At 63.5% G+C, this 56,140-nt stretch carries 52 protein-coding genes and 1 riboswitch (2 of these 53 only partly in view); of the genes, 26 read left to right on the top strand and 26 right to left on the bottom strand.

Annotated features, from left to right (window positions below; genetic code table 11):
* From ATC00_RS07725 to ATC00_RS07685, 9 genes are all read left to right on the top strand, one after another.
* Positions 1-86: the end of a carnitine 3-dehydrogenase gene (locus ATC00_RS07725; protein WP_064252444.1), read on the top strand. 1,405 nt of this gene lie to the left of the window's left edge; the window shows 86 of its 1,491 coding nt (coding positions 1,406-1,491); the start codon falls outside the window, past its left edge; it ends in the stop codon at positions 84-86.
* Positions 87-331: 245 nt separating this feature from the next.
* Entirely contained in the window at positions 332-1,492 is a 1,161-nt protein-coding gene (locus ATC00_RS07720) for an acyl-CoA dehydrogenase family protein (RefSeq protein ID WP_037387079.1), read from the top strand.
* Positions 1,493-1,706: 214 nt separating this feature from the next.
* Entirely contained in the window at positions 1,707-3,770 is a 2,064-nt protein-coding gene (locus ATC00_RS07715) for an acetate--CoA ligase family protein (protein ID WP_064252443.1), read from the top strand.
* Between the two features lie 5 nt (positions 3,771-3,775).
* Positions 3,776-4,558, top strand: a complete 783-nt coding sequence (locus ATC00_RS07710; RefSeq protein ID WP_037387085.1) for a carnitinyl-CoA dehydratase — start codon at positions 3,776-3,778, stop codon at positions 4,556-4,558.
* A gap of 212 nt (positions 4,559-4,770) precedes the next feature.
* Entirely contained in the window at positions 4,771-6,360 is a 1,590-nt protein-coding gene (locus ATC00_RS07705; protein ID WP_037387089.1) for an ABC transporter substrate-binding protein, read from the top strand.
* A gap of 2 nt (positions 6,361-6,362) precedes the next feature.
* Complete coding sequence (locus ATC00_RS07700) at positions 6,363-7,475, top strand: ABC transporter permease (protein ID WP_064252442.1); 1,113 nt, start codon at positions 6,363-6,365, stop codon at positions 7,473-7,475.
* Positions 7,472-8,299: an ABC transporter permease gene (locus ATC00_RS07695; RefSeq protein WP_064252441.1), complete on the top strand. Its 828-nt coding sequence runs from the start codon at positions 7,472-7,474 to the stop codon at positions 8,297-8,299. Before ATC00_RS07700 ends, ATC00_RS07695 begins: the two co-directional genes overlap by 4 nt.
* Positions 8,292-9,923, top strand: a complete 1,632-nt coding sequence (locus ATC00_RS07690) for an ABC transporter ATP-binding protein (protein WP_064252440.1) — start codon at positions 8,292-8,294, stop codon at positions 9,921-9,923. Before ATC00_RS07695 ends, ATC00_RS07690 begins: the two co-directional genes overlap by 8 nt.
* 86 nt (positions 9,924-10,009) lie before the next feature.
* Entirely contained in the window at positions 10,010-12,007 is a 1,998-nt protein-coding gene (locus ATC00_RS07685; RefSeq protein WP_064252439.1) for a CocE/NonD family hydrolase, read from the top strand.
* A 48-nt stretch (positions 12,008-12,055) separates the two neighbouring features.
* Here ATC00_RS07685 and ATC00_RS07680 read toward each other — a convergent pair whose 3' ends face one another.
* Together ATC00_RS07680 and ATC00_RS07675 are read right to left on the bottom strand one after the other, a co-directional pair.
* Positions 12,056-12,460: an ACT domain-containing protein gene (locus ATC00_RS07680; protein WP_064252438.1), complete on the bottom strand. Its 405-nt coding sequence runs from the start codon at positions 12,458-12,460 to the stop codon at positions 12,056-12,058.
* A gap of 3 nt (positions 12,461-12,463) precedes the next feature.
* Complete coding sequence (locus tag ATC00_RS07675; protein WP_064252437.1) at positions 12,464-13,387, bottom strand: alpha/beta hydrolase; 924 nt, start codon at positions 13,385-13,387, stop codon at positions 12,464-12,466.
* Positions 13,388-13,506: 119 nt separating this feature from the next.
* On the opposite strand from ATC00_RS07675, the gene ATC00_RS07670 reads away from it, so the two are divergent.
* The 6 genes from ATC00_RS07670 to ATC00_RS07645 all read left to right on the top strand — a co-directional run bounded on the left by ATC00_RS07670 (position 13,507) and on the right by ATC00_RS07645 (position 20,096).
* The gene (locus tag ATC00_RS07670; RefSeq protein WP_064252436.1) at positions 13,507-14,415 is read left to right on the top strand and encodes a LysR family transcriptional regulator; all 909 of its coding nucleotides are present in this window, start codon (positions 13,507-13,509) and stop codon (positions 14,413-14,415) included.
* A gap of 122 nt (positions 14,416-14,537) precedes the next feature.
* Complete coding sequence (locus ATC00_RS07665) at positions 14,538-15,698, top strand: ABC transporter substrate-binding protein (RefSeq protein WP_037387112.1); 1,161 nt, start codon at positions 14,538-14,540, stop codon at positions 15,696-15,698.
* Positions 15,699-15,892: 194 nt separating this feature from the next.
* Complete coding sequence (locus ATC00_RS07660) at positions 15,893-16,891, top strand: ABC transporter ATP-binding protein (protein WP_064252435.1); 999 nt, start codon at positions 15,893-15,895, stop codon at positions 16,889-16,891.
* Positions 16,888-17,838 (top strand): ABC transporter permease, encoded by a 951-nt coding sequence (locus ATC00_RS07655; RefSeq protein WP_064252434.1) that lies wholly within the window; start codon positions 16,888-16,890, stop codon positions 17,836-17,838. The genes ATC00_RS07660 and ATC00_RS07655 overlap by 4 nt, the downstream gene beginning before the upstream one ends.
* Complete coding sequence (locus ATC00_RS07650; RefSeq protein ID WP_064252433.1) at positions 17,828-18,643, top strand: ABC transporter permease; 816 nt, start codon at positions 17,828-17,830, stop codon at positions 18,641-18,643. Before ATC00_RS07655 ends, ATC00_RS07650 begins: the two co-directional genes overlap by 11 nt.
* A gap of 25 nt (positions 18,644-18,668) precedes the next feature.
* Positions 18,669-20,096 (top strand): gamma-aminobutyraldehyde dehydrogenase, encoded by a 1,428-nt coding sequence (locus tag ATC00_RS07645; RefSeq protein WP_064252432.1) that lies wholly within the window; start codon positions 18,669-18,671, stop codon positions 20,094-20,096.
* Positions 20,097-20,167: 71 nt separating this feature from the next.
* Here ATC00_RS07645 and ATC00_RS32490 read toward each other — a convergent pair whose 3' ends face one another.
* Positions 20,168-20,305, bottom strand: a complete 138-nt coding sequence (locus tag ATC00_RS32490; protein ID WP_156911497.1) for a hypothetical protein — start codon at positions 20,303-20,305, stop codon at positions 20,168-20,170.
* Between the two features lie 147 nt (positions 20,306-20,452).
* On the opposite strand from ATC00_RS32490, the gene fhuF reads away from it, so the two are divergent.
* The 3 genes from fhuF to ATC00_RS07630 all read left to right on the top strand — a co-directional run bounded on the left by fhuF (position 20,453) and on the right by ATC00_RS07630 (position 23,013).
* On the top strand, positions 20,453-21,184 hold the full coding sequence (gene fhuF, locus ATC00_RS07640; protein WP_037387308.1) for a siderophore-iron reductase FhuF: 732 nt from the start codon (positions 20,453-20,455) through the stop codon (positions 21,182-21,184).
* A gap of 19 nt (positions 21,185-21,203) precedes the next feature.
* The gene (locus tag ATC00_RS07635; protein WP_268801630.1) at positions 21,204-22,319 is read left to right on the top strand and encodes an ABC transporter substrate-binding protein; all 1,116 of its coding nucleotides are present in this window, start codon (positions 21,204-21,206) and stop codon (positions 22,317-22,319) included.
* Positions 22,320-22,494: 175 nt separating this feature from the next.
* Positions 22,495-23,013: a hypothetical protein gene (locus tag ATC00_RS07630; protein ID WP_037387127.1), complete on the top strand. Its 519-nt coding sequence runs from the start codon at positions 22,495-22,497 to the stop codon at positions 23,011-23,013.
* Between the two features lie 40 nt (positions 23,014-23,053).
* On the opposite strand, the gene ATC00_RS07625 is transcribed toward ATC00_RS07630, so the two are convergent.
* The 3 genes from ATC00_RS07625 to ATC00_RS07615 all read right to left on the bottom strand — a co-directional run bounded on the left by ATC00_RS07625 (position 23,054) and on the right by ATC00_RS07615 (position 29,634).
* A complete protein-coding gene (locus tag ATC00_RS07625; RefSeq protein WP_037387130.1) occupies positions 23,054-24,598 on the bottom strand; it encodes a trimethylamine methyltransferase family protein in 1,545 nt (514 codons plus the stop codon).
* 144 nt (positions 24,599-24,742) lie between these two features.
* Positions 24,743-27,190, bottom strand: coding sequence for a GcvT family protein (locus ATC00_RS07620; protein WP_064252430.1), 2,448 nt, complete (start codon positions 27,188-27,190; stop codon positions 24,743-24,745).
* Complete coding sequence (locus ATC00_RS07615) at positions 27,187-29,634, bottom strand: GcvT family protein (protein ID WP_064252429.1); 2,448 nt, start codon at positions 29,632-29,634, stop codon at positions 27,187-27,189. Before ATC00_RS07615 ends, ATC00_RS07620 begins: the two co-directional genes overlap by 4 nt.
* Before the next feature lie 126 nt (positions 29,635-29,760).
* Here ATC00_RS07615 and ATC00_RS07610 point away from each other — a divergent pair, with 126 nt between their 5' ends.
* Positions 29,761-30,621, top strand: coding sequence for a LysR family transcriptional regulator (locus tag ATC00_RS07610; RefSeq protein WP_064252428.1), 861 nt, complete (start codon positions 29,761-29,763; stop codon positions 30,619-30,621).
* A gap of 6 nt (positions 30,622-30,627) precedes the next feature.
* Here the strand turns inward: ATC00_RS07610 and ATC00_RS07605 are convergent, their stop codons facing one another.
* A complete protein-coding gene (locus tag ATC00_RS07605) occupies positions 30,628-32,319 on the bottom strand; it encodes an alpha/beta hydrolase (protein ID WP_064252427.1) in 1,692 nt (563 codons plus the stop codon).
* A gap of 126 nt (positions 32,320-32,445) precedes the next feature.
* Complete coding sequence (locus ATC00_RS07600; RefSeq protein ID WP_037387143.1) at positions 32,446-32,904, bottom strand: Lrp/AsnC family transcriptional regulator; 459 nt, start codon at positions 32,902-32,904, stop codon at positions 32,446-32,448.
* Between the two features lie 127 nt (positions 32,905-33,031).
* Here ATC00_RS07600 and ATC00_RS07595 point away from each other — a divergent pair, with 127 nt between their 5' ends.
* Complete coding sequence (locus ATC00_RS07595; RefSeq protein WP_037387146.1) at positions 33,032-34,315, top strand: cystathionine gamma-synthase family protein; 1,284 nt, start codon at positions 33,032-33,034, stop codon at positions 34,313-34,315.
* Between the two features lie 27 nt (positions 34,316-34,342).
* On the opposite strand, the gene ATC00_RS07590 is transcribed toward ATC00_RS07595, so the two are convergent.
* Complete coding sequence (locus ATC00_RS07590) at positions 34,343-34,693, bottom strand: glyoxalase superfamily protein (RefSeq protein WP_037387149.1); 351 nt, start codon at positions 34,691-34,693, stop codon at positions 34,343-34,345.
* Between the two features lie 123 nt (positions 34,694-34,816).
* The gene (locus ATC00_RS07585) at positions 34,817-35,296 is read right to left on the bottom strand and encodes an anthrone oxygenase family protein (RefSeq protein WP_064252426.1); all 480 of its coding nucleotides are present in this window, start codon (positions 35,294-35,296) and stop codon (positions 34,817-34,819) included.
* A 179-nt stretch (positions 35,297-35,475) separates the two neighbouring features.
* A riboswitch (cobalamin riboswitch) is annotated at positions 35,476-35,753 on the top strand.
* A 40-nt stretch (positions 35,754-35,793) separates the two neighbouring features.
* Between ATC00_RS07585 and ATC00_RS07580 the strand changes: the two genes are divergently transcribed.
* Both ATC00_RS07580 and ATC00_RS07575 read left to right on the top strand, forming a co-directional pair.
* Complete coding sequence (locus tag ATC00_RS07580) at positions 35,794-35,970, top strand: CbtB domain-containing protein (RefSeq protein WP_037387155.1); 177 nt, start codon at positions 35,794-35,796, stop codon at positions 35,968-35,970.
* Between the two features lie 178 nt (positions 35,971-36,148).
* Positions 36,149-36,937 carry a CbtA family protein gene (locus tag ATC00_RS07575; RefSeq protein WP_064252425.1) on the top strand — a complete coding sequence of 263 codons (789 nt, stop codon included), beginning with the start codon at positions 36,149-36,151 and terminating at the stop codon, positions 36,935-36,937.
* Between the two features lie 81 nt (positions 36,938-37,018).
* On the opposite strand, the gene ATC00_RS07570 is transcribed toward ATC00_RS07575, so the two are convergent.
* Positions 37,019-37,852: a ferric iron reductase gene (locus ATC00_RS07570; protein WP_234782259.1), complete on the bottom strand. Its 834-nt coding sequence runs from the start codon at positions 37,850-37,852 to the stop codon at positions 37,019-37,021.
* Positions 37,853-37,863: 11 nt separating this feature from the next.
* Entirely contained in the window at positions 37,864-39,192 is a 1,329-nt protein-coding gene (locus ATC00_RS07565) for a glucoamylase family protein (RefSeq protein WP_082912151.1), read from the bottom strand.
* Positions 39,193-39,435: 243 nt separating this feature from the next.
* On the opposite strand from ATC00_RS07565, the gene ATC00_RS07560 reads away from it, so the two are divergent.
* On the top strand, positions 39,436-40,230 hold the full coding sequence (locus ATC00_RS07560; protein WP_064252423.1) for a DUF1194 domain-containing protein: 795 nt from the start codon (positions 39,436-39,438) through the stop codon (positions 40,228-40,230).
* Positions 40,231-40,424: 194 nt separating this feature from the next.
* On the opposite strand, the gene ATC00_RS07555 is transcribed toward ATC00_RS07560, so the two are convergent.
* The 6 genes from ATC00_RS07555 to ATC00_RS07530 form a co-directional block, all read right to left on the bottom strand.
* Positions 40,425-40,658, bottom strand: a complete 234-nt coding sequence (locus tag ATC00_RS07555; protein WP_037387162.1) for a hypothetical protein — start codon at positions 40,656-40,658, stop codon at positions 40,425-40,427.
* Positions 40,659-40,843: 185 nt separating this feature from the next.
* On the bottom strand, positions 40,844-42,082 hold the full coding sequence (locus tag ATC00_RS07550; RefSeq protein ID WP_037387165.1) for a YcaO-like family protein: 1,239 nt from the start codon (positions 42,080-42,082) through the stop codon (positions 40,844-40,846).
* Positions 42,045-42,269 carry a hypothetical protein gene (locus ATC00_RS07545; RefSeq protein WP_037387169.1) on the bottom strand — a complete coding sequence of 75 codons (225 nt, stop codon included), beginning with the start codon at positions 42,267-42,269 and terminating at the stop codon, positions 42,045-42,047. Before ATC00_RS07545 ends, ATC00_RS07550 begins: the two co-directional genes overlap by 38 nt.
* Positions 42,270-42,288: 19 nt before the next feature.
* Positions 42,289-44,109 carry a hypothetical protein gene (locus tag ATC00_RS07540; protein WP_064252514.1) on the bottom strand — a complete coding sequence of 607 codons (1,821 nt, stop codon included), beginning with the start codon at positions 44,107-44,109 and terminating at the stop codon, positions 42,289-42,291.
* A gap of 7 nt (positions 44,110-44,116) precedes the next feature.
* Entirely contained in the window at positions 44,117-44,416 is a 300-nt protein-coding gene (locus ATC00_RS07535) for a helix-turn-helix domain-containing protein (RefSeq protein WP_082912130.1), read from the bottom strand.
* A gap of 267 nt (positions 44,417-44,683) precedes the next feature.
* The gene (locus ATC00_RS07530; protein ID WP_037387172.1) at positions 44,684-44,890 is read right to left on the bottom strand and encodes a CsbD family protein; all 207 of its coding nucleotides are present in this window, start codon (positions 44,888-44,890) and stop codon (positions 44,684-44,686) included.
* 350 nt (positions 44,891-45,240) lie between these two features.
* Here ATC00_RS07530 and nuoH point away from each other — a divergent pair, with 350 nt between their 5' ends.
* From nuoH to ATC00_RS07515, 3 genes are read left to right on the top strand one after another with little or no spacing between them, the layout of a single operon-like run.
* Positions 45,241-46,227: an NADH-quinone oxidoreductase subunit NuoH gene (nuoH, locus tag ATC00_RS07525; protein WP_037415175.1), complete on the top strand. Its 987-nt coding sequence runs from the start codon at positions 45,241-45,243 to the stop codon at positions 46,225-46,227.
* Between the two features lie 33 nt (positions 46,228-46,260).
* Entirely contained in the window at positions 46,261-46,827 is a 567-nt protein-coding gene (locus tag ATC00_RS07520; protein WP_037387176.1) for an NADH-quinone oxidoreductase subunit I, read from the top strand.
* Between the two features lie 45 nt (positions 46,828-46,872).
* Positions 46,873-47,313 carry a CBS domain-containing protein gene (locus ATC00_RS07515; RefSeq protein ID WP_064252422.1) on the top strand — a complete coding sequence of 147 codons (441 nt, stop codon included), beginning with the start codon at positions 46,873-46,875 and terminating at the stop codon, positions 47,311-47,313.
* A gap of 26 nt (positions 47,314-47,339) precedes the next feature.
* Here ATC00_RS07515 and nuoG read toward each other — a convergent pair whose 3' ends face one another.
* The 8 genes from nuoG to ATC00_RS07475 all read right to left on the bottom strand — a co-directional run.
* Positions 47,340-49,910, bottom strand: coding sequence for an NADH-quinone oxidoreductase subunit NuoG (gene nuoG, locus ATC00_RS07510; protein ID WP_037387180.1), 2,571 nt, complete (start codon positions 49,908-49,910; stop codon positions 47,340-47,342).
* A gap of 20 nt (positions 49,911-49,930) precedes the next feature.
* Complete coding sequence (gene nuoF / locus ATC00_RS07505) at positions 49,931-51,196, bottom strand: NADH-quinone oxidoreductase subunit NuoF (protein ID WP_037387314.1); 1,266 nt, start codon at positions 51,194-51,196, stop codon at positions 49,931-49,933.
* Between the two features lie 4 nt (positions 51,197-51,200).
* The gene (gene nuoE / locus ATC00_RS07500) at positions 51,201-51,713 is read right to left on the bottom strand and encodes an NADH-quinone oxidoreductase subunit NuoE (protein WP_037387183.1); all 513 of its coding nucleotides are present in this window, start codon (positions 51,711-51,713) and stop codon (positions 51,201-51,203) included.
* Between the two features lie 16 nt (positions 51,714-51,729).
* Complete coding sequence (nuoD, locus tag ATC00_RS07495) at positions 51,730-52,944, bottom strand: NADH dehydrogenase (quinone) subunit D (protein WP_037387185.1); 1,215 nt, start codon at positions 52,942-52,944, stop codon at positions 51,730-51,732.
* A 1-nt stretch (position 52,945) separates the two neighbouring features.
* Complete coding sequence (locus tag ATC00_RS07490) at positions 52,946-53,509, bottom strand: NADH-quinone oxidoreductase subunit C (RefSeq protein ID WP_037387187.1); 564 nt, start codon at positions 53,507-53,509, stop codon at positions 52,946-52,948.
* Entirely contained in the window at positions 53,506-54,009 is a 504-nt protein-coding gene (locus ATC00_RS07485) for a NuoB/complex I 20 kDa subunit family protein (protein ID WP_037387190.1), read from the bottom strand. Before ATC00_RS07485 ends, ATC00_RS07490 begins: the two co-directional genes overlap by 4 nt.
* The gene (locus ATC00_RS07480) at positions 53,997-54,362 is read right to left on the bottom strand and encodes an NADH-quinone oxidoreductase subunit A (protein WP_037387315.1); all 366 of its coding nucleotides are present in this window, start codon (positions 54,360-54,362) and stop codon (positions 53,997-53,999) included. Before ATC00_RS07480 ends, ATC00_RS07485 begins: the two co-directional genes overlap by 13 nt.
* Positions 54,363-54,629: 267 nt before the next feature.
* Positions 54,630-56,140: the 3' portion of a methyl-accepting chemotaxis protein gene (locus ATC00_RS07475; RefSeq protein ID WP_037387192.1), read on the bottom strand. It continues 283 nt past the right edge of the window; the window shows 1,511 of its 1,794 coding nt (coding positions 284-1,794); the start codon falls outside the window, past its right edge — the gene reads right to left on this strand; the stop codon is at positions 54,630-54,632.

The raw sequence follows: 56,140 nt of genomic DNA, 5'->3' as shown, positions 1-56,140 counted from the left end.
TGGCGAAGCTCAAGCCGATCGCGGAAGAGCATGCGAGGCTCGAGGTGCCGGGGGGCGCCGGGCGGCATGTGGGGCAGAAGCGGTAAAGGTGATGAGAGCGGACGATTGCCCCTCATCCGCCTGCGGGCACCTTCTTCGCGTTCTGATGGGGAGAAGGGACATGCCGCAACGGCCTGCTTTTTGCTGGCGGAGGAGGCTAGTAGCCAAAGAACCCTCTCCCCGCATGCGGGGAGACGGTTAGGGTGAGGGGCAAAGCCGCACCCGGGAAGCCTGCGGATCGATGGGGAGATCGGCCGGATGACAGGCGGACTAAAAACGACGAGGGAGAACGATGAATTTCGCACTGACCGAAGAACAGCAGATGATCGTCGATACGGTCCGCAGCTTCGTCGAGACCGAGATCTATCCGCATGAGGATGCGGTCGAGCGCACCGGCGTGGTGCCGCGCGAGCTCGGCCAGGAGATCGCCCGCAAATGCAAGGAGCTCGGCTTCTTCGCCTGCAATTTTCCCGAAGAGGTCGGCGGCGCCGGTCTCGATCACCTCACCTTCACGCTCGTCGAGCGCGAGCTCGGCCGCGGCTCGATGGGCCTTACCGTCTTCTTTGGCCGCCCTTCCGGCATCCTCATGGCCTGCAACGAGGAACAGCGCGAGCGCTATCTGTTGCCCGCCGTCCGCGGCGAAAAGTTCGATGCGCTTGCAATGACTGAGCCGGATGCGGGCTCCGATGTGCGCGGCATGAAATGCTTCGCCCGGCAGGACGGCGATGACTGGATCGTCAATGGCACCAAGCACTTCATCAGCCATGCCGACATCGCCGATTTCGTCATCGTCTTCATCGCCACCGGCGAGGAGCAGACGCCGCGCGGGCCGAAGAAGAAGATCACCTGCTTCCTCGTCGACCGCGGGACGCCCGGTTTCGAGATCCGCGACGGCTACAATTCCGTTTCACATCGCGGCTACAAGAACTGCATCCTCACTTTCGACGACTGCCGTCTGCCCTCCTCCCAGATTCTCGGCGAACTCCACAAGGGCTTCGATCTCGCCAATGACTGGCTCTATGCGACCCGGCTGACGGTGGCAGCCACCTCCGTGGGCCGGGCCCGTCGCGCCTTCGACTACGCGCTTTCTTACGCTGCCGAGCGCAAGCAGTTCGGCAAGCCGATCGGCGCCAACCAGGGCGTCTCCTTCAAGCTCGCCGACATGATCACCGAAATCGATGCCGCCGATCTTCTGACGCTCTCGGCCGCCTGGCGGCTCGATCAGGGCCTGCCGTCGAACCGCGAGATCGCCTCGGCCAAGGTCTATGCCACGGAAATGCTCGCCCGCGTCACCGACGAAGCAATCCAGATCTATGGCGGCATGGGGCTGATGGACGACCTGCCGCTCGCCCGCTTCTGGCGCGACGCCCGCGTCGAGCGCATCTGGGACGGCACCTCGGAGATCCAGCGGCACATCATCAGCCGCGATTTGCTGCGGCCGCTGGGGGCTTGAAGATGGCGGTTTTGCTCGGCATGCGTCGTGGAAATACCCCTCCCCAACCCCTCCCCACAAGGAGGAGGGGCTCCCTTGCCACACCCTCCTTCCCTGATCCGAACCCTCACCGCTTGTGGGGACGTCGAGTTGGACGACACGGTGCCGCGACCAAACCCCTCCCCCTTGTTGGGAGGGGTTTGGGAGGGGTTTTTATCTCCGAGGGAGGCTGGCAATGAGCACCCCTCGCCGCCCCCTCGACCGCCTCATCCGCCCGCGCTCCATCGCCGTCTTCGGCGGCAAAGAGGCGCGGCGCGTCATTGAGCAATGCGACAGGATGGGCTTTGCCGGCAAGATCTGGCCGGTCCATCCGCGCGAGGAAGAAATCCTCGGCCGCCGTTGCTACCGCTCGGTGGCCGACCTGCCGGAAGCACCGGATGCCTCCTTCGTCGGCGTCAACCGGGCGCTGACGATCGAGGTCATCCGCGACCTCGCGGCGCGGGGCGCAGGCGGCGCCGTCTGCTACGCCTCCGGCTTCCGCGAGGCGGCCAATGAACTTGCCGACGGCAACGATCTGCAGGAGGCGCTCGTCGCCGCGGCCGGCGACATGCCGATCGTCGGACCCAATTGCTATGGCTTCATCAACATGCTGGACGGCGCGCTGCTCTGGCCGGATCAGCACGGCATGCTCCGCGTCGAGCGCGGCGTCGCGATCCTCACCCAATCCTCTAACATCGCCTGCAATATCTCCATGCAGAAGCGCGGCCTGCCGCTCGCCTATGTGATGACCGCCGGCAACCAGGCGCAGACCGGCCTTTCCGACATCGCCTGCGCCGTGCTCGAGGACCCGCGCGTCACCGCCGTCGGGCTGCATATCGAAGGCTTCGACAGCATCGAGGCCTTGGAAAGGCTCGCACACCGCGCCCGAGAACTCCGCAAACCGGTCGTGACGCTGAAGGTCGGCAAGTCGGAGGCCGCGCAGCTGGCGACGGTTTCCCACACGGCTTCGCTGGCCGGCAACGACCGCGTCTCCTCGGCGCTGCTTGCCCGCCTCGGCATCGGCCGCGTCGATACCCTGCCGGAGCTGCTCGAAACATTGAAGCTCCTGCATCTCCACGGCACCCTCCCCAGCGCCGACATTTCGTCGATGAGCTGCTCCGGCGGCGAAGCGTCGCTGATGGCGGATGCCGGCGTCCGGCGCAAGGTGAACTTCCGAGCCCTCAAGGAGGAGCAGCGCCAACCGCTCAGGGAAAGCCTCGGCGAGATGGTGACGATCGCCAATCCGCTCGACTACCACACCTTCGTCTGGGGCAACCGCGAAAAGCAGACCGCCGCCTTCACCGCCATGATGCAGGGCGGCTACGCGCTGAACCTGGTCGTGCTCGATTTCCCCCGCCTCGACCGCTGCGATGCCGCCGACTGGGTGACGACCTGCGATGCGGTCATCGACTCCGCCAATGCGACAGGCGCCGTTGCCGGCATCGTCGCCAGCCTCGGCGAAAACATGCCGGAAGAAACGGCTCACTCCCTGATGGCGGCCGGCGTTGTTCCATTTTTCGGCATCGACGAGGCCCTCGCCGCGTCCGAAACCGCTGCCGCGATCGGCACCGCCTGGGCAAGTCCGGCGCCACCGCCCCTCATCAAGGCGGCAATAGCCGACGGAGATCCCGAGACATTGACGGAGGCCGAAGCGAAGGCGGAGCTCGCCGCGGCCGGCGTGCCGGTCCCGAACGGCAAGACCGCCCGGACGCCTGATGAAGCGGCTGAAGTCGCCGAAACCCTCGGCTTCCCGGTCGTGCTCAAGGGCATGGGCGTCGCCCACAAGACCGAAGCCGGTGCCGTCAGGCTCAATCTCACCAACCGGGAGGCGGTAGTCGCCGCTGCGGAAGCGATGGCCTCGGTCGCCTCCGGTTACTTGGTGGAGCAAATGATCGCCAAGCCGGTCGCCGAAGTGATCATCGGCGCCATGCGCGATCCGGTGGCCGGTCCGGTGCTGACCATTGGCGCCGGCGGCATTCTCGTGGAACTGCTCGATGATTCCGCCATCGTGACGCTACCCGCCACCGAAGAGATGATCGAAGCAGCGATCGAGGGCCTGAAGGTCAGGAAGCTGCTCGGCGGCTACCGCGGCGGCCCGAAGGGCGATGTCGCGGCGTTGACAAGGACTGTCGCAGCCGCGGCATCCTATGTCGTTGCAAACGCTTCCAAACTCGAAGAACTCGATATCAATCCTATGATGGTATTGCCGGATGGCCATGGAGTTGTCGCCGCCGATGCCTTGATCCGCCGGAGGAAATGACGCCTATGACCGGACCGATCCTCACCCGCCGCGAAGGTGGCATTCTCGAAGTCACGATCGACCGGCCGAAGGCGAACGCCATCGACCTGAAGACCAGCCGGCTGATGGGTGAGATCTTCCGCGATTTTCGCGACGATCCGACGCTCCGGGTCGCGATCGTCACCGGCGCCGGAGAAAAGTTCTTCTGTCCCGGCTGGGACCTGAAGGCGGCGGCGGACGGCGATCCCGTCGACGGCGACTATGGTGTCGGCGGGTTCGGCGGTATGCAGGAACTTCGCGACCTCAACAAGCCGATCATTGCCGCCGTCAACGGCATCTGCTGTGGCGGCGGCTTGGAAATCGCCCTTTCGACCGACCTCATCCTGGCCGCCGAACACGCGACCTTTGCACTGCCTGAGATCCGCTCGGGCACCGTTGCCGACGCAGCCTCGATTAAACTGCCGAAGCGTATCCCCTACCATATCGCCATGGATATGCTCCTGACCGGCCGTTGGCTCGAAGCCGCGGAGGCGCATCGCTGGGGCTTCGTCAACGAGATCCTGCCCGCAGGGCGGCTGATGGAGCGCGCCTGGGAACTTGCGCGCCTTCTCGAGAGCGGCCCGCCGCTCGTCTATGCGGCAATCAAGGAGGTCGTCCGCGAAGCCGAGGGCCGCGATTTCCAGACGACGATGAACAAGATCACCCGTCGCCAGTTCAAGACGGTCGACGTGCTCTATTCGAGCGAGGACCAACTGGAGGGCGCGCGCGCCTTCTCCGAAAAGCGCGATCCCGTCTGGAAAGGGCGATAGCATACCGGCGGAAGGAAATGATGATTTTGGACGTTACAAGCTTCCACCGAGAGGATAGCCTTATGGTTGAAGCCCATAGCGCCCCCAAGTGAGGGAGGACGGAGGAAAAGACATCAAGCGGTACAGTGCCTTGGGCCATCTCACGATGGCGATACGCAGTCTCTACCAACCACAATGAACGGCGAATGCCGGCAACGAAAGGGAACAGGGGAATGAGCGATTACAAGGATTATCTGACACGACAGGTCATGCTGGGCAAAATGAACCGCCGCGAGTTTCTCGGGCGCGCTGCCGCCTTCGGCATTGCCGCATCGACCGCAAGCACGCTGTTTGCTACCAGCGCCGCGGCGCAGGAGCCGAAGCGCGGCGGTCATCTTAAGCTTGGCCTCGAAGGCGCGGCCGCAACCGATTCGAAAGACCCGGCAAAGGCACTCTCGCAATTCCTGTTCGTCGTCGTTCGGACCTGGGGCGACCTGCTCGTGGAGAGCCACCCGACGACCGGCGCGGCAGTACCGGCCCTTGCCGAGTCCTGGGAGCCCTCCGCCGACGCGGCCACTTGGACCTTCACGATCCGCAAGGGCGTCAAATTCCATGATGGCAAGGAACTGACGGTAGAGGACGTCGTCAAGACCCTACAGCGTCACACGGACGACAAGTCGGAGTCGGGCGCCCTTGGCGTGATGAAATCCATCAAGGAAATCAAGGCCGATGGCGGCAAGCTTGTGCTGACCCTGACGGAAGGCAATGCCGACCTGCCGCTGCTGCTTTCGGATTATCACCTCGTCATCCAACCGAACGGCGGCATGGACAACCCCGACGCCATGATCGGCACCGGCCCCTACAAGGTCGCCAGCTTCGAACCGGGCGTGCGCGCCACTTTCGAAAGGAACCAGGACGACTGGCGTACGGACAGAGGTTATGTGGATTCGATCGAACTGATCGCCATGAACGATGCGACTGCACGCATCGCGGCGCTCTCCTCCGGTCAGGTGCATTTCATCAACCGCGTCGATCCGAAGACAGTCAACCTCCTGAAGCGCGCGCCGACCGTCGAAATCCTGAATACGTCCGGCCGCGGCCATTACGTCTTCATCATGCATTGCAACACCGCGCCGTTCGACAACAACGACCTTCGGATGGCGCTGAAGCTGGCGATGGACCGCGAGACGATGGTCCAGCGCATCCTCGGCGGGTACGGCAAGATCGGCAACGACTTCCCGATCAACGACACCTATGCCCTCTTCCCGGAAGGCATCGAGCAGCGTATCTATGATCCGGACAAGGCCGCCTTCCACTACAAGAAGTCCGGCCACAGCGGTGCGGTTCTGCTGCGCACCTCCGACGTCGCATTCCCGGGCGCGGTCGACGCGGCGGTCCTATATCAGGAAAGCGCCAAGAAGGCCGGCATCGAGATCGAGGTCAAGCGTGAGCCAGGCGACGGCTACTGGACCAATGTCTGGAACGCCCAACCGTTCTGCACGTCGTATTGGGGCGGTCGTCCGACTCAGGATCAGATGTATTCGACGGCATATCTGTCGAACGCCGACTGGAACGACACCCGCTTCCAGCGTGAGGACTTCGACAAGCTCTTGCTCGAAGCGCGTTCCGAACTGGACGAAGCCAAGCGCAAGGACATGTACCGCACCCTGGCGATGATGGTGCGGGACGAAGGTGGCGTGATCCTGCCGATGTTCAACGATTTCGTGAACGCATCGACCAAGCAGGTGAAGGGCTATGTCCACGACATCGGCAACGACATGTCGAACGGCTATGTCGCAACCCGGGTTTGGCTGGACGCCTGACGATGGAGAGCGGACCGATCACTGGTCCGGTCCTGACCGATGGGGTCGCGGGTGAAACAGTCCCGCGCTCCGCCGATCTTTCCGGAGTGCCAGCAAAGCCCAACCCCGCCGCCGCCACGGGCGAGATCGGCGGCACCTTCTGGCGGCGTTTCGTCTTACGCCGCCCTCTCGTGGCGCTGATCCTTCAGCGCCTCGGCTTGAGCGTCGGCCTGCTCTTCGCCGTGTCGCTGATGATCTTCGGCGGCATCGAGGCGCTGCCCGGCGATTTCGCCACCACCTATCTCGGCCAGTCGGCAACGCCGCAGGCCGTCGAGAACATCCGCAAGGATCTGGGCCTAGACCGGCCGTGGAGCGAGCGTTATCTGAGCTGGCTCGGCGGCGCCGTCAAGGGCGATTTCGGCACTTCCTGGGCGAGCAAGAACTCGGTGAGCGAGCAGATCGGCAACAGGCTCGGCAACTCGCTCTTCCTCGCCTTCTTCGCAGCTCTCATCTCCGTGCCGCTCGCCGTCGGGCTGGGCATGCTCGCAGTGCAGTTCCGCAATCGACTGCCGGACAAGATCATCAATGTGATATCGCTGGCCGCGATCTCGCTGCCCGAATTCTTCATCGGCTACCTGCTGATCATGTTCTTCGCCGTCCAATTGGGCGTCGCCACATTCCCGGCGACGGTCTATGACAGCATGACCTTAAGCGAGAGGCTCTCGGCAATCGCCCTGCCCGTCGCCACCCTCGTGCTCGTCGTCCTCGCCCATATGATGCGCATGACGCGGGCGGCGATCCTCAACGTCATGTCCTCGGCCTATGTCGAGACCGCCGAGCTCAAGGGTCTCGGCACCTTCCGCATCATCGCGCGCCATGCGGCGCCCAATGCGGTGGCACCAGTCATCAATGTCATCGCGCTGAACCTCGCCTATCTGGTGGTCGGCGTCGTCGTCGTCGAGGTCGTGTTCGTCTATCCCGGCATGGGGCAGTACATGGTGGATGCGGTGACGGTGCGCGACATGCCCGTCGTGCAGGCCTGCGGGCTGATCTTCGCGGCCTTCTACATCTTCCTCAACATGGCGGCCGACATCCTCGCCATTCTCGCCAACCCGAGACTGAGGCACCCGCGATGAATCTCAGATCTATTCCCATCAGCGCCTGGATCGGCATCGCCGGTATCGCGCTGGCAATTGTCTGCGCGCTCTTTGCCCCCTTTCTTGCCCCCTTTGGCGAACGCGACGTCGTCGGCGAGATCTGGATGCCGGCCGGCGGCGATTTCCTACTCGGCACCGACAATCTCGGGCGCGATCTGCTGTCGCGCCTGATCTACGGCGCCCGCACCACCATCTTCGTGGCGCTGGCGGCGACCCTGATTTCCTTCGCGCTCGGCATGATCCTGAGCTTCACGGCGGCCGTCACCGGCGGCTTTGTCGACCAGCTCTTCTCGCGCTTCAACGACCTGATGATGGCGGTCCCGACGCTGATCTTCGCCCTCGTCGTGCTCGCCGTCCTGCCACAGCATCTCTGGATCCTGATCCTGGTGATGGCCGTGCTCGATTCCACCCGCGTTTTCCGCATCGGCCGCGCCGTCGCTCTCGACGTTGCGGTGATGGAGTTCGTCGAGGCGGCAAGGCTTCGCGGCGAGGGCTCGCTGTGGATCATCTTCCGGGAGATCCTGCCGAACACGCTGTCGCCGCTCTTGGCCGAATTCGGCCTGCGCTTCGCCTTCTCGATCCTGTTCCTCTCGACCCTCTCCTTCCTCGGTCTCGGCATTCAGCCGCCGGCCGCCGACTGGGGCGGCATGGTCAAGGACAACAAGGACGGCATCATCTTCGGCATCTCGGCCGCTCTCGTGCCGGGCGCTGCGATCGCGACGCTTGCCATCTGCGTCAACCTTGTCGTCGATTGGCTGATGAAGCGCACCTCAAGCCTGAAAGGAGGGCGCGGCGATGCCTGATCTGCTTTCCGTCAAGAATCTAAAGATCGAGGCGACAAGCTATCCGCCGGGCGAGCCGCCGAAAGTGGTGACGCTCGTCGAGGGCGTCTCCTTCAATCTCGAAAAGGGCAAGGTGCTGGGCCTCATCGGAGAGTCCGGCGCCGGCAAATCGACGATCGGCCTGTCGGCGCTTGCCTATGGCCGCGGCGGCGTGCGGATCACCGGCGGCGAGGTGCTGCTCAACGGCCGCGACATCCTGAAGCTCGACCGCGGCGGCATCAATTCGGTCCGCGGCTGTCACGTCTGCTATGTCGCGCAGTCCGCCGCGGCGGCGTTCAACCCGGCGCACAAGCTAGGCGACCAGGTGATCGAAGCATCGCTCCGCCACGGCATCATGTCAAAAGAGGACGCGAAGAAGCGCGCCCTCTATCTCTTCCGGGTGCTGGGACTTCCCAACCCGGAAAGTTTTGGCGAGCGCTATCCGCACCAGGTCTCGGGCGGACAATTGCAGCGCGCCATGACCGCCATGGCCCTCTGCCCCAATCCGGAACTGATTGTCTTCGACGAGCCAACGACCGCCCTCGACGTGACCACCCAGATCGACGTGCTCGCGGCGATCAAGCACGCGATCGAGGAGACGCATACGGCGGCGCTCTACATCACACACGATCTCGCGGTGGTCGCCCAGATCTCCGACGACATCATGGTCCTTCGCCACGGCAAGACCGTCGAATACGGCACGACCAAGCAGGTGATCGAGGCGCCGAAGGAGGACTATACAAGAGCACTCGTCAGTGTCCGGCAGACGAAGCGCGACGAAGCGTCGGATCAATCCGGTACTCTTCTCAAGATCGACCATGTCCATGCCGCTTACGGCAACGGCTTCAAGGTGCTGCACGACGTCTCGATGCACCTGTCGAAGGGCCAGACGCTGGCGATCGTCGGCGAATCCGGCTCCGGCAAGTCCACCCTCGCCCGCGTCATCACCGGGCTGTTGCCGCCGACCGAGGGGCGCATCACCTTCGACGGTAAGGAACTGCCGAAGGCGCTCAAGGGCCGCACGAACGAGGAACTGCGCCGCATCCAGATGATCTACCAGATGGCGGACACGGCCATGAATCCGCGCCAGACGGTGCGCGACATCGTCGGCCGGCCGCTCTCCTTCTATTTCGGCATGCACGGTGGGAAGAAGACCGAGCGCGTCGGGGAACTGCTCGATCAGATCGAGATGGGCTCACGCTTCCTCGATCGCTACCCGGCCGAACTCTCCGGTGGCCAGAAGCAACGCGTCGCGATTGCCCGGGCGCTCGCCGCCAGGCCGGAGCTCATCCTCTGCGACGAACCGACCTCGGCGCTCGACCCGCTGGTCGCCGAAGGCATCCTGAATCTGCTTATGAAGCTTCAGGAGGAAACCGCTGTTTCCTATGTGTTTATCACCCACGACATCGCCATCGTCCGGGCGATCGCCGACAGCGTCGCCGTGATGCATCGCGGACGGCTGGTGCGGTTCGGTCCGAAGTCGAAGGTGCTGTCACCGCCCTTCGACGACTACACCGACCTCCTCCTGAAGTCGGTGCCGGAAATGGAAATCGGCTGGCTCGAACGGGTGCTGAAGACCAGGCGCATGGAGAGTGCGGGGAATTGACCCGGAGAGCGGGGCGCCTCCGTCCCGCACACTCACTCCGATCCGCTGTAGATCGCTCACGCGCAGAAAATCGGGAGAATATAAACGTGTCCGATCGCAACTTCACCGTCATCGAAAACGAATGGATCACCCTCAAGGACGGGACCCGGCTGGCGGCGCGCATCTGGATGCCGGAGGGAACCGAGCAGAATCCGGTCCCGGCGGTGCTCGAATACCTGCCCTATCGCAAGCGCGACGGCACCTGCGCCCGCGACGAATCCACCTATCCGGTCTTTGCCGCGGCCGGCATTGCCGGCGTTCGCGTCGACATCCGCGGCTGCGGCGAATCCGAAGGGGTGATCGACGGCGAATATACGCCGCGCGAACTCTCCGACGGCTGCGAGATCATCGAATGGATCGCCGCGCAGCCCTGGTCGAACGGCAAGATCGGGATGATGGGCATCTCCTGGGGCGGCTTCAACTGCCTACAGGTGGCGGCCCTGGAACCGCCAGCGCTCAAGGCCGTCATCTCGATCGCCTCGACCGTCGACCGCTACAATGACGACATCCATTACAAGAACGGCTGCCATCTTTCGGCGCAACTCTCCTGGGCGGCCACCATGCTCGCCTACCAGTCGCGCTCGCCCGATCCTGAACTCGTCGGCGAGCGCTGGAAGGAAATGTGGCTGGAGCGGCTGGAAAACGAACCCTTTTTCTTGGAGGAATGGCTTGAGCACCAGCGCCGCGACGACTTCTGGCGGCACGGCTCGATCTCGGAGGATTTCGAAGGCTTCCCGGTACCCGCGCTCGTGATCGCCGGCTGGGCCGACGGCTACCGCAATACACCGATCAAGGCGATCGAGGGACTCGGCGAAATGGCCAAGGCGTTGATTGGGCCCTGGGTTCACAAATACCCGCATTTCGCCTGGCCGAAGCCGCGGGCGGATTTCCACAGCGAGGCGATCCGCTGGTGGAACCGCTGGCTGCGCGACGAAAAGAACGGTGCAGAAAAGCTGCCGCAGATGCGCGCCTATATTCTCGACGGCCCGAAGCCGGCCCTGAAGCGCAACGAAGATCCGGGCCGCTGGATTGCCAAGGACGTCTGGAACACCCCCGACGCGCGCAGCTTCACGGTTTCGAGCGATGGCAGACTCGTGACCGGGGCCGCTGCCAAGAAGGGGGTCGGCGACATCTATCTTCGCTCGCCGCTCGATACCGGCACCGCCGCCGGCGAATATTTCACGTTGAAACCGGATGCCGAGATGGCCGGTGACCAGCGTATCGACGATGCGGGTTCCCTCACTTTCGACAGCCATCCCCTGCTCGAGGCGGAGGACTATCTCGGAGAGCCGGCCCTCACTTTGGAGGTTGCCTGCAGCGCCGACACGGCCAATCTCGTCGCCCGTCTCGTCGACATCCATCCGGACGGCACGGCAACCCGCGTCGCCTTCGGCGTCCTCAACCTGGCGCACCGCAACGGCAACGCAAAGCCGATGCCGATGCAGAAGAACCACAAGACACGCATCACGCTGGTGCTCGATGCCTGCGGCTATCGCTTTCGCGCCGGTCACAAAATCCGCCTGTCGCTCTCGACATCCTACTGGCCGATGATCCTGCCGGCGCCGACCGATCCGGGCCTGACGATCGACAGCGGAAGCCTCTCGCTGTCGCTGCCGCTCCTCGGCGACCACCGCGAGATCGTCGTGCCGCAGCCGGCAAATCCCGACCCGCTGCCCACCTATGTCGAGCATTCTCCGGCGCAAACCCGCCGTAGCGTCGAGCGCGACATGACCAAGGGTCTGACGCATTATCGGATCTACGAAGACACCGGCCTCGTCGAACATCCCGATACCGGCAACGCCACGCGGGACATCCGCGACGAGGTTTGGTCGATCGCCCCCAATGATCCGCATTCGATGACGGGCGTCTCGACCTGGACCTGCATCGCCAGGCGCGGCGAGCAATCGCTGAAGACCGTTTCAACCTCCCGGCTCGGCTGCACCGAAACCGAGTGGATTACGTCTGCCAGAATTGAGGCCTTCGAGGGTGAGGAGAAGGTTTTCGAGAAGACTTTCGAAAAGCGCATCAGGCGCGATCTCATGTAAATCAAGGGACCAGACGGAGCGCTCCGTTATCAGATCAATGCCTTCAGCTCAGCCATTGCCACGGCTCAATTCCCGCAATGCCCCCAAGGCCCGCTCCGCATCCGGAGCCGGCACGAAGATATGATCGTGATAAAAGGCCGCGACGACATTGGCGCTGATGCCAACGCGCGTCAGCGCTGCCGAGACGGCGGCAGTCAGGCCGACGGCTTGGAGCGCCGAATGAACACTGAGCGTGATGAGCCGCAAGACGGGTCCGTAGGACAGCCCGGCAGCGTCCGCGCTTGAGCGTTCGAGAATCAGCGTTAAGGCCTCCGCTTCGCGGAAGGTGCCGATCGGTGCAAGCGATAGCCACGATCCCGCATCGCCCTCGACCGCGCAATAGACATATTCGGCCTCACGCAACACCGGCTTCATCCCCGCCAGCAGACGCTGAAGGTCGGTCGCTCCAATCATCGCTCAATCGCTCCCGACCAGCCGCGCCACGCCATCGATGAGACGGCGGAATCCTTCTCCTGCACCGGAGCTCATATGCCGTGCCCTCAGCCAGGCATGGATCATTTGCGGCTCCTCGCGGAAGGTGACATCCACGCCCGCCTCGGCAAGCCGGGCAGCATAGGCGCGCGCATCGTCGCGCAACGGGTCGAAATGCGCCGCGGTGATATAGGCCGGCGGCAATCCGGAAAAGTCACGGGCTTTCAAGGGGTGAGCGAAAGCGTCGTCACTCGGCGCCTTCAGCACCTCTCGATAATAGGCGACATCGGCGGTCGAAAGTCCGGGGGCCCCGGCCATCTCGGCATAGGAGCCGCTGACGAGATCGCCACCGAGACCCGGATAGATCAAGACCTGGCCGACAATGCCGGAAAGTCCCTCGGCCTTCGCCTTGAGCACGACGCCGGCCGCCAGGTTGCCGCCGGCACTGTCGCCGACTACGACCAGTGGGCGTCCGTCGGCTAGAAGCGACCGGAGCACTGCACAGCAATCGTCGAAAGCCGCGGGCCAGGCGTGCTCGGGCGCCAGCCGGTAGTCGACCGACACCAGTTCCGCTCGCGTGCCGTGCGCCAGCTCGGCACAGATCGCGTCATGACTTTGAAGCGAGCCGACGACGAAGCCGCCGCCGTGAATGTAGAAGATACGCGTTTCGGTCGTGACTACGGCCGGGCGATAATGCCGGACAGGGATACGCCCTTCCACGCGTTCGTCGCACTGTGTCAGCCTCTCGGGTGACTCGGCGTCGAACTCCGCACAAAGAGCATCATACCATTGTCGCTGCTGCTCGATCGAAGCACCGACGGCGTCGGCCGGATAAAACGCCTCGCAGCGCTCGTGAAAGGCGAGAATGCCGGGCTCCGTCGGCATCGGTGTTGGTTGTCTCGAATCCATCCTGCGCTCCCTCGAGCCCCCTTAGCACCGTCCTGCCGCCACGCACGACCAGATGCGCCAAATCATGGCGCTGCATCGGCCGGCTTGCCATCCGCTTGTTGCCCGGTGTTAATTCGCTCATGGCATTCACACTCCGGCAATTGCAATATTTCGTCGCTGTCGCCGAGCAGGGTACCGTCACCCGCGCGGCGCAGAACCTGTCGATCTCGCAGTCCTCGATCACCGAAGCGATCAAGGAATTAGAGACCGATCTCGGCGTCGAGCTTTTCGACCGCCATCCACGTGGCCTTTCGATCACCCATAACGGCCACCAGTTCCTTCGCCATGCGACAAAAATCCTCGCCGATGTTTCCGATGCGCGGCGCAGCTTCTCCGATAGCCGCGAGGAGCGCGGCGGCAGGCTCAGTCTCGGCGTCACCTCACTGGTCGCCGGCTATGTGCTCTCCGACCTGCTTGCCCGCTATCGCCGCGCCTGCCCGGGCGTCGAGGTGAGCGCCATCGAGGACAACGGCTCCTATCTCGAACATCTGCTGGTCGGCGGCGAGCTCGATGTCGCCGTGATGGTTATCTCCAATCTGCGTGACCGGATGGCGCTGCAGGCGGAAATCCTCGAAACGTCGCCCTATCGGCTCTGGCTACCGATCGGACATCCGCTCGTAAGCGCCGATATCATCTCGGTCGAGGATATCGCCAGGCAGCCTTTGATCATGCTGACGGTCGACGAAATCGAGGAAAACACCGGCAAGCTGCTGACGGCACTCGGTGCCCGTCCGCATGTCGCCTTCCGCACCCGTTCGGTCGAGGCGGTCCGAAGCCTGGTCGCGACGGGCGCCGGCATCGCCCTTCTGCCCGACCTCGTCTATCGCCCCTGGTCGCTCGAAGGCGACCGGATCGAGAGCCGCGATGTGTCGGGCGCCTTGCCGGTCGTGCAGGTCGGCATGGTGTGGCGCAAAGGTTCGAGCCTGCCGCAATCGGCGCGCGATTTCGTCGGCATCGCCGAGGCGCTGCGCAGCGCCCGTCCCCGGTGAGTTGATATCGGTAAAACCGATAGCGCCATTCTGATTAATGAATTTGCGAATACGGAGAAATGGAGGCACGCTTCATCCCAGGGAACAAGGCCGCTGAACGCGGCATAACTGGGGAGACTTCAATGAAGCAGATCTTGAAATCCTGCACGGCGCTGACCCTGTCGCTGGGCCTCGTCGCCCCCGCCCTTGGGCAGGAGCCGCTGAAGGAGCTCGGCCAGGGCGAAGGCGAGCTCTCGATCGTCGCTTGGCCCGGCTATATCGAGCGCGGCGAGACCGACAAGAACTACGACTGGGTCACCGAATTCGAGAAGAAGTCCGGCTGCAAGGTCAGCGTCAAGACCGCCGCCACCTCCGACGAAATGGTCGCTCTGATGAACGAAGGCGGCTTCGATCTTGTCACCGCCTCCGGCGACGCCTCGCTTCGCCTCGTCGCGGGAAAGCGCGTCCAGCCGATCAATACCGCCCTTATTCCGAGCTGGAAAACCATCGACGAGCGCATGCAGAACGCGCCCTGGCACACGGTCAAAGACGTCCATTACGGCACGCCTTATGTCTGGGGTCCGAACGTGCTGATGTACAACACGGAAGCCTTCAAGGGTCAGCCCCCGAAAAGCTGGAACGTCGTCTTCGAGGAGATGACGCTGCCGGACGGCAAGTCCAACAAGGGCCGCATCCAGGCCTATGACGGTCCGATCCATGTCGCCGACGCGGCCAACTACCTGATGGCCCACAAGTCCGAGCTCGGCATCAAGGACCCCTATGAGCTCAACGAGGACCAGTACAAGGCCGCCCTCGACCTGCTTCGCGTTCAGCGCACGCTGGTCGGCCGCTATTGGCACGATGCGATGATCCAGATCGACGACTTCAAGAACGAAGGCGTCGTCGCTTCCGGGTCCTGGCCGTTCCAGGTCAACCTGATGCACGCGGAGAAGCTGCCGATCTCCTCGGTCATCCCTGAAGAAGGCGTGACGGGCTGGGCGGATACGACCATGCTGCATGCCGAGAGCGAGCATCCGAACTGCGCCTATATGTGGATGGAGCACACGCTCTCGCCGAAGGTCCAGGGCGATGTGTCTGCCTGGTTCGGCGCCAACCCCTCCGTCGGCGCCGCCTGCAAGGGCAATGAGCTCCTGACCGACGAGGGCTGCGCCACCAACGGCTACAACGACTTCGAGAAGGTCAAGTTCTGGAAGACGCCGGTGGCTAAATGCGCGAGCCAGAGCGAATGCGTGCCCTATCACCGCTGGGTCTCCGACTATATCGGCGTGATCGGCGGCCGGTAAGCCGCTGCTTCCGCATCGCAGGCATTTTGCCCCTCACCCCGGCCCTCTCCCCGCTTGCGGGGAGAGGGAACACCTCCGGCAAAGCCGCCGCGTGAATTTGGGGGCGAGGCGCCAACCGCGAGCCCCCTTCTCTCCGCGTGCGGGAAGAAGGCGCCGGCAGGCGGATGAGGGGCAGAACTCTCTGGAGCATTTCCATGACCACCGCCGTTCTCTTCGACAACGTTTCCCGCCACTTCGGCGCGGTGCGCGCCGTCGATTCCGTCAACCTCTCGATCGTCGAGGGCGAATTCTTTGCGATGCTCGGGCCCTCCGGCTCCGGCAAGACGACCTGCCTGAGACTGATGGCCGGCTTTGAGCAGCCGACGACCGGGCATATCGAGATCTTCGGCGAGACGGCCGAAGGCGTGCCGCCCTACCGCCGCAGCGTCAACACCGTTTTCCAGGATTACGCCCTCTTCTCGCATCTCTCCATTCTCGACAACGTCGCCTACGGCCTGATGGTGAAGGGAATCGGCCGCGAAGAAAGACGCAAAGCCGCGGAAGACGCGCTCGCCATGGTCAAGCTGCCCGGTTACGGCGCGCGGCGGCCCGGCCAGCTTTCCGGCGGCCAGCGCCAGCGGGTGGCACTTGCCCGCGCCCTCGTCAACAAGCCCAAGGTGCTGCTTCTCGACGAGCCGCTTGGCGCGCTTGATCTGAAGCTGCGCGAGCAGATGCAGGAGGAATTGAAAAGCCTGCAGAAATCGCTCGGCATCACCTTCGTCTTCGTCACCCACGACCAGGGCGAGGCATTGTCGATGGCCGATCGGATCGCCGTCTTCAACGAAGGCCGGATCCAGCAGCTCGGGCGGCCGGAAGAGGTCTACAACCAGCCGAAGACCCGCTTCGTCGCCGATTTCGTCGGCTCGTCGAACGTGCTCTCTGCCAAGCTCTGCCAGAGGCTCGGGCTGAAATCCTCCTTCGCGAGCCTCCGGCCGGAGTCGGTTGCGATCGCGCCGGCGGCGGACGGCGCCCTCAGCCTCTCCGGTATCGTCGCCGGCCGCAGCTTTCTCGGCGCGACCAACCGCATTGTCGTCGATGTGGACGGCAACCGCATTGCCGTCGCCAGCCCCGCCGCGCAGAACGTGCCCGCGATGGGCAGCCCGGTTACCATAAGCTTCGCCGCCCGCGACCTTCACCCGATGGAGGATGCATGACGATTGTTGCCGAAAGCTTCGTCCTTCCGGAGCGCCGCAGCACGACCGGCCGTCTTTCGGACTTCTTCTGGCGGCACCCGCATGTGCTCTTGACGGTGCTGCTTGGGCCACCTTTGCTGTGGCTCGGCATCGTCTATCTCGGCTCGCTTTTCGCGCTGCTTCTTCAGAGCTTTTTCTCGATCGACGAGTTTTCCGGCCTCATCAACTACGAATTCACGCTGGCGACCTACCGTCAGCTTCTGAGCGAAGCCAATCTCGACATCATCCTGCGCACCGTGTCGATGGCGGCACTGGTGACGCTCGTCTCGGCCTTCATCGCTTTCCCGATCGCCTATTACGCCGCTCGCTATGCACGCGGCAAATGGAAGGCGCTCTTCTATCTCGCCGTCATGCTGCCGCTCTGGTCGAGCTATCTCGTCAAGGTCTATGCCTGGAAGCTGATCCTTGCCAAGGAAGGCATTCTCACCTGGCTCTTCGAGAAGCTGAACCTCCTCTGGCTGCTCGATGCCTGGCTGGCGCTGCCGGTCGTCGGCGGCAATTCGCTCTCTGTCAGCTACACAGGTACATTCATCGTCTTCGTCTATGTCTGGATGCCCTTCATGATCCTGCCGATCCAGGCGGCGCTGGAGCGCGTGCCCGCCAATCTCATCGAAGCCTCGTCCGATCTCGGCGGCACGCCGGCGCAGACCTTCCGCCATGTGCTTTTTCCGCTGGCGCTGCCCGGCATCGTCGCCGGCTCGATCTTCACCTTCTCGCTGACACTCGGCGACTACATCATTCCCCAGATCGTCGGCTCGTCGCGCCTTTTTATCGGCCAGGCGGTCTACGCCCAGCAGGGCACTGCCGGCAACATTCCGCTCGCCGCCGCCTTCACGGTCGTGCCGATCGTCATCATGGGCGCCTATCTCTGGATGGCCAAGCGCATGGGGGCCTTCGATGCGCTCTGACAAGTCGAACCACGCGCCCCTTGGCCTGAAGATCGCCGCAGCCGCCGGCCTTGCCTTCATGCACCTGCCGATCCTGCTGATCTTCCTCTATGCCTTCACGACGGAGGAAAAGACCTATCAGTTCCCGCCGCCCGGACTGACGACGCAATGGTTCGCCGTCGCCTGGAGCCGGCCGGACGTCTGGGCGGCGCTTACCCTCTCCGTCAAGGTCGCGGCGATCGCCACCGCCGCGGCACTCGTCCTCGGCACACTTTGCGCCGCCGCGGTCAGCCAGACGCGCTTCTTCGGCCGCGAGACCGTGTCGCTGCTGGTCATCCTGCCGATCGCGCTTCCCGGCATCATCACCGGCATTGCGCTGCGCTCGGCGTTTTCGATGGCGGACATCCCGTTCTCGTTCTGGACGATCGTGCTCGGTCACGCGACCTTCTGCATCGTCGTCGTCTACAACAATGCGGTCGCCCGCTTCCGGCGGATTTCCGGTTCGCTGATCGAGGCCTCGATGGATCTCGGCGCCGACGGCTTCCAGACCTTCCGCTACGTGATCCTGCCGAATATCGGCACGGCGCTGCTCGCCGGCGGCATGCTCGCCTTCGCGCTCTCCTTCGACGAGGTGATCGTCACGACGTTTACCGCCGGCCAGCAGTCGACCCTGCCGATCTGGATGCTCGAGGAGCTGATCCGCCCGCGCCAGCGGCCGGTGACCAACGTCGTCGCGATGATCGTCGTCATCGGCACCTTCCTGCCGATCCTCGGCGCCTACTACCTCACCCGCGACGGCGACCAGATCGCCGGCGCCGGCAAGTAATATCGAACATAAAGGGAGAACAGACATGGACACCCAACTCCTGATCGGATCGCGTTTCGAAGCCGGGACCGAGGCCGAGGAGCACATCCTGAACCCGCGGACGGGCGCCAGGATCATCGACCTCGCCGAAGCCTCCCATGCGCAGATCGACGCCGCTGTCGACGCGGCCGAACGCGCCTTCGTTGCCTGGTCGCAGACGACGCCTGCGGAACGCTCGAACCATCTGCTGAAGATCGCCGACGCGATCGAGAGGAACGCCGACGACTTCGCAGCACTCGAAGCCTTGAACTGCGGCAAGCCGATCAACGCGGTGAAGAGCGACGAACTGCCGGCGATCATCGATTGCTGGCGATTCTTTGCCGGTGCGGTTCGCAACCTGCACGCGCCCACGGCGGGCGAATATCTTCCGGGCCATACTTCGATGATCCGCCGCGACCCGATCGGCATCGTCGGCTCGATCGCCCCCTGGAACTACCCGCTGATGATGATGGCCTGGAAGTTGGCGCCGGCAATCGGCGGCGGCAACACCGTCGTCTTCAAGCCGTCGGAGCAGACGCCGCTGACCGCCCTGAAACTCGCGCGGCTGCTCGCCGATATCCTGCCGGAAGGCGTCGTCAACGTGATCGCCGGCCGCGGCGAAACGGTCGGCAACACGCTGATCAACCATCCCAAGGTCTCGATGGTGTCGATCACCGGCGACATCGCCACCGGCAAGAAGGTGCTCACCGCCGCCGCCAAGACGGTCAAGCGCACGCATCTCGAACTCGGCGGCAAGGCGCCGGTCATCGTCTATGACGACGCCGATCTGGAGGCGGTCGTCAACGGCATCCGCACTTTCGGCTATTACAATGCCGGCCAGGACTGCACCGCCGCCTGCCGCATCTATGCGGAGGCCGGCATCTACGACAAGCTCGTCGCCGACCTGACATCTGCCGTTTCGACGATCCGCTACAACCTTGCCGACGATACCGAGAACGAGATCGGGCCGCTGATCTCCAAGCGCCAGCGCGATCGCGTCGCGAGCTTCGTCGAACGGGCATCAGACCAGAAACATATCGAGATCACCACCGGCGGCCGCACGGGCAGCGACGACGGTTTCTTCTTCCAGCCGACGGTCGTCGCCGGCGCCACCCAGGAGGACGAGATCGTCCGCCGCGAGGTATTCGGCCCGGTCGTGTCGGTCACCCGCTTCTCGGACAAGGACGATGTCGTCGCCTGGGCGAACGACAGCGACTACGGCCTCGCCTCCTCCGTCTGGACGAAGGATATCAGCAAGGCGATGAGTGCCGCCTCCCGCCTGCAATATGGCTGCACCTGGATCAACACGCATTTTATGCTGACCAACGAGATGCCGCATGGAGGCGTCAAGCAGTCAGGCTACGGCAAGGATATGTCGGTCTACGCGCTGGAGGACTACACCGCCGTTCGGCATATCATGATCAACCACGGATAAGGCCATTCCTCGTTGCCCGCGCCGTCGCCCGTCGCCACTCTCCGGCGGCGGGCGCTTTTCGTTCCGATCGGCTAATTGCCCGTACCCTGCGGTAGCGTCTGGGCCACCCGCGCAGCGTGTTGTTGCACAATTCCCACAAGCGCATAAACATGAGCAGAATTCTCATAAAATCCTGTTGCGCGCGCAATAATCATGAGTGAATAGCTCATCTTAAATGCTCCTGATTCAGAAAGCTGCAGTCGCAATGTCCAGCCAAGCCACCCACCGCCGCTTCCACCGGCGCAACATCGATCGCCAGATGGTGGTCGGCTCACGGCGCTACGACGGGTGACGCCGTGACGACAAACGCCATCAGCATGCCGGAGACCGCGGTGGCGAAGGGCCTGTCGGCAGCCTTTGCCGGTCCGCATGCCTGGTGCAACGAAAAGATGCTTCTGTCGGCCGATCTCGTCGACGGCATCCCGCTCACCGAATTCTTCGCCTCCGGTGCCTTCGATCGGGCGCTTTCGACCTATGCGGCATCGTTCGAGGGCGGCGACCGGCGGGCCGTCGCGTCCATGTGGTCGCTCTTTTATTTGTCGAGCCTCACAATTCCCTATGTCGTCGCCTGGGCGCTGGAGCGCCAGGTGTTGCCCATCAGCTTCGACCAGATGACGGTGGCGCTTTCGGCCGACGGCCTGCCGCGTGCTCTTGGTGTTCCGGCGCCCGGCGAATGGAGCCACGGGGATGGGCAGGAGATTTTCTCCGCTCTTCAGCCGCTGATGGACGAACACCTCGTCCGGGTCATTGCCCACCTCAAGTCGGTGGGCGGCATTGCGCCGAAGCTCGCCTGGAATAACGCCGCGGTCTACATCGATTACGCGCTGCGTTCCGCCGGAACCGAACCCCTTAACGATCAGGCCGATGCGATGACCAGCCTGCGCCTGATGCCGAACGGCGCGCCCAACCCTTTCTTCGACTGCCTGCGCCACGAGGACGAGGACGGCGCCCGCGTCTGCCGGCGGAAGATCTGCTGCCTGCGCTACCTTCTTCCGGGGATCCCGAGCTGCGGCAGCCTTTGCGCCCTGCCGAACCAAAGGAATCAATAGCTTGCCCCTCGTTCGCCAGATCCCTTCGGCCGTCGCAAAGACCCTCGCATCGCTGTTGATGGTCCTCGTCGCGTTTGCTGCCCGGGCGGAAACGCAGTGGCCGATGACGGTCACCGATTCGGCAGGACGCCAGGTCACGATAAAGTCGCGCCCGCAGGCGGTTCTGCTCGGCAGCGGCTTCAATCTCATTGCGCTGTCGCTCATCCATCCGGATCCGGTGAGTCTGCTGGCCGGTTGGTCCGGCGACATGAAGGGCGACAATCCGGAAATTTACGAAAGCTTCCGACGCAAGTTCCCAAAACTTGCCGACGTGCCGCTGATCGACGACGGCACCGGGCCGGGCCTTTCCTTCGAGACGATCCTGACGCTGAAGGCCGATCTTGCCCTGCTGGCCAATTGGCAGGTGGATACGGAGGCCGGCCAGCGCGCCGTTGATTATCTCTCCGGAATCGGCGTCCCGGTGGTCGTCGTGAACTTCAACGACGACGTGCTCACGCGCACGCCCGACACCATTCGGCTGCTCGGCAAGATCTTCGAGCAGGAGAAAAAAGCCGAAGAATTCGCCCGCTTCTACGAAGAGCGCCTTGCCCGCATCCGCGACCGGGTTGCAAAGCACCCGGGGCCTGGGCCAACCGTGCTGATGGAAGCCTTCCCCGGTGCGGACCGCTGCTGTTGGGCCTATGGGATCGGCGGTCTCGGTGAGTTCATCAGTCTGACGGGCAGCCGCAACATCGCCGAAGGCAAGTTGCCGCGGCCGGGCGGCATGATGAACGCCGAGGCGGTCATGGCCGAGAATCCCGACGTCTATATCGCCACCTCCTCGCCGGGCGGCAAATATAGCGGCCTTTCGATCGGGCCCGGCGTCAGCGCCGAGGAAGCGGAGCAGACCTTGTCAGAGGCGGTCGACACGCCGGTGATGGCGAGCATCGCGGCTGTGCGCAACGGCCGCGTCCACGGACTTTGGAACTTCTTCAATGCCATCCCGCTGAACATCGTCGCCGCGGAAGCCTTCGCCGTTTGGCTCAGGCCGGACCTCTTTGCCGATGTCGATCCGGCCAGGACCTTGGCCGAGATCAATGAACGGTTTGCGGCCGTTCCCTTCGAAGGCGCCTACTGGATCAGCCTGAAGAAATGACCGTACGCAGCCGCGTCGTATCGATTACTGCTGGCTTCGGGACGGCAATTGCCGGCGTCGCTGGAGCCCCATGCAAATCGGATTCGATTTAGCGGAAAAAACATGCAGTAATTCAAAGCGCTACAGCGACCCCTTGCGCGTCCTGGTGGACGGCCGCCGCTGTAGGAGGGTCTTTATGCTGTGGGTGATTGCGTTACTCCTGGGCCTGGTGATCGTGTATCTCGCGGCCCGCTATGGCCGCTTTCGGAGTTGGGTAGAGCCGGTGCTCTCCATTGCGGTAGCCGTGGGGCTCGCCGCTGCCTTTCTGATCTGGATGAGCGAAAGCGCACCCGAACCGCCTGCACCTGCCCCCTCCCCGCCCCCGGCCGGGCTCGCTCCTTCAGACATCGTTCTTGAGAACCTCGCCTTCGAGCGAAACCAGTCGGAGCGCAGCTACCGCCTCCGTGGAACGGCCAGAAACACCTCGGCAATCACGCTGGAATATTTCCGCCTGACCGTCACGCTGGAGGATTGCCCGCAAAATGGCTGCAGGCGGATCGGCGACGACGCGGCGCTGGTGCTGGTGCGGGTCCCCGGCGGCGAGACACGACCCTTCGAGACGTTTCTCACCTTTCCCTATCGAGCGGATGAGGCACCGACCGCGCCGAAGTGGAGCTACACGGTGAGCGAGGTCAGGAGCGCGACGCGGCAGTGAAGGACTTCACGCCTTCAGAATGCCCCCAAAAGAGCCGCCCTCAGCAGTAGATTCTGAACTTTTCCCGGATGGCCCGGTCTATCTCCGGCGCGATGACGGACGGCGCGGCTTCGGCGAGAATGCGGTTCTTCCGCTCGATCGCCCGCGCAACGAGATCCGGTCGGCCGATTTCCACCCATTCCTTGGGGCTCGTCCGGTCGGCCACCGCCGGATAGATGTATTCGGTCTGCATCAGCCCCAGCGTCTGCGGATGGCCGAGATAGTGGCCGGGGCCATCGAGGCAGACGGACCGCATGGTGTCGAGCGAAACCGAATCCTCGGTCACGTCGATGCCGCGGATGCAGCGCTGCACTTGGCCGAGCAGATCGTCGCCGAGGACCAGCGATTCCAGGCAGAAGCCGAGCAGCGAGGCGTGCATGCCGACCGCCTCGTAGACCATGTTCAGGCCCGAGAGCCCCGCCATAACGTTTGAGATCGCCTGTTCCCAGCCGGCCTGCATGTCGGGAAGCTTCGCATCCGCAATGCCGGCGGCGGCGCCGCCCGGCAAACGATAGAACTGGTGCATCTGGGCGCAGCCGGCCGTCAGCAGCGCCTGCTCGCCGGAGCCGCCGGACATCGCACCCGTTCTCAAGTCTGAAACGAACGGCCAGGTTCCGAAGACGGCCGGATGACCGGGCGACATTGCATTGACATAGACGACGCCCGCCAGGCATTCGGCGACCGCCTGCACGATCGCGGTTGCGAGCGGTGCCGGCGCGGTTGCCCCGGCCTGCCCGGCTGAAAGCAGCAGGATCGGCATGCCGCCACGGATGCACTTCTCCATGGTGATGCAGCTCTCTTCCGCAAATTTCATCGGCGGCACGACGAAGCAGTTGGAATTCGAGACGAAGGGCCGCGCCCGCCACTTGTCCTCGCCGCCGGCGATCATGTGGATCAGGTCGAAGCAACCCTCCACATGCGACGGATCGGAGAAGCTGGTGCCGACATGCTTGGTGGTGCCTGCGCAGCAGGCATAGAGCGTGTTGATGTCCATCAGGAAATTGTCGGGAATGTCCCGGCAGACCATGGCGCGCTGGAAGAAATGCACATTGTCGAGATGATGGACGAGCTGCGCGGCGTTGAGCAGATCCCTGGCGGTCGACTCCCGGTATTCCCGCTTCTCGACATCGACGACGTGCACCGCCGCGCCGGCCGTGCCGTAATAGACACGCGTGCCGGTGAGCTCCAGATCCTGCTTCGGATCGCGGGCGTAGAGGGTGATGTCGCGTGCGGCTGTCGCCAGCATGTCCTCGACCAGCGCTCGGGGAAAACGGATGCGCCCGTCGTCGCCGAGGATCGCACCGGCGCCGGTCATGATCTCGATGCCGGATTTCGGCGCATTGGCCAGGCCGATCTGCTCCAGCGCATCGAGCGCCGCCTCATGAATGCGCTTCACACCCGCCTCGGTCAGCGGTTTGTACTGGCCACCGGCAAGACCCGGGCGGACCGGGCGGATGTTTTCCGCAAGCGGCGCAGAACGAAGCGCCACGCGCGCTGCCCGACCGCCGGACCGTCTCGAAACAGCAACTGCGCATTCGTCAGCCATCATCATCTCCAATGGCACCGTTGTCGTATTGCTCTGGTGCCCCTCATCCGCCTGCCGGAAGCTTCTCCCCGCCTGCGGGGAGAAGGTTAGGGTGAGGGACAATTCCCCGTCAGGCCGTTTCGGCTCTCGACGCCATTCTCGACTTTACATCCGCACCCGCTCCGCCTTCGGATCGTACATCGGCTTCAGCAACGCCTCGGCTTTCACCCGCGTTCCAGCGATCTCGATCTCGTAATTGGACGCCAGCACATCCGCGGCGCTCTCGCCGTCACAGGGCACGTAACCAAGGCCGACGGCGCTGCCGAGGTGGTGGCCGTAATTGCCGGACGTGATCGTCCCGACAATCTCGCCATCGCGAACGATCGCCTCGTTGTGGAAAAGCAGCGGCTCCGGATCGGAGAGCCGGAACTGCACCAGCCGGCGGGATAAGCCCTTCTCCTGCTTGGCGAGCACCGCCTCACGGCCGATGAATTCGCCCTTGTCGACCTTCACGGCAAAGCCGAGCCCGGCCTCGAGCACATGATCCTCGTCGGTAATGTCGTGGCCGAAATGGCGGAACGCCTTCTCGATGCGGCAACTGTCGAGCGTGTGAAGGCCGCAGAGCTTGAGCCCGAGATCGCCGCCTGCCGCCTCCAGAGCCTCGAAGACATGCGCCGCCTGGTCGGTGGAGACGTAGAGCTCCCAGCCAAGCTCGCCGACATAGGTGACGCGGTGGGCGCGGGCGAGCCCCATGCCGATCTCGATTTCGCGCGCCGTTCCGAAAGGATGCGCCTGATTGGAGAAGTCGTTCGGGCTCACCTTCTGCATCAGTTCCCGCGCTTTCGGCCCCATGACGCAGAGCACGCTTTCGGCGGCCGTCACGTCGGTGATTACCACGAACTCGTCACGCAGATGCTTGCGCAGCCAGGCTAGATCCCGCTGCAGCGTCGCGCCTGGTACCACGAGCAAGAAGGCGGTTTCCGACAGCCGCGTGACGGTCAGGTCGCTCTCGATGCCGCCACGGGCGTTCAGCATCTGGGTGTAGACGATGCGGTCGGGTTCGACGTTCAGCTCATTGGCGCAAAGACGCTGCAGGAACGAAAGCGCGTCGCGGCCCTCCACGCGGATCTTGCCGAACGACGTCATGTCGAAGAGGCCGACGCCGTTGCGGACCGCAAGATGTTCGGCCCTCTGGTTCTCAAACCAGTTCTGCCGTTTCCAGGAATAGCGGTACTTGCGCTCCTGGACGTCTTTCGCGAACCAATTGGCGCGCTCCCATCCAGCCACCTCGCCGAAGACCGCACCGCGCGCCTTCAGATGCTCGTGCAGCGGCGAGCGCCGCACGCCGCGCGCCGTCGCCATCTGCCGATAGGGAAAGTGATCGGCATAGAGCAGCCCCAGCGTCTCCGAGACGCGCTCCTGGAGATAGGCGCGGTTCTTCTGGAAGGGCTGGGCGCGGCGGATATCGACCTCCCAGAGATCAAAGGGCGGCTCGCCGTCGTTCATCCATTGCGCCAGCGCCATGCCGGCGCCGCCAGAGGAAACGATGCCGATCGAGTTGTAGCCGGCAGCCACCCAGTAGCCTTTGAGCTCCGGCGCCTCGCCGAGATAGTAGCGGTCATCGGGCGTAAAACTTTCCGGACCGTTGAAGAAGGTGTGAATGCCGGCGGTTTCCAGCATCGGCATGCGGTTGACGGCCATTTCGAGGATCGGGGCAAAATGGTCGAAATCCTCCGGCAACTGGTCGAAGCAGAAGTCCTCGCGGATGCCGTCCATGCCCCAGGGCTTTGCCTTGAGCTCGAAGGCACCGACCAGCATCTTGCCGGCGTCCTCCTTGTAATAGGTGCACTCGTCGGGGACGCGCAGGACCGGCAGGCGGGCGAGGCCTGGGATGGCCTCGGTGACGATGTAGAAATGCTCGCAGGCGTGCAGCGGAACGGTGACGCCGGACTGACGGGCAAGCTCCCTTCCCCACATGCCCGCACAATTGACGACGTTTTCCGTCTCGATCGTGAAGCTCTCGCCGTTTTGCTCGCAGGTGACGCCGGTCACACGGCCGTCCCTCCTCAGGACCGACGTGACCTTCACGCCTTCGATGATCGTCGCGCCGTTCTGCCGCGCGCCTTTCGCCAGCGCCATGGCGATGTTGGCCGGGTCGCACTGCCCGTCGAGCGGCAGATGCACCGCCGCATTGACGTCGGATGTGTTGAGGTGAGGATACATCTCCTTCACCTCTCTGGGCGTGATCTCGCGCACATCGACGTCGAAGGCGCGGGCGAGCGAAGCCTGGCGGTAGATTTCTTCCTTGCGCTCATCGGTGAGCGCCACTGTGATAGAGCCGTTCTGGCGCATGCCGGTGGCAATGCCCGTTTCTGCCTCCAGCTTGACGTAAAGGTCGGCCGAATATTTCGCGAGCCGCGTCATGTTTTGCGAGGCGCGAAGCTGGCCGATCAGCCCGGCTGCGTGCCATGTTGTGCCCGAGGTCAGCTGCTTGCGCTCGAGCAGCACGACGTCCGTCCAGCCGAGCTTCGACAGGTGATAGGCGACCGAACAGCCGGAAACGCCGCCGCCGATGATGACGACGCGGGCCTTTGTAGGGATGGGCTTCGTCATGCTTTCAGTCTTTCGTTCGAGGGATCCCAGAGCGGCTGATCCGGCTGAACGATTGCCTTGAAACGCTCGCCGAAAATCTCGACCTCGATTTCCTGGCCGGGTGCGGCTAGATCGGCACGCAGGATGCCGAGCGCGATCGATTTGCCGACGCGATAGCCCCAGTTTCCGGAAGTGGTCTCGCCGACCGCTTCGCCGCCCGACCAGAGCGTCGACATATAGGGCGCATCGCACTCGCCGGCCTCGACCGTCAGCGTCACGAAGCGCTTGGTGACGCCCTGCTGCTTCTCGCGCTCCAGCGCCGCCTTGCCCTTGAAGCTCGGCTTCGACCCGTCGACGAAACGCTCGAGGCCGCCTTGAAGGGCCGTGTAGTCGGTCGAAAGATCGCCCTTCCAGGCGCGATAGCCCTTTTCGATGCGCAGGCTATCGAGCGCCTCCATGCCGAAAGGCTTGAGGCCGTGTTTCTGGCCGGCTTCCCAGACGGCATCGAAGATCGCCGCGGTGTCCTCGACCTTGGTGTGGATTTCCCAGCCGAGCTCGCCGGCGAAGGAGACACGCACGAGCTGGCAGTAGCGCCCGGCGATCTCAGCGGTCTGATGCGTCAGCCATCCCATCGAAAGGTCTGCGTCAGACACCTCCGCCAGGATCGCGCGCGATTTCGGGCCGGTGAGTATCTGGCAGGCGAAATTCGCGGTCACGTCGTCAAGCGTGAAGGCGGCATCGGCCGGGCGATGCTTCTGCAGCCACTCGAAATCATGCCACTGCGCCGTCGCCGCGGTAATCAGGAAGAAGAAGTCCTCCTCGATCGCCATCACCGACATTTCCGTGACGATCCGCCCCTTGTCGTCGGCGAAATAGGCAAGGCCGATACGCCCCGGCTTCGGTACGCGGCCGGTGATGAGACCGGAGAGCCATTCGCGGGCGCCCTCGCCTTTCAGGCGAAAGCGCGAAAATCCCGGCAGGTCCAGAATACCGGCGGCGTCGCGCACCGCAAGGCACTCCTCCTCGATCCGCTTCGCCCAAGGTCCCTCCCGATCCCAGGTTTGCGTCGCCGCCTCCGACGTATCATCGTCGGGCTTCGCGTACCACATGGCCCGCTCCCAGCCGTTATAGGGCTTGAACTGCGCGCCAAGCGCGGCGATGCGGTCGTGGATAGGCGATAGCTTCCTGTTGCGTCCGGCCGGCCAGTAGTGCTTGGGGAAATGCATCGCATATTCGTGGCCGTAGATCTCCTTGCCCTTGGCGATGCAATAGTCCTGATCGGTATAGTCGGTGTAGCGGCGCGGATCGCAGGACCACATGTCCCATTCCGTCTGGCCCTCGGTCACCCATTCGGCCAGCACCTTGCCGGCGCCGCCGGCCTGACAGATGCCGAAGGTGAAGACGCAGGCCTCGAAGGCGTTCGGCACGCCCGGCATCGGCCCGATCAGCGGATTTCCGTCCGGCGCATAGGGGATCGGTCCGTTGATCACCCGGGAAAGCCCGGCGGTCCCGAGGATCGGCACTCGCTCGACCGCATCGTTCAGATACCATTCCAGCCTTTCGAGATCGTCGGGAAAAAGCTGGAAGGAGAAATCCTCCGGCATCGGATCGTCCGGCGTCGTCCAGTGGGCACGGCAATTCCGCTCGTAAGGCCCGAGATTCATGCCGTATTTCTCCTGCCGGAGATAGTAGGAGGAGTCGACGTCGCGGAGCAGCGGCAGCTTGCGCCCGGCCTCCTTCGACCAGGCGGCAAGTTCCGGGATCTCGTCGAAGAGGATGTATTGATGGCTCATTACCATCATCGGCACGTCGCGGCCGAACATCTTGCCGACCTCGCGCGCGTAGTAGCCGGCAGCGTTCACCACATATTCGCAGCGGATTTCTCCTTGCGGCGTAGTGATCACCCATTCATCATTCTCACGCCGTGCCGCCACGACCGGGCAGAAGCGGATGATCTTCGCCCCCATGTCGCGCGCACCCTTGGCTAGCGCCTGGGTAAGCTGCGCCGGATCGATGTCGCCGTCATAGGGGTCGTAAAGCGCGCCGGTCAGCTCATGCGTCTCAAGGAAGGGATAACGGCTGCGCATCTCGTCGGGCGTCAGGATGTCGAGATCCATGCCCTGGTAGCGGCCCATGCCGACGACACGCTTGAATTCCTGCAGCCGCTCCTTGGAATGGCCGAGGCGGATCGACCCGGTGACGTGGTAGTTCATCGGGTAGTCCACCAAGGCGCCAAGGTCGCGATAGAGCGAGGCCGAATAGCGTTGCATGTTCATGATCGACCAGGAGGAGGAGAAAGTCGGAACATTTCCGGCCGCATGCCAGGTCGAGCCGGCGGTCAGCTCGTTCTTCTCCAACAGCACGCAATCGGTCCAGCCAGCCTTTGCAAGATGGTAGAGCGAGGAAGCGCCAACCGCTCCTCCGCCGATAATGACGACACGCGCGTGAGACGGCAAATTCGACATGCGCTGTTCCCTCTTTTGACCGGATATTTGACGAGGAGGCCGGCGCCATCAAGCGGCGAGTTTCGGCTTTATTAATCGACCTTTTCGATTAGATTGATTGCAGCAGGCGTGAGGAGCAGCCCCAAGATGCAAGTCGACTTGATCGAGACCTTTTTGGATCTGATGGAGACGCGGAACTTCAACCGCACCGCCGAGCGGCTGAACATCACGCAGTCGACGGTTTCCCACCGCATCAAGGCGCTCGAGGCACAGTTCAGCCGCAAACTCTTCACCCGCAACAAGGGCGGGACGGTCCCGACCGCCTCGGGCCTGCGCTTTCTCGATTATGCGAAGGCCCTGCAAAATCAATGGCATGAGGCAACGCGCGCAGTCGCGAGCGCCGGCGCCCTGGAGCGCTCGATGCGGCTCGGCATACAGCATGACCTCGCGCATGCATTTGCCGGCCAATGGGTGGCCGCCATCCGCCGCGAGCTGCCGGCGACCGAAATCTACATGGAGGCGGATTATTCCGGCCAGATGAACCGCGATCTTGCCGCCGGGGAACTCGACCTGGCGATTCTCTACACACCCCACTACCTGCCTGATCTTCATTACGAACGGATCGGCGAACTGCATTACGTGCTGGTCAGTACGGAGGCCGGCGATCTGGCCGGCGTGAGGCCCGACACTTATATCCGCTCCAGCTTGTCGCCCGCCTTCGACCGCGCCCATCGCCTCGCGCTGCCGCACCTCTCCGCCGCCTCGCTCGCCGCCGGGCAGAACATGGCGATCATCGGGCTGCTGCGCTCCCTCGGGGGCGCCGCCTTTGTGACGAGCGCCACCGCCGAGCGGCTTTCCAACGACGGCGCCGCGGTTGTGGTCGCCGATGCGCCGATCATTCCGCAGGCGATCTATGCCGCGACAAGCCTTCGAACCCGCCACGCCCACCAGCACCGCAAGATCATCGCCGCCATGGACGGCCTGCTCGCCAATTCGGCGACGCGGTAGTGCCGATCAGAACCTGCCCTTGAATTCCGCCTTCAGCCGCGCGACGTCCTCTCCCGTCACGCCTTGCGGATCGGTCACCGCCACCCAGGCATCGATATAGTGCTCCGGCGCGTAGACGTGGCCGTAACCGATCGGCGAAGTCGTGGCCAAGGCCATGTCGGCGAGGAGCTGCAGGCCGGTGACGACGGGAAACCAATTCAAGGCCGGAGAAACATCGGGCCCGCGCGGCGCCTTCATCCAGTCCGGCTCGCGATAGAAGGCGTGCGGATCGAAGAAGGTCACCGGGTCGCTGGCATATTGCAGATAGACGATCCGCATCGCGCCCCACTGCGCGCCGGGGATGTCGAGCGCGTTCTCCTGGTTGGTAAATCGAATGACGGAACTGTCCCGGTAGCGCGGAAGCCAGGCGGGCGAACCGGCGACGCGGTCCGCCGTCACCGAGCGCCAGAGCCCGCTCTGAAAGGGCGGGCCGCTCCAGAGCGCACCCTGGAACGGGTCGCCGATGACGTCGAAGAGATCGACCGACCCTTGCGAATTCATCGCCCCGAGGCTCAATCCATGCAGGTAGAGTTTCGGACGCCGGTCCTTCGGCAGCGTGGTCCAATAGCGGTAGACCTCGTCGAAGAGCGCGTTTGCCGCATCGGCGCCATAGCCCGGCTCGACGAGCAGCGACAGCCAGCTCGTAAGGTAGGAATATTGCACCGCAACGCTCGCAACGTCACCATGCAGCAGATATTCGAGCGGATCGAGCGCTGCCGGATCGATCCAGCCGGTGCCGGTCGGAACGACGACGATCAGCGACTTGCGCTCGAAGCCTCCGGCGCGCTTCAGTTCTTCCAAAGCCAGCTTCGCCCGATCGCGCGCCGTCTCCGCGGAGTTCAGCCCGACATAGACGCGCACGGGGGTGGGCGCCGCGCCGCCGTAGAAGGCGCCGATCTCGCCGCCCGTCGGCGCCGAGGCGATAAACTTCCGCCCCTGCCGCCCAAGCTCGTCCCAGCGCACCAGCGACGCGTCGCTGCCAGTCTTGGCGGGATCGGTCGGGGGCGCGACGTCGGGATCGATCAGCGCATCGAGCTGCTGGAACGAACTGTCGGCGGCACGAAGCGCAAACTTGAAGATCACGCCATTCGTCAGCGACCAGAAGAGCGCAAGGGCGATGAGCCCGCCAAGGGCGTTGGCGATCGGTCGCGTCAGGAAAACTTGCAGCCAGCGAGAAAGAACGCTGAAGGTGAACCGGAAGAGCCGTGCCAGGAAGATGAGAGCGGCGAACACCATGGAGGCTATGAGGCCGAGTTTGATGGGCTCGGTGCTTTCGATGGGCTCAAGCCCCATGATGCCACGGACGGTATTTTGCCACCCGGCTGCCTGCCAGAGAAACACGGCAGCTGCCGCTATGCAGACGATGGCGGCAGCGATCTTCAGCGTGCGCGCCCGCCGCGTCGTTGGCTCGGGCAGTTCGAAAAAGGACCAGAGCCAGCGCAGGAATGTCCCGATTGCGTAGCCGGCGGCGAGCGAAGCGCCGGAAATCACCGCCTGAATCAGATAGGGATGAGGAATGAGGCTCGGGGTCAAAGAGACCGCGAAAAAGATCACGCCGACAAGCAGGCCGCTCGTCGAAAAGGACCGCAAGAGGTTTGCCAGATAGCGCGGGGCAGGCCGCGTCGCCGTCGACAGGTCCGTCTGTTGAAGGTGTTCCATGGCGGGCCTCCACGCTGCGGGCGGTGTCACTTTGTCGCCCGATAGCCAAGCGACGCATGCGGCAATGTCGCCTTCCGCTCCCGCACAGTCAATCGGCACAACCCGACGATGAGCGGCAGTCACGCGCTAGATCCTTCTTTCCTTGATCGTGTTCATCACGAAGCTCGTCTCGATCGAAGCGACGCATTTCAGTCGAGCGATCTTCTCCTTGATGAAGCGCTCATAGTGCTCGAGGCCGGAACTCATCACCTTCAGCACGTAGTCGCGTGATCCGGTGACGAGGTGGCATTCGAGCACCTCGTCCCAGCCGCGGATCGCCTCTTCGAACATAACGATCTCGTCCTCGTGCTGGCGGCTGAGGCGGACCGTGGCGATCGCCGTCATCGTCCAGCCTTCGATGACCGGATCGACGAGCGCCGTATAGCCGCGGATGACGCCGGATTCCTCCAGACGCCTGATCCGCCTGAGGCAGGGAGACGCAGAAAGGCCGACGCGCTCGGCCAGTTCGTTATTGGTGATCCGGGCATCGGCGACCAGTTCCTTCAGGATGCGGCGATCCATCTCGTCGGCAATTTTCTGCGTCATCTTGCTGTAACCTCGGCAAAAACTTGCGCTCATCAAAACGAAGTGATCGCAAATAGCAAGGATCAGCCCAGGCGTTTGATATAAATTGGCGGATAGTGGAGTCCGCTCGCGCCCAGGGAGAGAAACCATGACCGCGCCGCATCCGTCGAAGACCCATATCGGCAACCACAAACTGCATCCCGAAACGCTGATGCTGAACTACGGCTACGACCCCGAGCTCTCGGAAGGCGCCGTCAAGCCGCCGGTGTTCCTCACCTCCACCTTCGTCTTCCACTCCGCCGAGGAAGGCCGCGACTTCTTCGATTTCGTCTCGGGGCGGCGCGAGCCGCCGGCGGGCGTCGGTGCCGGGCTCGTCTATTCCCGTTTCAATCACCCGAACAGCGAGATCGTCGAGGATCGGCTTGCCATATACGAACGGGCCGAAGCCGGCGCGCTCTTCTCCTCCGGCATGTCGGCAATTGCCACGACGCTGCTTGCCGTTGTCCGGCCCGGCGACGCAATCCTGCATTCGCAGCCGCTCTACGGCGGCACCGAGACGCTGCTCGCCAAGACCTTTCTGAACCTCGGCATCCATGCGGTCGGTTTTGCCGACGGCGTGGACGAAGCGGCCGTCAGCGCCGCCGCCGAGGAGGCCATGAGCAGGGGCCGGGTCGCCGCCATCCTCGTCGAAACGCCGGCCAATCCCACCAACAGCCTCGTCGACGTCGCGATGATCCGCCGCATTGCCGAAAAAATCGGCGAAAGACAGGGGCAAAGGCCGATCGTCGCCTGCGACAACACCCTGCTCGGCCCGGTCTTCCAGCACCCGATCGACCATGGCGCCGACCTGTCGCTCTATTCGCTCACCAAATATGTCGGCGGCCACTCCGATCTGATCGCCGGCGCCGTGCTGGGCTCAAAGGCGCTCATCAAACAGGTGAAGGCGCTTCGCGGCTCGATCGGCACGCAGCTCGACCCGCATTCCTGCTGGATGCTCGGCCGCTCGCTCGAAACGCTGTCGGTCCGGATGGAGAAGGCGAACGAGAATGCCCGCATCGTCGCCGAATTCCTGCGCGACCACCCAAAAGTCGAAGGGATCCACTATCTGCCCTTCCACGACGAAGCCTCGCCGGTCGGGCGGACCTTTGCCGCGCAATGCACCGGCGCCGGCTCGACCTTCTCGTTCGACATCGCCGGCGGCCAGGAGGCAGCCTTCCGCTTCTTGAACGCCCTGCAGATCTTCAAGCTCGCGGTCAGCCTCGGCGGCACGGAATCGCTTGCGAGCCACCCGGCCGCGATGACTCATTCGGGCGTGCCGATCGAGGTGCGGCGCCGGATCGGCGTGCTCGAATCGACCATCCGCCTGTCGATCGGCATCGAGCATCCGGACGACCTGGTCGCCGATGTTGCGAACGCGCTGACGACTGTGTGATCCGGTGCGCGGCGCGCCGTCCCACGCTCAATGCCAGAGGATATTGACGATGTTGCCGAGCGGATCGCGCACGAAGAAACGCCGCACACCCCAAGGTTCGTCAGTGATATCATAGACGATCTCGATGCCGGCCGCCTTCGCGCGCCGATAGACCTCGTCGACATCGTCCACCTCGATCGAGAGCGCCGGCACCGGCGTTCCCGATCCGCCTTCAATGGCAAAGCTTACCTGCGGCATTGCCGATCCGCCCTCGGCTGCAAAGGTGACCAGCCAGCCGTGATCCATCACCACGCTGAGGCCAAGCAGATCCGTATAGAAACTGCGCGCGCGTTGCGGATCGGATACTTGAAGATTGGGCACGATGCGTCGGACTGCCATTGTATCCTCCCTTCAGCGACGCGCGTCTTATCAGACGCGCAAAGGTCGCTGTCGCACTTTGAATTGCTGCGGCCGCACCATTCACTTGTCTAGGCTGCAGCCTCACGTCCACTTGTCTAGGCTTCAGCCGCGTTGGAAGCCAAGAACGAAGAGGGTGAGCGAGCCGATCGAAGCGATCGTTCGCACATGGTTCCACCAGACCCAATCGGTCAAGTAGCGCTGCTGCCACACTTCGGTGGCGGCCTCGACCGAAGTGGCATTCGCCAGCGCGTTGTTGAGCGGAACGTTAAAGACCATCGTCACCGCGAATGTGCCGGCGAGATAGACGAACCCGCCCGCCGCCAGCAGATAGCTCCCCTCTCCGCCCCAGATGAAAGCGGCAGCTATGAGGATCAAGCCGAGCAGCGCCGTGCCCATGAAGGCGGCGAAGAACAGCGGATTCTGAATCACGACGTTGATCGCGTTCATGGCAGCAACGCCCTGTTCTGCCGGCAATCGCGCCAGCGCCTGCATGATGCAGACGGAAAAGACGAAGAAGAGCCCAGCCATAAGTCCGGATCCGATGACCGCGGCAAAGGCCAGGGCAGCAACAAGAGCAATCATCGCACAGACTCCAGATCGGTTATGCGGGCGGCGGCCGCGCGCGCTGCCCAAGAGATAACCGAAGGATGCAATATAGTCATCAGGAGTTGTTCCCCATGTGGTGCTGCAACGCGAAATGCGCGCAACCCTCTCCTGCACTTTCCACTGCGGCGCGATTGACATCATTGGCGTCCACACCTAATCATCGCTGATCGGTTGGTTCCCGGAATGCGAACGTGTTTCGGGAGTAAACGGGAATGTGACGGATGGACCCAAGCTGGGCATCTCAATCACGGCCGACCCCGCGACTGTAGAGCAGCGTGAATTTGCCGTTCCGGAGCGATCCGGAAGAAAGCCACTGGGTAAACCGCGAGAGGGCGGTTCGCATCTGGGAAGGCGAGGCAAATCCTTGGTGACTGGGCTAGCCTGGGCACCTGACGCTGCGAGCCAGGAAACCTGCCAAGCGATGCGGGCATAGTGCCCAACGGGAATATCCCATTGCCATCACGGAGGTTGTCATGGCTACGTCTACAGTTTCGAGCGTTCCGCTCTCCCTCAGCGACCGTCTGACCGCGGGCATCATCGCCCTCATGATCGGCGGCTTCCTCGTCTTCGGCGCCGGCCTGGCGAATTCGGCCGTGCTGCATGACACGGCACACGACACGCGCCATTCCTACGGCTTCCCCTGCCACTAAGCGAAGTCATGGAGCGCATACCGCGTTCCACGCCGAGCGACACAACAATCGACCCTCCGGTGCTCGGAGCGCGCGTCGTGCGTCTGGCACGCGCCCGCGCGTTCAAGCGCCGGTTTGCGTCCATGGAATCGGGCCGGGCTTACCGCAAGGCGGCCACGCCCGCTGAGGATAATCGACAATGATCGTCAAGACACTTCTGGCCGCGGTCGTGGCCGGGCTGATCGCTGGCGTCTTCATGACCGGCGCCCAGGAATTGCGCGTCACGCCGCTCATCCTGCACGCGGAAGAATTCGAAGGCGAAGCGCCGGCTGCAACCGGGCAGCCCGCGGGCGAGCAGCCGGCGGCCACGGATCATCAGCAGCATTCGTCGCTGAGCGGCGCGCCGACCTTGAGCGAGATGCTCGCCGCGCTTTCGCCGGTCACCCCCGCCTATGCCCATGAGGGCGAAGAACACGAGGAAGGCGGCATCATGTTCGGCATGAGCCGCTTCTCCGGCACGCTTGCCGCCAATCTGGTCACCGGCGCCGGCTTCTCGTTGCTGCTTGCAGGCATCAGCCTGATGATCGGCTACCCGATCACGCTTGCCAACGGCGCGCTCTGGGGCGCCTTCGGCTGGCTCGCCGTGCACCTGCTTCCGGCCGTCGGCCTGCCGCCGGAACTGCCGGGCTTTCCCGCCGCCGAGCTTAGCGACCGCCAGCTCTGGTGGGGGGCAACTGTGCTGCTCTCGGCCGTGGGTCTCTATCTGTTGGCACTCCGCCCGGAACTCGTCGCCAAGCTCGCAGGTCTCGTCCTTGTCGCCGCTCCCCATCTTTATGGTGCGCCGCAGCCACCCGACATCTCCAGCAACGTGCCGGCGGTGCTCGGCGCCGAGTTCGCCGTCGCCGCGCTTGCGACGACGCTCGCCTTCTGGCTGGTGCTCGGCATCGTCTCCGGTTTCATCAACGACCGGTTTCTCCGGGTGAACTAACCGGCCCCGCGCCTTCGCCGCTTGTCCCTTCTCCCCGCCTGCGGGCCGCGTGCGGGGAGAAGACCGCGGTCAGGCCGCGCCTCACGCTTCGCTTTCGAGCAGGTGGGCCCGCAGCCTCTCTCGTCGAAGTTCGGGCTCGAGCAGCACGCAGGTATCGCAGTAGCTGCCGCCCTCAGCACGGTAGAAGAGGCAACAGCCGCCGCGGATCCGGTAGGTCTTGGAGCGAAGCTCTCTCCCACTACCGCAGGCCGCTTCGATCCTTTCGTAATGAAGCTGCCGCGAGGCAAGCGGCGAGTGGGCCCGTTTGACGATCGTCAGCGCCTGCTCCGTCGCGCTGTCCTCCCGTTGCCGCCGCCGCCCGATCTCCAGGAAAGCGCCGGCGAGGCCGTCCGCGGCCAGCCGCCATTGCGCGCGCGCCGACAGGCTGCAGCGGCGTTTCAGCAGCGCGATCACCGGCTTCAGATGCGCAACGAAGGCATCGTGGAAGCGTCGAGCCGGCTCGTCCGGCTCGATCTCACTCTCGCTCCGCGGAAGGTCGACGAGGAAATGAAAGCGGCCGGCGGCAAGCGTCCGCCCGTCGTGTTCACGCAAATAGGTTTCAAAACGCAGGCCCGCGACCACCGGAACAACGCCGCTCACAAGATAGATCGCGCCCGCCGCAAGGCTCAGCTGATGGCTGTAGAAGGCGACCAGGTGCGCCGCTCGAACCTTGTCGTCCATGCCGGACGCGAAACGGTCCTGATAGGCCAGGCAGGCCTCGAGGTTTGCCGGCTCCGACCAGAAAGCGTCTGGCGAATGGAAATGTGCGTCAGAGGTCGCGACCGAACAGTCGACCTCGGGAACGGAGACCACAAGCCATTCGATCGCGGCCGCTGCCTCTTTCACCGCCGCGCTCACCCGATGCCCCTGCCCCATGCTCCATCCCATTAAGCCGCGCCGGATGCCAGCCAGCCGCCTTCGAAGCCTGCCCTTTTCAGCCCACGGCTGAAGCCTGGGACGCTTCGCGTCAGGTCCCAGATGAGGCCGCTTCTCCAGTTCTCGATCATCATGACGGACAGCCCCTGGTCAAGCCCGACAATCCTGTCATCGACCCAGCCCTCGCGCCCCTCGCCCGGCAGGCTCGGGTTGAAGCCGCCGGGAAAGCGGCAGCCGCGTAGCAGTGCAGGATAGTGCGCCAGCAGATGGGAAAGGCTATCGAGGCAGTCATCCGGCGCGAAAGGCATCGCGGCAAGCGGCGCCCAAGGGACCAGCGTGCCGTCATCGGCACCGAAAGGAGCGCCCCGCGCCGCATAGCCCAGGAGCTTTTGCCGCCGGCCGTCACGCAGTTGCAGCCAGCCCCTCGGCGCATGGCAGGCGCTGAAGCCCCAAAGGTTGCGACAATAGCCCATAAAGCCGCGAGGGTTTTCGTCCGCATACGCGCGCTGAAGTGCGATCGCCCGGCAGCTGTTCGCAAAATGGTCGCTGCCTGCCGCCCGCATTCCCACGTCACCTATGCCCCGGAAGTCGATCCAGGCATGGGGAAAGAGATGGATGAACAGAGCGCCAGCGTGCAGGTGCGGCACGCCACCAATCGCCAGCCATTCGTGCGCGGCCGAATAGGCGCCGTAGTTCTCCGGCGCGATGGGTCGGTTCGTCGAGCCGAGCGCCAGGACATAGAGAAGCAGCGCCTCGCTATAGCCACACCAACGGTGCTTCAGGAAACGTCCCGGGGGCCTCCATCCCATCGTCACCGTCTCGCCGCGGTTGAGCGCCCAGGCCCAATCCGCCCGCTCATATAGTCGCGCTGCAAGACTGCGCATTTCCGTTTCGCTCGGATATGGCCCCGAGAAATAGGCCGCGGCCGTCAGCGCGCCCGCCAGAAGGAGCGCCGTGTCGATGGTCGAGAGTTCGCTGTTCCAGGCGCGCTCGCCCGTTCGCATGTCCAGAAAATGGAAGTAGAAGCCGCGATATCCCGTTGCGAGCCCGTCGCTTCCCTGCCGGCTGCCATCAAGAAAGCGCAAGGTCGTCAGCACGCGGTGGGCCGCATCCGTCCGCCGCATCCAGCCGCGCTCAACGGCAACCGGATAGCAGGACAGCCCGAAGCCGGTGGCTGCGATACTCGACGGAGATCCCTCCCGCGAGGTGTCGGCGACGAGTCCCGTTCGCGGATTGCTGTAATCAAGGAAGTAGTCGAAGGCGGCGCGCTGCAGCCGATCGATGAGGGCGATGTCCTTGTCCGGAAAGTGAAGCATGACGAGGTTCTGCTGGGCGATCATGGCCAGATTGGGTGCAAGGCGACCCGGCGCATCGCTGCAAAACGCGGATTGGTCCCCTTCTTTCAAGGTGACTCTTCAAGCCGCGCTTCCCTCGCAGGCGCCGCAATCAAATAATATTGAGATCATGCCCGACGGCGACAGTCGCCGATCTGCAATCCTGTGGTACATTCTGTCTTGAAGCCCGGCGTTCTCGAGACGCGGGCTCGGAAAACCGACTGTAGATCATGACGATTGGCGGATGCGATGTTGAGCATGCTGGCATTGATCATGGCACTCAGTGGCAGCCCGATGCAGACGGCTGCCACGCCCCCGAATGTCGATGTGGAGCTGGTTCTCGCTGTCGACATGTCCGGCTCGATGGACATGGAGGAAGCGCGGGTGCAGCGTTCCGGCTATGTGCAGGCGCTCCGGCACCCGGATTTCATCAACGCTGTGAAAGGGGGATATCTCGGCCGCATTGCCATCGGCTATTTCGAATGGGCGGGCATGGTGAACGAGGCTTCTGTCGTCACCTGGCAGGTGATCGAAGGTGCCGAGGATGCCGACGCCTTCGCGGCAAAGATCGAAGCCCGACCGATCGGAACGCGGCGCGGCACCTCGATTTCGAACGCGATCATCTTCGGCACGAGCCTGATAGACACCAATGCCTTTTCGGGCGTGCGCCGCGTCATCGACATTTCCGGCGATGGCCCGAACAATACCGGCCCGCCCGTCGCCCCTGCCCGCAACGACGCCGTTGCGCGGGGCATTGTCATCAATGGGCTCTCGATCTTGATCCGCCCTTCCGTGTCGACTGGTCCGCTGGATCAGTACTATGCGGAATGCGTGATCGGCGGGCCCGGCTCCTTCGTTCTTCCGGTGCACGAGGCGGAGGATTTCGCAATCGCGATCCGGCAGAAGCTGATTCTCGAGGTGAGCGGGGTGACCCCTCCCCCCACGCTCAGCTTCGCGGCGGGCGAGACGGCGGCAGATTGCATGATCGGTGAAAAACTCCGGCCAGGCTTTCTCGACAGGGTCTATCCGGAACTCGACCGGTAGCGGTGGGCGACTCCGGCGCCGTGTCTTCTATCAGACGCCACAGGACGCGACCGCAGCCTGCCGGCCTCACCGGCCGTCATTTCCGTGCTGCCACAAGAAGCAAGCCAGCCAGTCCTGGGCTAAACGCGCCGCGAAGGCAGCGCTGCTGAATCCCTGTGAAAGACACTACTGCCAAAAGGAATCCGCAGGGATGCTCACTGCAGCAGGCGAATCCCGCCCCCCAGATCGGCTCCTGCGGCTGCAAACTCACGCCGATCGCGCAATTCGCTGGTGACAGCCTGAAGCGCCATATCGATGCAATACTCCAGCGCCTGCGCGTCTAAGGCGCGGGCGCTGTCGCGGATATGGGCCAGCATTCTGGTAATGCTCGCAAGTTCCGCTTCATGGTCGGCTGATACCGAGACAGAGTTAGTCATTCGAACCCCCATAGCCTGTACTACCCTCGCGAAGGGACTATAAAGGAATTTCCCGTTCGCGCGCGTTGCACGAGCGTTGCACACCCTTCAGTGGTGTTACGCGATCGTTTCGCCAATCCGCGCCCAGGTAATTTACGCGCGCTCGCCCGTCCCTTGCAGTTCCATTTGGCACAGAAAGCTTCGGGCGCGGCGCGGCCTCACGACGAAATTGCTTTCGACAGCGCACGCGACCCGAAGCGGCGCGCTCGCTCGCCGTCGGGAGTCTCGAGGTCCGTCACCAGCACTTTGACGACGGCGAAGGGCAGATCGTCACGAGAGAGCCTAACCACGATGACAGACCGCACGCCGACCTCCCGCACGCTGGAGATGGTGTGCCTCAGCAAGGTCTCGACCGGCGCGCCGGTGCGAGCGACCGGCGTCGTTATCGGCCGCGGCGTTGCCAGAAAGGCGCGCCGCGTCGACTCCGGCAATGGCCGGCTGAAGGTCTCGGCATAGACGTCGTCGCGGGCGCCGCCGATATAGGTGAGCCGCGACTGCGCCGCTTCCGTCACCGCGCGGACCGCAGCCTGGACGGCGGACGGATGCGCGCCGCAACCGCTCGTCACCTCGACGAAGCGAAGATTGCCGGCGGTCGCCGTGCCGCGCGGGCCGAGAAGCGCGAGGAAGCACGGGATGCCGGTGTCGCTGGTGATGTCGAAAAGGCGCAATTCGAGCTCCGCCGCCCGGATGCGGTCGACGAGCACGTCGAGTGCCGGGTCGTCAAGATCCTCGGGGGCGACGCATGCCCGGTGGCGGGCCTCCTCGCCGGACACGCGCCAGAGAACATGCGCGTCGCGCTCGACCCGCTCCAGCAGGCCGTGCAGGATTGCCTCCGGCATGTTATTGCCCGATGCCAGCCCGTCCGACGACATCCAGAAACGCGAAGGCCTCGTACGGTCGAGGCGCACCGCTTCGAGCGGCACGAGGAGGTCGTGGCCGGAGATCAGATCGGTGCCGCCGACCCATTCTATTGCCTCGTTCGGCCGGATATCGTCTCGACCCGCCGCGATCAGAGCGCGGAGGCAATCGAATGCGCGGCCGGAGGCACGCAGATTGTTCGGCGTCTCCGCGATCGCGTCCACGTCCGGCTCGCCGGCGACTGCCCGCTCCAGCCCCTCCATGACCGCGGATGCCCGCGCATCCGCGTCTGTCAGCCCCTTACCCTGGGCGACGACGATCGACCGGGAATTCGGCGTATAGACGCACCAGACCGGGATGCCGACCTTGTCGAGCCCCGTGTGCCGGGCGACCCGCGTCACGCCGAAGGCGGCAAGGAAGGGCCGGACGCGATGAAAAGTTTCGTCCGGCGTGCACGACCGGTCGGAATGGCCATCGCCAAGGTTCGCCAAACCTACAATGTCAGGTTCGGTCGCCGTCAAAGTGGCCCGCAAAGACATCATCGATCGACGATACGGCCACCGCGAGATCGACATTCTTGGCGATGACGGCACCTGGCTTTCGGAACCCGTTCACGATCGCCAGATCGCCCGTCACCGAGTCAAGCGGCGTGACTGTTCTGTTTCCAAGATCTGCCACCCAAAGGCCCGGCTCACCCGGAATCCCGATCACAACGACTTTGGCCATATTCCCCCCTAAGCCCCGGTTAAAAGCCCGCCTTCTTCAGCCCTTCTCGATAAAGATCTTTCTGCCATTGCTCCTTCATCGGAACGACGGCCAACCATTTGTCCAAGTCGAAAGACGGGTTTGCCTTCAAAGCCCGCATCCTGTGCTGCCGCGCCTTCTTTCGGTCGCCAAGCATCGCCCAACTTGCAGCGACGATTCTGTCAGCCGGCGTCTTGTCCTTCATCCTTTGAACGAAACCGATGCACTCCTCGTACTGTCCTAGGAAATAGCTGGCACCCGCGGCACTCCACAGATAGGCATCCGGTGCTAGTGGATTGAGCGCCAGCGCCTTACCGAGCTTGTCAAGAGCTTCGGCCGGACGCGCGACGTGGACCAGCGTATCCGCGTGGCTGTAAAGAACGTCGGCATAGTGCGGGCCTAACTGCTCTGCCCGGTCGAGGGAATCAAGGCTTTCGTCCAGATCGCCTTGGTAGAGTTTTACGACCCCTGCTTCGCGGTGAGCCGCAGGGAGATGATCGTTGCTCGCAATGGCGTCCTTCACATGGCGCTCCGCTGTCAAAAGGAGGTCATTGTCGCCGCGGGCGGTTAGAAGCCATTCATTGACGTAGGTTCGGGCAATGCCGCTCAGCGCCGGTGCAAAGTCCTGCCTATACTTCAATGCCTCGCGGAAATCGCGGCGCGCCCTGCGAACATCCGGGAGGCCGAGTCCGGAAAGATGTCGCAATCCCCCGAGATAGGCATAGTAAGCCTCCGGATGCGTCACGAAATCGAAGTGGTCTGCCTGTCTCGTCTCCACCTGCTCCGTCACCGCCCGGGCAACATGGTAGGCGATATCCTGCCGCTGCTTGACGAGGCCCGCGGGCGAGATTGGAAAGCGATCGGCCCAGACGATCTGGTCGGTGGGCAGGAAAATGAGCTGCGTGAAGAGCCCCTGGTCCGACATGCGGCAATCGAGCGCGTAGGTGACGCCGTGCCGCTCGAGAAACGCCGCCTTGTCCGCCGCTTCTCGGATGCGCTCGGCGGTATAGGGTGCGACGACCGTCATCGACCGCAGCGAACAGAGCCCGATGGTTATGTCCTCGATCACCGCCACGCTGACGGCATGGAGCATCGGATCGCTGCCGAAGGCGGCTGGCGGAAGCAGCGCGACACGCGGCAAACGCACGGTTTCCGACCCGCCCGCTTGCGTCCCCCATTCAGAGAATTCGCCTTGCTGCAAAGTTGCCTCGGTCGGCGCCCTGACTCTCAGCAACTGGCCGTGGCAGACGCGCTGGAGGATCTCGCGAACGGCTCCATCCGAGGGGTCGAGTTCCAGCAGATGCGCACAGGCGGCGCGCAACGTAGACCGGTCCGCCGACCGTCGTTCCGCCTCGATGAGTGCACTGCGCAGCACCTCCGTGAAACCGCGCCGCTTTTCCATCACCCAGCTTGCATAGCGCCCGGACGGCAGATCCGCCGACGACAGGAACGTATCGCGCCAGAGCGAGAGGGCATTGCGGAAGCTCTCTTCCGAGCCCTCTACGCTCTCGAAATCGGAGACGTCGCAGGACAACGGCCCCAGCGCCACCTGCGTCTCCGTGGCAGACAGAATCGCACCCGCGGGCGTCACCAGGTGCTGCATGCGCCATAATGTCGAGCGCAGGTTTTTGAACGCGACGCTCTTTTCCCTGTCCGGCCAGACCATGGTCGCGAGCTTGTCGCGGGTAGCGACCTTTTGTCCGGATGCCGAGAGGTAGGCGAGGATCAATAGGCCGCGCTCCGGACACGCGACAGCGTCGCCAGCCGCATCGATCAGCCGCAATTCTCCGAACGTCCTGAGGTGATAGCCCGCCCCCGTCAAGATCACCTCAACCGACCGATAGGCCCAAGGTCCTGCCGCCCCAGAGACCGGGGCGGATGATGTGCCACCGTCTGACGATTCTCGATTGGAAAACCATCGATCTGCTCACGTCCCTCCGCCCAACCGTCATCGGCACCCCGCCGTCCGCCGACCCCGGCGCGTCCTCGAAGAAAAAAGAAAAATGCACCTGTAGAATGTCCGCCATCGTCAGCAACTCGGCCGCGCTCACGCGGCCCGTCCCCTGTTCGTACCCTCGGACATGTGCCACCGACACACCCAGCGCCGTGCCGAAAGTCTTCTCGTCCATCCCCAACCCCTTGCGGCGGAGGCGAATACGATGACCGACGAAAGCGTCAACGGCGTTGGGCTGATGGGACACTTTTCGCCTCCGCGCAAGATGGCTGACTGGCTTATTTTCAAGGATGCTTGAAAAGCGGCGGCGATGCAACTCGGGGCTTTGCGTGATGCACAGGGTTCTCGCTTGCGTTTTGGAGGACCGCACGCCATCACACCGCAACGTCACCTTCCCCCACGCAAGGAAAACCCCGCACGAGGCGGGGCTAGTTCCTGGACATCAATTCCAGGTTTGTCGATTGTACCAGTCATCGAGATCCCGGTGCACACGGTCCTTCTCGATGCCGTACCGCTCCTGGATCTTGCCCTCCAGCTGATCCATGTTACCGTTGATCTGGTCAAGATCATCGTCGGTCAATTTGCCCCACTGCTCCTTGATCTTGCCCTTTACCTGTTTCCAGTTACCTTCGACGCGATTCCAATCCATGCCATGTTCCTCCTGGCTTGTGACTGTCATGCCAGGAAAACTCACGACGGCGGCAATGGTTCATTTGCGAATGGAAGACGATAGGAACGAATGCGCCTGTCCGTGCATTTAGCGGACAAGTACGGAGGTCCATATCAAACCGCCCATCCAGACCGGACCTCCTCCGGGTGGGCAGCCCCCTCAGCCCCAGCGGATGCATCTGCCGTTGCGAGCTTAGTCGGTCCCCAGCACTACTACCATCGCAGAGCCAGTACACCCACCAGCTCAGAGACAGACGACGCCAAGCTAGTGTATAGTCAAGGAGAAAGTCCGGTCGCGCGTTTCAACTGTTGGATAAGTAGCCGCGGATCATGGAGCTTGTCGTTGCCCTTGGCCTGATCGTCTTCAAGGTCGCGCTGCTGATTGCGATCCTCTTGCTGTTGCCCCTGCCACTGACCTGGGTAGAGCGGAAGATTGCCGGGCACATCCAGCAGCGAATGGGGCCGATGCGCGTGGGCTGGCACGGACTGCTGCAGCCGGTGGCGGACGGCATCAAGCTCCTCACCAAGGAAGACCACATCCCCACCGAGGCCGACCGCTTCCTGTTCAAGCTGGCGCCGATCCTGGCGCTCGCCCCGCCCTTTGTCGTGTTCGTCGCGATCCCCTTCGGGGAGAGCGTTTCGGTGCTCGGCAACGAAATCACCCTCTACGTATCCAACATGAACGTGGCGCTGCTCTTCGTCTTCGCGGTGATCGGCCTGGAGGTCTACGGCGTCATCATCGGCGGCTGGGCGGCGAACAGCAAATACGCGGTCCTCGGCAGCCTCAGGACCTGCGCCCAGATGATCAGCTACGAAATCCCGATGGGCTTTGCCGTGATCGGCGTCGTCATGCTGGCGCAATCCATGAGCCTGCTCGAAATCGTGCGGGCCCAGGCCGACGTCTGGAACATCGTCTACCAGCCGATCGGCTTCTTCGTCTTCTTCGTCGCGGGGCTCGCAGAAGCGCAGCGCATTCCCTTCGACCTCGCGGAGGCGGAAGGCGATCTCGGCGCGGGATTCCATACCGAGTATAGCGGCATCCGCTTCGCCTTCTTCATGGTCAGCGAATACGTCATCATGCTTTTGGTGTCGGTCCTGACGGTGATCCTGTTCTTCGGCGGCTGGAACGGCGTGCTGATCCCGTTGCCGCCGCTCCTCTGGTTCGCGCTAAAGGTCGCTTTCTTCGTCTATCTGTTCATGTGGTTCCGCTTTACTTTCCCCCGCTACCGCTACGACCAGCTGATGGCGATCGGATGGAAAGTCTTGCTTCCTTTGTCGATGGCGAACATAATTATTACTGGGATTGCTTTCTCTTAACGGAGCCCGCGATGGCTCCATAGCGGGGCGGCGATGTCGCGCGCACAGGACATGATCGGAACATGGATCGGCTGGACGTTCTTCGCCGACCTGGCGAAGGGTCTGGGGCTGACCTTCGGCTACATGTTCTCCAAGACCGTGACCATGCAGTATCCGGACAAGGAGAAATGGCTGCCCTATTCGCGTTATCGCGGCCACCATTTCCTGAAGCGTGACGAAGAGGGCGAGATCAAGTGCGTGGCCTGCGAGCTCTGCGCGCGGATCTGTCCCTGCTACTGCATCGAGGTCGTCCCTTACGAGGATGAGAAGGGCAACCGGCGCCCGATCAAGTTCGAGATCGACACTGCCCGCTGCCTGTTCTGCGGCCTGTGCGAGGACGCCTGCCCGGCGGATGCAATCGCGCTCGGCCAACAGTATGAATTCTCGAGTTTTTCCTCGCGCGATTTGGTGATCGGACGCGACGACCTGCTCGCCAAGCCCGGCAAGGCGGCGACCGGCGGCGGCGTGGTTGCCGCACGCCTCAACACGGAAAATGACGTGCTGGTCGAGACGAACGAGCCGCAGGGCTACAACTGGTGGCGAAATATCCGGCGAAGGTGAACGCGCGCTCGTTGTCAAACCGACGTGCTTGGACAGGAGGCTCAGATGTTTGTCGGCGAAATCGTGAAGAACAAAGGTGTCGGAGTGATTGCGGTCACCCCGGATCAGCCTATGGTGGAAGTGCTGCGGCTGTTTCGCGATAACAATATCGGCTTCGTGGTCGTCAGCCAGTCGGTCGGGGAGTTCCTCGGGACGCTGTCGGAGCGGGATTGTTGCAATGCCATGGCCGAATACGGTGCCGAGGCGGCGTTGATGCGGGTCGCTGATATCATGAACCGCAGCGTGGCGAGCTGTTCGACCGAGGATCTACTCCCCTTTGTGATGGCGATCATGACGCAGCGGCGCACCCGCCACGTACTGGTGATGGAGGGCGACGACGTCGTCGGCGTGGTCAGCATCGGCGACGTGGTCAAGCACCGGCTCGACGAAGCGCAGCGCACGGAGCAGGACCTGCACGACTACATTCGCGGGACCCACTACCACTGAGAGGATATCAATTGCCGTGAGTGCGGTCAGAGGGAGTCGCCGGCCATGCCCTGGCCGAAATTCTTGCCGCCGACCGCGGGAGCGTGCGAGCCGATCTCGGAGATCGCAGGCGCCCGTTGAACCTCTACCGGGCATGGATATTCACCCCATCGCATCAGGCCGTTGAGGTGCAGGGCCCTGTAGTTTTCGGGAACGAAGACGAGGCCGCGCGGGAAGCTCCTGTTGATCTTGAGCTTCGCGGTCAGCTCGCCCCGGGCGGATCGCACGACCACCAGATCGCCATCCGAAAGGTCAAGTCGCGCGGCATCCGGCGTGCTCAGTTCGACATAGGGATCGCCGGCGACCGTATTCAGGATCTCCGAGCGCTCGGAATAGTATCCGTTGTGGAACAGACCGTCGCCGGTCACCAGCACGAGGCCGTCGTGAACGCTCGGGGGCCGCGGCGCCGCGAAGAACACGCCGGTGGGCGGCGTCGGGATCGCCGTTGTGAATGCGCCGTCGGAGCCGAGCCCGTCGTCGGTCAAACCCTGATAAGCCGGGACGAGCCGGGTGAGCTCCTCGAAAATCTCGGCTTGCGACGATGGCAGTAATGTCTGGTGGCGCAGCGCCGCGATAAAGTCGAAGATCTCCAGATTGCCTCTCGCCTCGAAGGCAGGTTCGCGGAACTTGCGGACCTTCTGGACGCGCCCCTCGTTGTTGGTGAATGTACCGGCCTCCTCGCCGTAACCCGCCGCAGGCAGCACGACGTCGGCGAGACCGGCCGTATCCGTGAGGAAGGTGTCCTGCACGATCAGAAGACCGGCAGCGCCAAGCGCCCGCTTCGCAAAATTTCTGTCGGGATAGGCGACCAGCGGATCGGTCCCGGCGATGTAGAGCAGACCCATTCGATCGTCGACGCAAAGATCCAGCATGGCGTCGATATCCGAGCCTGTTTCGGAAGGAATTTCGGCGTTCCAGGACCGTCCGAGGGCAGATCGCGTCGCTTCGTCTGCCACCGGCCGCAGCCCAGGCAGGGCCGCCGGCAGAACGCCCATATCCCAGGCGCCCAGCTGGTTGGCGCGGTCGAAGAGGAACTGCAGCGCAACTTCCTTGCCGAGCAGCTGAAGAACCCGCAGCAGGTTGTTCACCTGCTGCATCGTCGCGCGCGCTTCGGGCGATCTCAGCAGGCCGACGCTGACAAGCAGGGTAACGCTGCGGCCTTCCTTGAGAGCGGCAACCAAGCGGTCCGGTCCTTCGCCGCCGGTAGTCTCGCCGATATCCGCAAGAGCCTCGCTCGGCAGCAGCCCGGCCACCACCGCCGCAAGGCTTGCCGCCTCTCCGCCCGGCGGTACGCGCACCACCAGCCGGGCATCGGCGTCGAGACGCGACGGCCGCGCCGACAGCATGAGCAATCCGGCCTGCCGTCGCCGTGCTGCATCGCGCAGCAGGTATTCGGTAACCGGATTTTCCTCCGTCACATTGCCGCCGATCACGAGCACGCAATCTCTGTCGATAACCTCCTGCAGTGGAGCACGTGTGTAGAAGCTTGCGAGCAACGGGCCGACCGCGTCGAAGGGGGCGGACCAGCGTGACGAGCAGTCAAGGTTATTGGTCCGGAACACCGTTCGCATCAGCTTCTGGAACTGATAGAGCACTTCGTTGGGCAGGCGCGCAGAGGCGAGCCCACCCGCTGCCCTGTTCTCGACGGCCGCCAGGCTCCGGCGCAGATAGTCCCCGGCCTCCTCCCAGGATACCGGGACGAGAGCGCCATCGCGACGGACCATCGGCCGTTTGATCCGGTCCCGGCTCTCGACGAAGTCCAGGCCGAAGCGCCCGCGCACGCAGAGCGTCTCCCGGTTGACCCCGTGCTCCTCCTTGGACCGCACCCGCATGAACTCGCCCTTGCGCGCCCCGACGGTGAGCTGGCAGCCGGTGCCGCAATGCGGGCAGACCGTATCGGTCTCGGCCAAGTCCCAGGGGCGCGCCTTGTAGCGATAGGGAAAGCTCATCAGCGCCCCGACGGGACAGACTTCGACGCAATTGCCGCACTGGTCGCAACTCGCGAGACTGCCCTCGAAGCCCGTAACGGCAGTATCCATGCCCTTTTCGACGGTGCCCAGGGCAACGGCGCCCACCACTTCCTCGCACATCCGCACGCAGCGCTGACACTGGATGCAGCGGTTGACGTTCATGATGATGACCGGGCTGAGGCGAATGTCGCGGGAGTGAAAGACGCGCTTGGGATCTCGGAACTCGCTTCTGCGGGGGCCGTAGGCCACGACCATGTCCTGAAGTTCGCACTCGCCGCCCTTGTCGCAGATCGGACAGTCGAGGGGATGATTGGCAAGCAGCATGTCGAGCATGGAGGAGCGCGTCTCGTCGATCAGCGGCGTGTTCGTCCGCACGACCATGCCGTCGGTGACCGCGGTGGCGCAGGACGGCTGCAGCCGCCGCAGCCCCTCGATCTCCACCAGGCACATGCGGCACGATGCCAGCGGCGGCAGCCGCTTCAGATAGCAGAAGGTCGGAATGTCGATGCCGAGCCGCTGCGCTGCCTGCAGTATTGTGGAACCCGGCTCCACATCCAGCCTTTGCCCATCGATCGTTATGCCAACCATAATCCCTCCCGCGCCCGTCTTCAGTGGAACGGGCACCGTCGCTCTTCGACATGTGCGACGAACTCATCACGGAAATGCGCGAGTGCGGCCCGCAGGCCCATCGCCGCGCCATCGCCCAAGGCGCAAAAGGTGTTGCCGAATATGCCCTTGCAGAGCTTGTCCAACTGCTCGAGGTCACCGGGGGCGCCCTCCCCGGCCTCGATCCGGCGCAGCACCTTGACGACCCAGTTCAATCCTTCGCGGCATGGCGTGCACTTGCCGCAGGACTCGTGGTGGAAGAATTCGATGATGCGGGTGGCGACCTTGACCATGCAGGTCGAGTCGTCGAGCACGATCACCCCGGCCGAGCCGAGCATCGAGCCGGCGGCTGCCAGCGAGTCGAAGTCCATGCCGACATCCAGACCATCCCGCGGGATGACCGGTGCCGAGACCCCACCCGGGATCACCGCCTTGATCCGGCGCCCCGGCAGCGGGCCGCCGGCGTGGTCCTCGACCAGTTCGCGCAGCGGTATGCCCATCGGCAGCTCGTAGAGCCCGGGTTTCTTCACCTGTCCGCTGATACAGTAGAGCTTCGGGCCGGGGCTTTTGTCCGGGCCGATGCTCCGGAACCAATGCGGCCCCCGCATCACGATATGCGGCACGCAGGCGAGCGTCTCGACGTTGTTGATCACCGTGGGGCTGGCGTAGAGCCCGGCGACTGCCGGAAAGGGTGGCTTCAATCGCGGTTGCGCCCGCCTGCCCTCGAGCGATTCGAGCATCGCGGTCTCCTCGCCGCAGATATAGGCGCCGGCACCGCAGTGTATATGGATCGTGAAATTGAAGTCCGACCCGAGGACACCCGCCCCGAGATAGCCCTTGCCGCGGGCCTCGGCGATCGCCCGCTCCAGACGGCGAATGGCCTTCACATATTCACCGCGGACGTAGACATAGGCGGTTTCCGCCCCGATCGCATAGGCGCTGACCGCCAGCCCCTCGACGAGCTGGTGCGGGTCGCGCTCCATGATGATCCGGTCCTTGAAGGTTCCCGGCTCGCCCTCATCCGCGTTGCAGCAGAGATATTTCGGTTTGTCGGCGTGCTTCGGAACGAAGCCCCATTTCATGCCCGTCGGAAATCCGGCGCCGCCGCGACCGCGCAGGTTGGATTGTTTGACGAGTTCGACGACCTCGTCGGGCGTGTGCTCACGCAGCACCTTGGCCAGAGCCTGGTAGCCGCCGCCGGCCTCGTAGGTAGCGAGCAGATGGCCGTCCGGTAGATCGATATTCTTGAGAAGAACCGCTTCGAACATGACGCTATTCTCCCGGCGGTGCCGCAGCGGCGACATCGGCGCTCATCGCTTGCGCCCCCTCCGCCCGCAACCGGGCGAGAAGCGCATCGATCCGTGCGATATCGAGATTGCCGTGATAATCGTCGGCGACCTGCATCACCGGAGCCATCTCGCAGGCCCCGAGGCACTCGACGGTCGAAAGGGTGAACAGCAGGTCCGGTGTCGTCTCGCCTGTCTTGATCGCCAGCGCCCTTTCCAGATGCTTCAGCAGCGCCTCGGATCCGCACAGCATGCAGGAGACGTTGTCGCAGAGCTGCAGGTGGAACCTTCCGATGGGCTCGGTATGGAAGAGCGTGTAGAACGTCGCCAGCTCGTAGACCCAGATCCGCTCGACGCCGAGTATGTCGGCGACCTCTTCCAGTATCGGACCGGGCAGATGCCCATGCTCCTGCTGCGCGATGAGCAGTGCGGGCATGATTGCCGAGCGCTGGTCGGGATACCGCGCCGCCGCTTGCCTGATCTTTTCGCGCATGCTCATCGGGTCCGAACTCCTGCTACTTGTCCACCTCCGCCATCACGGGGTCGAGGCTACCGAGCACGGCGATCATGTCCGCCAGATAGCGGGCGTTGCTGACCCCGAAGAGTGCCTGGAGGTTGACGAAGGACGGTGCCCGCACCTTCATGCGGAACGGTTTTTCCGATCCGTCGCTGACGATGTAGAAGCCGAGTTCGCCCTTTGGCGCCTCGATCGCTGAATAGACCTCGCCCTTCGGCACCTTGAAGCCGTAGGCCGACAGGTCGAAATGCTGGATCAGCGCCTCCATCGAACAGTGCACCCGATCCTTGTCCATGGGGAAGGCGATCGTCGGCATGTCGACCTGGAACGGCCCCTCGGGCATCTGGTCGAGACATTGTTCGATGATCCGAACGCTCTCGCGCATTTCCTCGACCCGGCACTGCCAGCGCGCATAGCAATCGCCCTCATTTCGGGTAATGACGTTGAATTCGAGCCGGTCGTAGATCTCGTAAGGTTCGTCGCGGCGAATGTCCCAGTCGACGCCGGACGCGCGCAGGTTGGGACCGCTCAAGCCGAGGTCGATGCCGTCCTCGGGCGAGATTATACCGACCCCCTGAGTCCGCTTCAGGAACACGCGGTTGTCCTCGATCAGCCGTTCGTAGTCGCGGATCCGGTGCGGGAAGATGTCGCAGAACTCGCGGACCTTCGCTAGGAAGCCGTCCGGCAGGTCCTCTCGCACGCCGCCCACCCGGCAGAAGGAGGTGTGCATGCGCGCGCCGGTGACCATTTCCAGGAGGTCCATGATCATTTCGCGCTCACGCATGGCGTAAAGCAGCGCGGTCATCGCGCCGAGGTCCATCGGCAGCGCGCCGGTGATCAGCAGATGGCCGGAAATCCGCGCCAGTTCGGCCATCATCACGCGGATATATTGCGCGCGGATCGGCGCTTCGATACCCAGGAGCTTCTCGACCGCCAGCGCGAAGGCGAGGTTATTCGAAGGCGGACAGACATAGTCGAGCCGGTCGGTGAGCGGAAATATCTGCGTGTAGGTGAAGCTCTCGGCGAGTTTCTCGGTGCCGCGATGCAGATAGCCGATATGCGGGTCGACGCGGGCGACATACTCGCCGTCGAGCTCGAGAACGAGCCGCAGCACCCCGTGGGTGCTCGGATGCTGCGGGCCGAGATTGAGAAGCACCTCCTTGGTGTCGAGCGCTTCGCCCTCAGGCCTCATGAGCTCAGTGACTTCGGTCATCTCACGTTCCCGGTGTCGTGCGGCCTCCCGGTGGAATGTCCCTGGTGGCAAGGTCCGGCTGGTTCGGCGCCGGACCGTCGGCGCCAAACGGGTTCAGCTCGTCCTTGTATCCCCTGAGCGGAAAATCCTTGCGCTGCGGGAAGCCCTCGAAGCCTTCCCACATGTAGATGCGGCGCAAGTCGGGATGTCCCTCGAAATGGATCCCGTACATGTCCCAGGCCTCGCGCTCATGCCAGTTGGCCGTGCGCCAAACGCCCGTCACCGAGGGCACCCGCGGCGGATCGCCGAGGCGGCACTTGATCCGGACGCGCCATTTATTCGGCAGCGAATAGAGGTGATAGACGGCCTCGTAGCGTGGCGTCTCGGGGTAGTAGTCTACACCGCAGACGTCGCATAGGAAGCCGAAGCGCAGTTGCGGGTGCTCTTTCAGCAACCGGCAAAGCTCGACGATCCTGTCGGGCGGAGCTGCGAAAGCGTGAATCCCAAGCGAGAAGCCAAGGTCCTCGATGGCCTCTCCGAAACGTTCCGCGATAAGGGTGCTGATAACGGACGTCGTTACGCTCATGATGCGGCGATCCGGTCCAATGGCGTCCCGGCGAGCGCCCTGGTCTTCTTGATTTTCTCCTGCAGCAGCAGGAAACCGTGCATCAGCGCCTCCGGCCGCGGTGGACAACCAGGCACGTGAACGTCCACCGGCACGAAGGTTTGCGCCCCTTGCACCACCGCATAGGTGTTGTAGACTCCGCCCGAGATGGCGCAGGTGCCCATGGCGATCACCCAGCGGGGCTCCGGCATCTGGTCGTAAAGCCGGCGCACCACCGGCGCGAACTTCCGCGTCACGGTGCCGGCGATGATCATCACGTCCGATTGGCGCGGCGACGGCCGGAACACCACCCCGAACCGGTCGAGATCATAGCGGGCGCAGCCGGCCGAGATCATCTCGATGGCGCAGCAGGCGATACCGAAAGTCTCGGGCCACAGCGCCGACCGCCGGCTCCAACTGATGACGCTGTCGGCCGTGGTGAAGAGCACGCTGTCGCGAAACGCGTTGTTCAAGCCTCCCATTCCAGCGCCCCCTTCAGCCAGGCGTACGCGAAGCCCACGAGAAGCAACACAATGAAGACGAACATCTCGATAAAGCCGATCAGGCCGATCTCCTTCAGCACGACGGCCCAGGGAAACAGAAACATCGTCTCGACGTCGAAGACGACCAGCAGGATTGCGAGAATATAGAACTGCACCCGGAAGCGACCCCCGGCGGCCTCGCCGGCCGGGTCCATGCCGCACTCATAGGGCATGTTCTTTTCTGGATAGGGATTGGAGGGACGCAGCAGCGATGAGATAAGCAAAGTCGCCCCGACCACCAGAACAACTCCGGCGATCATCACAAGAACCGGCAAGAATTCGATCGCAGTCATCTCGCATGCCCCGTTCATCGAGGGCTTTCGTCAGGGCCGACCCCATGCCGGGTCAGAAAAGCGCTCGCCCTGGGAAGCGAATTGAGCAATTCTTTCTTGAACTTGCAGTCTATTCCGTCGAACGGACCATTGCAAATCCAAACAACTGGTGGGTTTCAATTGGCTAGCCGGAGACATTCCACTGGCGCAGGTTTCGATGGGGCAACGGCAATTTTCGCCGCCTCGGCACGCCTCGTTCGGAACCTCCCGCACGAGATTGGCCACCACTCAGAATTCTTCCCAATCATCGTCGGCGAGCGCGGCATTGCCATGGTAGGCGGCGGTCACTTTCGCTGCGGGAGTCCGGACGGGTGACATGGCAGGCTTCGCGGCGGCAAGTGCGGCCGCAGGCTGCATTTTGCGTGATGACGTGCCATCTCCTATGTTGAACTGGCCGAGCAGCTGAAACAACGCCTCGGCCTCTCTCGCCAGGCTGTGGGCGGCCGCCGTGGATTCTTCGACCATCGCGGCATTCTGCTGTGTTCCCTGGTCCATGGTATTGACCGCCTGGTTGATCTCCTTGATCCCGGTCGCTTGTTCCCTCGAGGCGGTCACGATCGCTTCGACATTACCGTTGACCTGCTGAACCTGCGACACGATCGTATCGAGGGCGCTGCCCGTTTCCCCAACCAGGGCGACGCCATTCTTCACGTGCGCGTTTGAATCGGTGATCAGGTCCTTGATCTCCTTGGCGGCCTTGGCCGAGCGCTGGGCGAGTTCGCGCACCTCCTGTGCGACGACTGCAAAGCCCTTTCCGGCTTCGCCTGCGCGCGCGGCTTCGACTCCGGCATTGAGTGCCAGAAGGTTGGTCTGGAAAGCAATCTCGTCGATGACGCCGATAATCTTGGATATCTCCGAGGACGAGTTCTCGATCCTGCCCATGGCCTCGACGGCGCTGCGCACAACCGCGCCGGAATGCTCCGCATTCTCCCGCGTCTTGCGGACCAGCTGCCCCGCCTCTTCCGCGCGGTGGCTGGAGTCGGCTACCGTGGTGGTGATTTCTTCGAGGGCAGCGGCTGTTTCTTCGACCGAGGCAGCTTGCTGCTCGGTTCGTTTCGACAAATCGTCGGATGCCGACCGTACCTGTTGCGCGCCCGCGGCTATCGCGCTGGCATTCCCGGCCACCGCCCGCAGTGCTTCACGCAGCTTTCCGCTTGCGCCGTTGAAGTCGGTGCGAAGCTGTTCCAGCGTCGGAAGGAATGGAGTGTTCAGCTGCTGCGTCAGATCGCCATTGGCGAGCCGATTCAACGCGTCTGCGAGCTGATCGACGTTGTTCACCCGTGCCGTGACATCGGTTGCGAACTTGACGACCTTGAAGACCTTGCCGTTCATGTCGAAGATCGGATTATAGGAAGCTTGGATGTGGACCTTTCTTCCACCCTTGCCGATGCGCAGGAATTCGTCGCTCACGAACTCGCCGGTCGACAGTCGCTGCCAGAAGCGTCGATAGTCGTCGCTGTTCGCATAAGCACTGTCGCAAAACATCGAATGGTGCCGTCCCTCAATTTCTGAGAGCTGATAACCGAGCGTCGAAAGGAAGTTCGTGTTCGCAGCGAGGATCACGCCGTCCGGGGTGAATTCAATGACGGCTTGCGCTCTTGAAAGCGCATCGAGCTTCCCGGCATCCTCGGCGCTTTTCAGCTTTTGTTCTGTGATGTCTGTTGCGAACTTGACGACCTTGTAGGGCTTTCCGCGGCGGAAGACGGGATTGTAGGACGCTACGATCCAGATCTCCCTCC

Origin of the sequence: Sinorhizobium americanum (assembly GCF_001651855.1) — a bacterium.
Lineage (GTDB): Bacteria > Pseudomonadota > Alphaproteobacteria > Rhizobiales > Rhizobiaceae > Sinorhizobium > Sinorhizobium americanum.
Note: the sequence above shows the minus strand (reverse complement) of the source record. Positions and strands in the feature narration are given on the sequence as shown.

Excerpts from the sequence above, each read along its gene's own strand:
- ATC00_RS07720 (WP_037387079.1), top strand. The coding sequence starts at position 332 with ATGAATTTCGCACTGACCGAAGAACAGCAGATGATCGTCGATACGGTC.
- ATC00_RS07715 (WP_064252443.1), top strand. The coding sequence starts at position 1,707 with ATGAGCACCCCTCGCCGCCCCCTCGACCGCCTCATCCGCCCGCGCTCC.
- ATC00_RS07710 (WP_037387085.1), top strand. The coding sequence starts at position 3,776 with ATGACCGGACCGATCCTCACCCGCCGCGAAGGTGGCATTCTCGAAGTC.
- ATC00_RS07705 (WP_037387089.1), top strand. The coding sequence starts at position 4,771 with ATGAGCGATTACAAGGATTATCTGACACGACAGGTCATGCTGGGCAAA.
- ATC00_RS07700 (WP_064252442.1), top strand. The coding sequence starts at position 6,363 with ATGGAGAGCGGACCGATCACTGGTCCGGTCCTGACCGATGGGGTCGCG.
- ATC00_RS07695 (WP_064252441.1), top strand. The coding sequence starts at position 7,472 with ATGAATCTCAGATCTATTCCCATCAGCGCCTGGATCGGCATCGCCGGT.
- ATC00_RS07690 (WP_064252440.1), top strand. The coding sequence starts at position 8,292 with ATGCCTGATCTGCTTTCCGTCAAGAATCTAAAGATCGAGGCGACAAGC.
- ATC00_RS07680 (WP_064252438.1), bottom strand. The coding sequence starts at position 12,460 with ATGATTGGAGCGACCGACCTTCAGCGTCTGCTGGCGGGGATGAAGCCG.
- ATC00_RS07675 (WP_064252437.1), bottom strand. The coding sequence starts at position 13,387 with ATGGATTCGAGACAACCAACACCGATGCCGACGGAGCCCGGCATTCTC.
- ATC00_RS07670 (WP_064252436.1), top strand. The coding sequence starts at position 13,507 with ATGGCATTCACACTCCGGCAATTGCAATATTTCGTCGCTGTCGCCGAG.
- ATC00_RS07665 (WP_037387112.1), top strand. The coding sequence starts at position 14,538 with ATGAAGCAGATCTTGAAATCCTGCACGGCGCTGACCCTGTCGCTGGGC.
- ATC00_RS07660 (WP_064252435.1), top strand. The coding sequence starts at position 15,893 with ATGACCACCGCCGTTCTCTTCGACAACGTTTCCCGCCACTTCGGCGCG.
- ATC00_RS07655 (WP_064252434.1), top strand. The coding sequence starts at position 16,888 with ATGACGATTGTTGCCGAAAGCTTCGTCCTTCCGGAGCGCCGCAGCACG.
- ATC00_RS07650 (WP_064252433.1), top strand. The coding sequence starts at position 17,828 with ATGCGCTCTGACAAGTCGAACCACGCGCCCCTTGGCCTGAAGATCGCC.
- ATC00_RS07645 (WP_064252432.1), top strand. The coding sequence starts at position 18,669 with ATGGACACCCAACTCCTGATCGGATCGCGTTTCGAAGCCGGGACCGAG.
- ATC00_RS32490 (WP_156911497.1), bottom strand. The coding sequence starts at position 20,305 with ATGAGCTATTCACTCATGATTATTGCGCGCGCAACAGGATTTTATGAG.
- fhuF (WP_037387308.1), top strand. The coding sequence starts at position 20,453 with ATGCCGGAGACCGCGGTGGCGAAGGGCCTGTCGGCAGCCTTTGCCGGT.
- ATC00_RS07630 (WP_037387127.1), top strand. The coding sequence starts at position 22,495 with ATGCTGTGGGTGATTGCGTTACTCCTGGGCCTGGTGATCGTGTATCTC.
- ATC00_RS07625 (WP_037387130.1), bottom strand. The coding sequence starts at position 24,598 with ATGGCTGACGAATGCGCAGTTGCTGTTTCGAGACGGTCCGGCGGTCGG.
- ATC00_RS07620 (WP_064252430.1), bottom strand. The coding sequence starts at position 27,190 with ATGACGAAGCCCATCCCTACAAAGGCCCGCGTCGTCATCATCGGCGGC.
- ATC00_RS07615 (WP_064252429.1), bottom strand. The coding sequence starts at position 29,634 with ATGTCGAATTTGCCGTCTCACGCGCGTGTCGTCATTATCGGCGGAGGA.
- ATC00_RS07610 (WP_064252428.1), top strand. The coding sequence starts at position 29,761 with ATGCAAGTCGACTTGATCGAGACCTTTTTGGATCTGATGGAGACGCGG.
- ATC00_RS07605 (WP_064252427.1), bottom strand. The coding sequence starts at position 32,319 with ATGGAACACCTTCAACAGACGGACCTGTCGACGGCGACGCGGCCTGCC.
- ATC00_RS07600 (WP_037387143.1), bottom strand. The coding sequence starts at position 32,904 with ATGACGCAGAAAATTGCCGACGAGATGGATCGCCGCATCCTGAAGGAA.
- ATC00_RS07595 (WP_037387146.1), top strand. The coding sequence starts at position 33,032 with ATGACCGCGCCGCATCCGTCGAAGACCCATATCGGCAACCACAAACTG.
- ATC00_RS07590 (WP_037387149.1), bottom strand. The coding sequence starts at position 34,693 with ATGGCAGTCCGACGCATCGTGCCCAATCTTCAAGTATCCGATCCGCAA.
- ATC00_RS07585 (WP_064252426.1), bottom strand. The coding sequence starts at position 35,296 with ATGATTGCTCTTGTTGCTGCCCTGGCCTTTGCCGCGGTCATCGGATCC.
- ATC00_RS07580 (WP_037387155.1), top strand. The coding sequence starts at position 35,794 with ATGGCTACGTCTACAGTTTCGAGCGTTCCGCTCTCCCTCAGCGACCGT.
- ATC00_RS07575 (WP_064252425.1), top strand. The coding sequence starts at position 36,149 with ATGATCGTCAAGACACTTCTGGCCGCGGTCGTGGCCGGGCTGATCGCT.
- ATC00_RS07570 (WP_234782259.1), bottom strand. The coding sequence starts at position 37,852 with ATGGGGCAGGGGCATCGGGTGAGCGCGGCGGTGAAAGAGGCAGCGGCC.
- ATC00_RS07565 (WP_082912151.1), bottom strand. The coding sequence starts at position 39,192 with ATGATCGCCCAGCAGAACCTCGTCATGCTTCACTTTCCGGACAAGGAC.
- ATC00_RS07560 (WP_064252423.1), top strand. The coding sequence starts at position 39,436 with ATGTTGAGCATGCTGGCATTGATCATGGCACTCAGTGGCAGCCCGATG.
- ATC00_RS07555 (WP_037387162.1), bottom strand. The coding sequence starts at position 40,658 with ATGGGGGTTCGAATGACTAACTCTGTCTCGGTATCAGCCGACCATGAA.
- ATC00_RS07550 (WP_037387165.1), bottom strand. The coding sequence starts at position 42,082 with ATGTCTTTGCGGGCCACTTTGACGGCGACCGAACCTGACATTGTAGGT.
- ATC00_RS07545 (WP_037387169.1), bottom strand. The coding sequence starts at position 42,269 with ATGGCCAAAGTCGTTGTGATCGGGATTCCGGGTGAGCCGGGCCTTTGG.
- ATC00_RS07535 (WP_082912130.1), bottom strand. The coding sequence starts at position 44,416 with ATGGACGAGAAGACTTTCGGCACGGCGCTGGGTGTGTCGGTGGCACAT.
- ATC00_RS07530 (WP_037387172.1), bottom strand. The coding sequence starts at position 44,890 with ATGGATTGGAATCGCGTCGAAGGTAACTGGAAACAGGTAAAGGGCAAG.
- nuoH (WP_037415175.1), top strand. The coding sequence starts at position 45,241 with ATGGAGCTTGTCGTTGCCCTTGGCCTGATCGTCTTCAAGGTCGCGCTG.
- ATC00_RS07520 (WP_037387176.1), top strand. The coding sequence starts at position 46,261 with ATGTCGCGCGCACAGGACATGATCGGAACATGGATCGGCTGGACGTTC.
- ATC00_RS07515 (WP_064252422.1), top strand. The coding sequence starts at position 46,873 with ATGTTTGTCGGCGAAATCGTGAAGAACAAAGGTGTCGGAGTGATTGCG.
- nuoG (WP_037387180.1), bottom strand. The coding sequence starts at position 49,910 with ATGGTTGGCATAACGATCGATGGGCAAAGGCTGGATGTGGAGCCGGGT.
- nuoF (WP_037387314.1), bottom strand. The coding sequence starts at position 51,196 with ATGTTCGAAGCGGTTCTTCTCAAGAATATCGATCTACCGGACGGCCAT.
- nuoE (WP_037387183.1), bottom strand. The coding sequence starts at position 51,713 with ATGAGCATGCGCGAAAAGATCAGGCAAGCGGCGGCGCGGTATCCCGAC.
- nuoD (WP_037387185.1), bottom strand. The coding sequence starts at position 52,944 with ATGACCGAAGTCACTGAGCTCATGAGGCCTGAGGGCGAAGCGCTCGAC.
- ATC00_RS07490 (WP_037387187.1), bottom strand. The coding sequence starts at position 53,509 with ATGAGCGTAACGACGTCCGTTATCAGCACCCTTATCGCGGAACGTTTC.
- ATC00_RS07485 (WP_037387190.1), bottom strand. The coding sequence starts at position 54,009 with ATGGGAGGCTTGAACAACGCGTTTCGCGACAGCGTGCTCTTCACCACG.
- ATC00_RS07480 (WP_037387315.1), bottom strand. The coding sequence starts at position 54,362 with ATGACTGCGATCGAATTCTTGCCGGTTCTTGTGATGATCGCCGGAGTT.